At 67.0% G+C, this 45,712-nt stretch carries 41 protein-coding genes (1 of these 41 running past the window's edge); 26 read left to right on the top strand and 15 right to left on the bottom strand.

All coding sequences use genetic code 11. From position 1 onward, the window contains the following. Positions 1–145 precede the first annotated feature (145 nt). Positions 146–1,003 carry a nitrilase-related carbon-nitrogen hydrolase gene (locus tag AC1DIP_RS19585; RefSeq protein ID WP_476209919.1) on the bottom strand — a complete coding sequence of 286 codons (858 nt, stop codon included), beginning with the start codon at positions 1,001–1,003 and terminating at the stop codon, positions 146–148. A 224-nt stretch (positions 1,004–1,227) separates the two neighbouring features. Between AC1DIP_RS19585 and AC1DIP_RS19580 the strand changes: the two genes are divergently transcribed. The 11 genes from AC1DIP_RS19580 (at position 1,228) to AC1DIP_RS19530 (ending at position 14,628) form a co-directional block, all read left to right on the top strand. Continuing rightward, the gene (locus AC1DIP_RS19580) at positions 1,228–2,418 is read left to right on the top strand and encodes an ROK family protein (protein ID WP_476209917.1); all 1,191 of its coding nucleotides are present in this window, start codon (positions 1,228–1,230) and stop codon (positions 2,416–2,418) included. A 131-nt stretch (positions 2,419–2,549) separates the two neighbouring features. After that, positions 2,550–4,109, top strand: a complete 1,560-nt coding sequence (gene mmsA / locus AC1DIP_RS19575) for a multiple monosaccharide ABC transporter ATP-binding protein (RefSeq protein ID WP_476209916.1) — start codon at positions 2,550–2,552, stop codon at positions 4,107–4,109. Between the two features lie 44 nt (positions 4,110–4,153). Next, positions 4,154–5,437 carry a multiple monosaccharide ABC transporter permease gene (mmsB, locus tag AC1DIP_RS19570; RefSeq protein ID WP_476209914.1) on the top strand — a complete coding sequence of 428 codons (1,284 nt, stop codon included), beginning with the start codon at positions 4,154–4,156 and terminating at the stop codon, positions 5,435–5,437. Between the two features lie 48 nt (positions 5,438–5,485). After that, complete coding sequence (locus AC1DIP_RS19565) at positions 5,486–6,580, top strand: substrate-binding domain-containing protein (protein WP_476209913.1); 1,095 nt, start codon at positions 5,486–5,488, stop codon at positions 6,578–6,580. Between the two features lie 199 nt (positions 6,581–6,779). Beyond that, complete coding sequence (locus AC1DIP_RS19560) at positions 6,780–8,222, top strand: FtsX-like permease family protein (RefSeq protein ID WP_476209911.1); 1,443 nt, start codon at positions 6,780–6,782, stop codon at positions 8,220–8,222. 2 nt (positions 8,223–8,224) lie between these two features. Then, positions 8,225–8,932 carry an ATP-binding cassette domain-containing protein gene (locus AC1DIP_RS19555; RefSeq protein WP_476209909.1) on the top strand — a complete coding sequence of 236 codons (708 nt, stop codon included), beginning with the start codon at positions 8,225–8,227 and terminating at the stop codon, positions 8,930–8,932. A 121-nt stretch (positions 8,933–9,053) separates the two neighbouring features. Then, the gene (locus AC1DIP_RS19550) at positions 9,054–10,124 is read left to right on the top strand and encodes a Gfo/Idh/MocA family protein (protein ID WP_477734774.1); all 1,071 of its coding nucleotides are present in this window, start codon (positions 9,054–9,056) and stop codon (positions 10,122–10,124) included. A 206-nt stretch (positions 10,125–10,330) separates the two neighbouring features. Next, positions 10,331–11,293, top strand: coding sequence for a hypothetical protein (locus tag AC1DIP_RS19545; protein WP_477734773.1), 963 nt, complete (start codon positions 10,331–10,333; stop codon positions 11,291–11,293). 90 nt (positions 11,294–11,383) lie between these two features. Further along, a complete protein-coding gene (locus tag AC1DIP_RS19540) occupies positions 11,384–12,562 on the top strand; it encodes a hypothetical protein (RefSeq protein WP_477734772.1) in 1,179 nt (392 codons plus the stop codon). A 285-nt stretch (positions 12,563–12,847) separates the two neighbouring features. Then, positions 12,848–14,056: a serine/threonine-protein kinase gene (locus tag AC1DIP_RS19535; RefSeq protein WP_477734771.1), complete on the top strand. Its 1,209-nt coding sequence runs from the start codon at positions 12,848–12,850 to the stop codon at positions 14,054–14,056. Beyond that, complete coding sequence (locus tag AC1DIP_RS19530; RefSeq protein WP_477734770.1) at positions 14,053–14,628, top strand: hypothetical protein; 576 nt, start codon at positions 14,053–14,055, stop codon at positions 14,626–14,628. Before AC1DIP_RS19535 ends, AC1DIP_RS19530 begins: the two co-directional genes overlap by 4 nt. Here the strand turns inward: AC1DIP_RS19530 and AC1DIP_RS19525 are convergent. Beyond that, entirely contained in the window at positions 14,524–16,743 is a 2,220-nt protein-coding gene (locus tag AC1DIP_RS19525) for an NADP-dependent isocitrate dehydrogenase (protein ID WP_477734769.1), read from the bottom strand. The genes AC1DIP_RS19530 and AC1DIP_RS19525 overlap by 105 nt on opposite strands. Positions 16,744–17,071: 328 nt before the next feature. On the opposite strand from AC1DIP_RS19525, the gene AC1DIP_RS19520 reads away from it, so the two are divergent. Together AC1DIP_RS19520 and AC1DIP_RS19515 are read left to right on the top strand one after the other, a co-directional pair. Continuing rightward, the gene (locus tag AC1DIP_RS19520) at positions 17,072–18,040 is read left to right on the top strand and encodes a trypsin-like serine peptidase (RefSeq protein ID WP_477734768.1); all 969 of its coding nucleotides are present in this window, start codon (positions 17,072–17,074) and stop codon (positions 18,038–18,040) included. After that, complete coding sequence (locus AC1DIP_RS19515; RefSeq protein WP_477734767.1) at positions 18,024–18,197, top strand: hypothetical protein; 174 nt, start codon at positions 18,024–18,026, stop codon at positions 18,195–18,197. The genes AC1DIP_RS19520 and AC1DIP_RS19515 overlap by 17 nt, the downstream gene beginning before the upstream one ends. Positions 18,198–18,317: 120 nt before the next feature. Here the strand turns inward: AC1DIP_RS19515 and purH are convergent, their stop codons facing one another. Then, positions 18,318–20,003 carry a bifunctional phosphoribosylaminoimidazolecarboxamide formyltransferase/IMP cyclohydrolase gene (gene purH / locus AC1DIP_RS19510; RefSeq protein ID WP_477734766.1) on the bottom strand — a complete coding sequence of 562 codons (1,686 nt, stop codon included), beginning with the start codon at positions 20,001–20,003 and terminating at the stop codon, positions 18,318–18,320. A 140-nt stretch (positions 20,004–20,143) separates the two neighbouring features. On the opposite strand from purH, the gene AC1DIP_RS19505 reads away from it, so the two are divergent. Further along, entirely contained in the window at positions 20,144–21,496 is a 1,353-nt protein-coding gene (locus tag AC1DIP_RS19505; RefSeq protein ID WP_476209891.1) for an MFS transporter, read from the top strand. 6 nt (positions 21,497–21,502) lie between these two features. Here the strand turns inward: AC1DIP_RS19505 and purN are convergent, their stop codons facing one another. Continuing rightward, on the bottom strand, positions 21,503–22,084 hold the full coding sequence (purN, locus tag AC1DIP_RS19500; protein ID WP_477734765.1) for a phosphoribosylglycinamide formyltransferase: 582 nt from the start codon (positions 22,082–22,084) through the stop codon (positions 21,503–21,505). A gap of 39 nt (positions 22,085–22,123) precedes the next feature. Between purN and AC1DIP_RS19495 the strand changes: the two genes are divergently transcribed. Continuing rightward, the gene (locus AC1DIP_RS19495) at positions 22,124–22,555 is read left to right on the top strand and encodes a hypothetical protein (protein ID WP_477734764.1); all 432 of its coding nucleotides are present in this window, start codon (positions 22,124–22,126) and stop codon (positions 22,553–22,555) included. 13 nt (positions 22,556–22,568) lie between these two features. On the opposite strand, the gene AC1DIP_RS19490 is transcribed toward AC1DIP_RS19495, so the two are convergent. Then, the gene (locus AC1DIP_RS19490; RefSeq protein WP_477734763.1) at positions 22,569–23,885 is read right to left on the bottom strand and encodes a cell division protein PerM; all 1,317 of its coding nucleotides are present in this window, start codon (positions 23,883–23,885) and stop codon (positions 22,569–22,571) included. A gap of 441 nt (positions 23,886–24,326) precedes the next feature. Then, entirely contained in the window at positions 24,327–25,169 is an 843-nt protein-coding gene (locus AC1DIP_RS19485; RefSeq protein ID WP_477734762.1) for a PRC and DUF2382 domain-containing protein, read from the bottom strand. A 260-nt stretch (positions 25,170–25,429) separates the two neighbouring features. Between AC1DIP_RS19485 and AC1DIP_RS19480 the strand changes: the two genes are divergently transcribed. Both AC1DIP_RS19480 and AC1DIP_RS19475 read left to right on the top strand, forming a co-directional pair. Then, positions 25,430–26,587 carry a glycosyltransferase family 4 protein gene (locus AC1DIP_RS19480; protein ID WP_477734761.1) on the top strand — a complete coding sequence of 386 codons (1,158 nt, stop codon included), beginning with the start codon at positions 25,430–25,432 and terminating at the stop codon, positions 26,585–26,587. Then, on the top strand, positions 26,584–27,951 hold the full coding sequence (locus AC1DIP_RS19475; protein ID WP_477734760.1) for a UDP-glucose dehydrogenase family protein: 1,368 nt from the start codon (positions 26,584–26,586) through the stop codon (positions 27,949–27,951). Before AC1DIP_RS19480 ends, AC1DIP_RS19475 begins: the two co-directional genes overlap by 4 nt. Positions 27,952–27,970: 19 nt before the next feature. Here AC1DIP_RS19475 and AC1DIP_RS19470 read toward each other — a convergent pair whose 3' ends face one another. Beyond that, a complete protein-coding gene (locus AC1DIP_RS19470; protein WP_477734759.1) occupies positions 27,971–28,834 on the bottom strand; it encodes an HAD hydrolase family protein in 864 nt (287 codons plus the stop codon). 200 nt (positions 28,835–29,034) lie between these two features. Between AC1DIP_RS19470 and AC1DIP_RS19465 the strand changes: the two genes are divergently transcribed. Together AC1DIP_RS19465 and AC1DIP_RS19460 are read left to right on the top strand one after the other, a co-directional pair. After that, positions 29,035–29,304, top strand: coding sequence for a GlsB/YeaQ/YmgE family stress response membrane protein (locus AC1DIP_RS19465; RefSeq protein ID WP_477734758.1), 270 nt, complete (start codon positions 29,035–29,037; stop codon positions 29,302–29,304). 156 nt (positions 29,305–29,460) lie between these two features. Continuing rightward, complete coding sequence (locus AC1DIP_RS19460) at positions 29,461–31,629, top strand: putative bifunctional diguanylate cyclase/phosphodiesterase (RefSeq protein WP_477734757.1); 2,169 nt, start codon at positions 29,461–29,463, stop codon at positions 31,627–31,629. 18 nt (positions 31,630–31,647) lie between these two features. Here the strand turns inward: AC1DIP_RS19460 and AC1DIP_RS19455 are convergent, their stop codons facing one another. Then, positions 31,648–32,022 carry a hypothetical protein gene (locus AC1DIP_RS19455; protein ID WP_477734756.1) on the bottom strand — a complete coding sequence of 125 codons (375 nt, stop codon included), beginning with the start codon at positions 32,020–32,022 and terminating at the stop codon, positions 31,648–31,650. A 221-nt stretch (positions 32,023–32,243) separates the two neighbouring features. On the opposite strand from AC1DIP_RS19455, the gene AC1DIP_RS19450 reads away from it, so the two are divergent. Beyond that, positions 32,244–32,798 carry a dihydrofolate reductase family protein gene (locus tag AC1DIP_RS19450; RefSeq protein ID WP_477734755.1) on the top strand — a complete coding sequence of 185 codons (555 nt, stop codon included), beginning with the start codon at positions 32,244–32,246 and terminating at the stop codon, positions 32,796–32,798. Here AC1DIP_RS19450 and AC1DIP_RS19445 read toward each other — a convergent pair. Together AC1DIP_RS19445 and mmuM are read right to left on the bottom strand one after the other, a co-directional pair. Further along, positions 32,795–33,145: a DUF3846 domain-containing protein gene (locus tag AC1DIP_RS19445; protein WP_476209871.1), complete on the bottom strand. Its 351-nt coding sequence runs from the start codon at positions 33,143–33,145 to the stop codon at positions 32,795–32,797. The genes AC1DIP_RS19450 and AC1DIP_RS19445 overlap by 4 nt on opposite strands. A 56-nt stretch (positions 33,146–33,201) precedes the next feature. After that, entirely contained in the window at positions 33,202–34,158 is a 957-nt protein-coding gene (gene mmuM, locus AC1DIP_RS19440; RefSeq protein ID WP_477734754.1) for a homocysteine S-methyltransferase, read from the bottom strand. 99 nt (positions 34,159–34,257) lie between these two features. On the opposite strand from mmuM, the gene AC1DIP_RS19435 reads away from it, so the two are divergent. Next, the gene (locus AC1DIP_RS19435) at positions 34,258–35,019 is read left to right on the top strand and encodes an IclR family transcriptional regulator (protein ID WP_477734753.1); all 762 of its coding nucleotides are present in this window, start codon (positions 34,258–34,260) and stop codon (positions 35,017–35,019) included. Between the two features lie 3 nt (positions 35,020–35,022). Here the strand turns inward: AC1DIP_RS19435 and AC1DIP_RS19430 are convergent, their stop codons facing one another. Together AC1DIP_RS19430 and AC1DIP_RS19425 are read right to left on the bottom strand one after the other, a co-directional pair. Continuing rightward, positions 35,023–35,784, bottom strand: a complete 762-nt coding sequence (locus AC1DIP_RS19430) for an IclR family transcriptional regulator (RefSeq protein ID WP_477734752.1) — start codon at positions 35,782–35,784, stop codon at positions 35,023–35,025. 95 nt (positions 35,785–35,879) lie between these two features. Next, positions 35,880–37,316: an amino acid permease gene (locus tag AC1DIP_RS19425; protein WP_477734751.1), complete on the bottom strand. Its 1,437-nt coding sequence runs from the start codon at positions 37,314–37,316 to the stop codon at positions 35,880–35,882. A gap of 209 nt (positions 37,317–37,525) precedes the next feature. Between AC1DIP_RS19425 and rlmC the strand changes: the two genes are divergently transcribed. Beyond that, complete coding sequence (gene rlmC, locus AC1DIP_RS19420; RefSeq protein ID WP_476209863.1) at positions 37,526–38,653, top strand: 23S rRNA (uracil(747)-C(5))-methyltransferase RlmC; 1,128 nt, start codon at positions 37,526–37,528, stop codon at positions 38,651–38,653. A gap of 19 nt (positions 38,654–38,672) precedes the next feature. Here rlmC and AC1DIP_RS19415 read toward each other — a convergent pair whose 3' ends face one another. Next, positions 38,673–39,293: an FMN-binding negative transcriptional regulator gene (locus AC1DIP_RS19415; protein ID WP_477734750.1), complete on the bottom strand. Its 621-nt coding sequence runs from the start codon at positions 39,291–39,293 to the stop codon at positions 38,673–38,675. Positions 39,294–39,310: 17 nt separating this feature from the next. Continuing rightward, a complete protein-coding gene (locus AC1DIP_RS19410; RefSeq protein WP_477734749.1) occupies positions 39,311–40,234 on the bottom strand; it encodes a DMT family transporter in 924 nt (307 codons plus the stop codon). Between AC1DIP_RS19410 and AC1DIP_RS19405 the strand changes: the two genes are divergently transcribed. From AC1DIP_RS19405 to AC1DIP_RS19390, 4 genes are all read left to right on the top strand, one after another. Then, positions 40,233–41,645, top strand: coding sequence for an aminotransferase-like domain-containing protein (locus tag AC1DIP_RS19405; RefSeq protein WP_477734748.1), 1,413 nt, complete (start codon positions 40,233–40,235; stop codon positions 41,643–41,645). The genes AC1DIP_RS19410 and AC1DIP_RS19405 overlap by 2 nt on opposite strands. Before the next feature lie 129 nt (positions 41,646–41,774). Next, positions 41,775–42,794 carry a DUF6454 family protein gene (locus tag AC1DIP_RS19400; RefSeq protein ID WP_477734747.1) on the top strand — a complete coding sequence of 340 codons (1,020 nt, stop codon included), beginning with the start codon at positions 41,775–41,777 and terminating at the stop codon, positions 42,792–42,794. 72 nt (positions 42,795–42,866) lie between these two features. After that, a complete protein-coding gene (locus tag AC1DIP_RS19395; protein WP_477734746.1) occupies positions 42,867–44,567 on the top strand; it encodes a phospholipase C in 1,701 nt (566 codons plus the stop codon). 163 nt (positions 44,568–44,730) lie between these two features. Next, entirely contained in the window at positions 44,731–45,381 is a 651-nt protein-coding gene (locus AC1DIP_RS19390) for a hypothetical protein (RefSeq protein ID WP_477734745.1), read from the top strand. Between the two features lie 12 nt (positions 45,382–45,393). On the opposite strand, the gene AC1DIP_RS19385 is transcribed toward AC1DIP_RS19390, so the two are convergent. Then, a protein-coding gene (locus AC1DIP_RS19385; RefSeq protein WP_477734744.1) for an SDR family NAD(P)-dependent oxidoreductase crosses the window boundary here: on the bottom strand, positions 45,394–45,712 show its 3' end. It continues 509 nt past the right edge of the window; only the last 319 of its 828 coding nucleotides appear in the window; the start codon falls outside the window, past its right edge; it ends in the stop codon at positions 45,394–45,396.

Raw genomic sequence — 45,712 nt, 5'->3', positions numbered from 1 at the left:
CGGAGCCAACAACTCCCCGGCCAATGCCTCCACATCCAAATACCCGCGTTGCGCGTCCTCGCGTCCCTGCATAAGACCAGTCTTAACCACCAGACCCACCAGTCCAGTCGACGCGCCCACATCCGCCGATTAGTTCAGCAGTCTCCTAGGGCCTGCCGTCCCCGGGCAGCCCCCGTTCCTGCGGCAGGTCCGCCTCCCAGGCCCGGTACACCCCGGGGCGGCGTTCCCGCAGGTACGGCACCACTTCCCGCGCGGCGCGGACCGCCTCCGTCCCCACCTCGGCAAACAACAACGCCTGGCCCTCCCCCGCCTCGGCGAGAAGCGCACCGTCAGGTCCCGCCACCACGCTTCCACCGCCGAAGATGTAGGCGTCCTCGCTTCCGCAGTGATTCGCATAGGCCACGTGGAGCTGGCTTTCCAGCGCCCGGGCACGGACGAGCACCTGAGGTACCGCCTCGAAACCCGCGGACAACGCGGTGGGGACCAGGAGCAGCTCGGCGCCCCGGGCAGCAGCCGCCCGCGCGGACTCGGGGAACTCGATGTCATAGCAAATCAGCAGGGAGGTGCGGATGCCATGGAAATCAGCCACGGCCGGAGGTTCCGAGGCCGCGACGAATGCCCTGCGTTCCTCATCGCCGAAAAGGTGCACCTTGGCGTAGGTGAGGATTTCCCTCCCTCCGGCATCCACCAGGGTGGCCGATATGTGCCACCCAGTGCCACCGGCGGACTCCGTTTCCGCCCCTGCCGGGGCCGGCAGGCTGTACACGAGCGCGATCCCGTTGTGGCGGGCGATCCCTGCCAGCCGGTCACGGATCGCCGGAATCGCCGCCGGATCCAGTTCGCCGCGCAGCCGCAACGGAGCGTAGCCCACGGGAAAGAGCTCCGGCGTGAGCAGGAGGTGGGCGCCGGCCTGCGCAGCCTCGCGGGCGGCCTGGTCAACGGTCTGAAGGTTGGCTTCGATGTCCAGGACCACGGCGTTGGCCTGCAGGAGGGACAGCAGCATCGTTACCACCTTCGTTGTGCGTGTCCACGCGGAGGTGGAGAAGCAGGGTTGTTTCCTTCCAGCCTAGCCAGCCGCCGGCGGTGGTTGGCAGGTCGTTTGGACCCGCAGGAGCGGAGGCCGGGACGGAATGCACGAGCCCTTCCCCACTCTCTCCCACCGCTCCTGGGGGCACCCTTGCGTTAACTTCTTGACTACAAGCGGAGCAGTAGGGCAATCTTCTTAGCATGTCCGCAACTACGCGCTCAACGAGGAGCAAACCCAAGAATCCCGGATCGCAGTCTGCCCTGCGACAGCTGAACCAGCAGCGGATTATCGAGACCCTGATGGGCGGCCCGTCCACCCAGGCGGAGCTGGCGCGGCAGACGGGGCTGTCCACCGCGACGGTCTCCAATATCGTCAAAATCATGCTGGATACGGGCCTGGCATCCACCGAGCCGATTACCAGTTCCGGCCGGCGGGCGTTGAACGTGCGGCTGAACAGCAACGGCGCCGTGGCTGTGGGGATCGACTTCGGCCGGCGGCACCTGCGGGTGGTCCTGGCCTCGCTCAGCTACCACGTGATAGCCGAAGAATCGGTCATGCTCCCGCTGGGCCACCAGGCTGATGACGGGATCCAGGCAGCGGTGTCACTGCTGGAGAAACTGCTGCGCGAAAGCGGCGTTGAACGCACTTCCGTGGTGGGGGCCGGCGTCGGCATTCCAGGCCCCATAGACCGCCGGACGGGGACGGTGGCGCAGGGGGCAATCCTCCCGGAATGGGTGGGCATCAACATCCTGCAGCATCTTGAGGAAACCTTGAGAATCCCCGTGTTTGTTGACAATGACGCCAACCTCGGCGCCTGGTCCGAGGTGACCTGGGGGCAGCACTCCGGGGTCAGCAACTTGATGTTCATGAAAATCGGATCGGGCATCGGCGCCGGGCTGATCCTCAACGGCGCCCCCTACTACGGCAACGTGGGAATCACCGGCGAAATAGGCCACGCCACCATCCACGAGCAGGGGCTGGTGTGCCGCTGCGGCAACCGCGGCTGCCTGGAAACCATCGCCTCCACCACCACCATGATCGAGCTCCTCAGCCGCGGTGAGGACCGGCCCATGACACCGGCGGACATTGTCCGCAAGGCACTGAACAGGGACTCGGCAACCCTGCGCGTGGTGGATGATGCCGGGCTTGCAGTGGGACGCGCCCTGGGCAATGTGGCCAACCTGATCAACCCGGAGGTCATCGTGGTGGGTGGCCCGCTGGCCGGGCTGGGAGACATCCTGCTGGACCCCATCCGCCGCGGCCTGATCCGGCATGCGGTGCCGGTCATCGGAGAGACCACCACCCTCACCATGTCCTCGCTCGGCGACCGCGCGGAGGCCCTTGGCGCTGCCGCCCTGGTGTTCCAGCATGCCGGAATACGCAAGCCCTAGACCATTTCGTTATCCAGCATTTGCGTTAAAGACTTGACGACAACAGCTGTGATCCAGTTTACTTTTGGTTCAGACGGCCCTGCGCTTTGCCGGCCGGACAAAGAAGTCATTGCATTGGAGGGTTAGGGCTCATGACGTCCCAGACCACGCAAACGGATCCGATCATCCTCGAGATGCGGTCCATCACCAAAGAATTCCCCGGCGTTAAAGCCTTGTCGAACGTGAGCCTCCGGGTGAAGGCAGGCGAGATCCACGCCATCTGCGGCGAAAACGGGGCCGGCAAGTCCACCCTCATGAAGGTCCTGTCCGGCGTATACCCGTACGGCAGCTACGACGGCGACATCGTCTACCAGGGGCAGGTCCAGCAGTTCCGGGATATCCGGGCCAGCGAGCACGCGGGCATCGTGATCATCCACCAGGAACTGGCGCTGATCCCCGAACTGTCCATCATGGAGAACATCTTCCTGGGCAACGAGCCCACCAAGCGGGGCATCATCGACTGGGCCGAGGCCCGCCTCCGCTCCCTGGACCTCCTGGCCCGCGTCGGCCTGCGCGACGATCCCGACACCCCCATCAAGGAAATCGGCGTCGGCAAACAGCAGCTGGTGGAAATCGCCAAGGCGCTGAACAAGTCCGTGAAGATCCTCATCCTGGACGAGCCCACCGCGGCCCTGAACGAATCGGATTCCCAGCACCTGCTGGACCTGATGCTGGGCCTGAAGGCCAAGGGCATCACGTCGATCATCATCTCCCACAAGCTCAACGAGATTGAGCAGATCGCCGATTCCATCACCATCATCCGCGACGGCAAATCCATCGAGACGCTGGACGTCAAGAAGGACGGCGTGGACGAGGACCGCATCATCAAGGGCATGGTGGGCCGCACCCTCGAGTCCCGGTTCCCCGACCATACCCCCAAGATCGGCGACGTGTTCTTCGAGGTCAAGAACTGGACCGTGGGCCACCCCACCGTGCAGGACCGGCTGATCTGCAAGAACTCCAGCTTCTACGTCCGCCGCGGGGAAATCGTCGGGTTCGCCGGGCTGATGGGCGCCGGCCGCACCGAACTGGCCCGCTCGGTCTTCGGCCGCTCCTACGGCCGCTTCATCGACGGCCACATCTACAAGGACGGCAAGGAGGTGGTCCTCAAGAACGTCCGCCAGGCCATCGACGCCGGGCTTGGCTACGTCACCGAGGACCGGAAGACCCTGGGCCTGAACCTTCTTGACGACATCAAGACCACCACCGTGGCAGCAGCCCTGAAGAAGATCAGCCACAACTCGGTGGTTGACCCCAACCAGGAGTTCACCGTGGCTGAGCAGTACCGCAAGTCACTGCGCACCAAGACGCCGTCCGTGGAGGAAGGCGTGGCCAAGCTGTCCGGCGGCAACCAGCAGAAGGTGGTCCTGGCCAAGTGGATGTTCACCGACCCGGACCTGCTGATCCTGGATGAGCCCACCCGCGGCATCGATGTCGGTGCCAAGTACGAGATCTACGGGATCATCCAGCAGTTGGCGAACCAGGGCAAGGGAGTCATCGTCATTTCCTCCGAACTGCCCGAGCTGCTGGGCCTGTCCGACCGCATCTACACCATCTTCGAAGGCGCCGTCACCGGTGTCCTGAACAAAGACGAGGCCAGCCAGGAAAGCCTGATGAAGCTGATGACCTCCGCCACCCGAAAAGCCGCCTGACCCTCTGGCCCCTCCAGAACCTTCCGGACACAAGGACTGACACCATGAACGCCCTCAAAAAGCTGTTTGGCGGCAACACCCGCCAATTCGGCATGATCTTCGCCCTCGTGGCCCTGATCATCTTCTTCCAGATCGCCACTGAAGGCCGGACGCTGACGCCCGGCAACGTCATCAACCTCTTCAACGGCAACTCCTACATCCTGATCCTGGCCATCGGCATGGTGCTGGTGATCATCGCAGGCCACATCGACCTCTCGGTCGGCTCCGTCGCCGCGTTCGTCGGCGTCACCGTCGCCCTCGCCATCCGCGACTGGGGTATCCCGTGGTGGGCCGGCGTCCTGCTGGGCCTGGTGCTGGGCGCGATCATCGGTGCCTGGCAAGGCTGGTGGACTGCGTATGTGGGCATCCCCGCCTTCATCGTGACCCTGGCCGGCATGCTCCTCTTCCGCGGCTTCAACCAGTTCGTGGGCAAGTCCAACACCATTCCCGTACCCAACGACTTCCAGTACATCGGCTCCGGCTACCTGCCCGAGGTTGGCCCGGACACCGGCTACAACAACCTCACGCTCCTGATGGGTGTCGCCGTCGCGGTCTTCGTTGTGGTGGGCGAACTGCGCTCCCGGGCCCGGGCCAAGGCGCTCGGCGCCGAGGTCCCCGAGATGTGGGTCACCGTGCTGAAGCTGGTGCTCATCTGCGCCGCCATCCTCTACGCCACATACCTCTTCGCCACCGGCCGTCCCGGGACCTCGTTCCCCATCCCCGGCCTGATCCTGGCCGTGCTGGTCCTGATCTACGGCTTCATCTCCTCCCGCACCATCCTGGGCCGCCACGTCTACGCCGTCGGTGGCAACCGGCACGCAGCCGAACTCTCCGGCGTCCAGTCCAAGAAGGTCAACTTCCTGGTCATGATGAACATGTCCATCCTGGCCGGCCTGGCCGGCATGATCTTCGTGGGCCGCTCCACCGCATCAGGACCCTTCGACGGCGTGGGCTGGGAGCTGGATGCCATCGCCGCCGTCTTCATTGGCGGCGCGGCAGTGACCGGCGGTGTGGGTACCGTGGTCGGCTCCATCATTGGTGGCCTGGTCATGGCAGTACTCAACAACGGCCTGCAGCTCCTCGGCGTCGGCGCCGACCTCACCCAGATCATCAAGGGCCTGGTGCTCCTGATCGCCGTCGCCTTCGATGTCTACAACAAGTCCCAGGGCAAACGCTCCATCATCGGCATGCTGACCCGCAACATGAACCGGCCCTCCGGTGGCCCCAGCAGCCCCGTCCAGCCCGACGAAACCACCTCCACCAAGGAAGCGATCGCCAGGGAAGCCTGAGTTTGCAGCCTGAATACCGTTCCATCACACAAAGAAAGAGAACCAACAATGCGAATGTTTGGTAAAGCAGGAAAGGCCGCAGCGGTAGCTGCCATCGCAGCACTGGCGCTGACGGGCTGCGGCCGCTCGGAGCCGTCCGGCGGGTCCAGCAGCGGTGCCGCGGGATTCGACCAGAACTCCTCCATCGGCGTCGCCCTCCCCCAGAAGACCAGTGAAAACTGGGTCCTGGCCGAGAAGCTGTTCAATGACGGCCTCAACGGTGCCGGGTTCAAGGCTGACGTCCAGTTCGCCAACGGCGGCGTGTCGGAGCAGCAGAACCAGATCAGCGCCATGGTCACCAAGGGCGCCAAGGTCATCATCGTGGGCGCCATCGACGGCTCCCAGCTGGGCACCCAGCTCAAGCAGGCCAAGGACGCCGGCGCCACGGTCATCGCCTACGACCGCCTCCTGCTGAACACGGACAACGTGGACTACTACGTGGCCTATGACAACTTCAAGGTCGGCGTGCTCCAGGGCCAGGCCCTGCTGGACGGCATGAAGGCGAAGAAGCCCACGGGTCCGTACAACATCGAACTGTTCGCCGGCTCCCCCGACGACGCCAACGCCAAGGTGTTCTTCAACGGTGCCATGAGCGTCCTGAAGCCCAAGATCGACGACGGCACCCTGAAGGTCGTCTCCGGGCAGAACAGCTTCGAGCAGGCCGTGACCCAGGGCTGGAAGGCTGAAAACGCCCAGCGCCGCATGGACACCCTGCTCAGCGGCAGCTACACCAGCGCCAACGTGGACGGCGTCCTCTCCCCGAACGACACCCTGGCCCGCGCGATCCTGACCTCGGTCAAGGCTGCCGGCAAGCCGATCCCGGTTGTCACCGGCCAGGACTCCGAGGTTGAGTCGGTCAAGTCGATCATTGCAGGCGAGCAGTACTCCACCATCAACAAGGACACCCGCAAGCTGGTTGAGCACGCCATCACCATGGTCAAGGACCTGCAGGCCGGCAAGAAGCCTGAGGTCAACGACGACAAGTCCTACAACAACGGCAACAAAGTGGTTCCCGCCTACCTGCTGGAGCCGGTCATCGTGACCTCCGCCAACGTCAAGACCGCTTACACGGACGATCCCGTACTCGGCCCGATCACCAAGTAATACCGATAGGCAGAGCCGGCTCCCGCCGGCGCGCGGAAAGCCCGGTCCTTTAGAGGACCGGGCTTTCCTGCGTCCTGCCCCAGCAGCAACACCCCTTCACAGGCCAGACACAGGTGTGGCCGGATTCCCGCACAGGATGCCCGGCGAGGGTTGATGCGAAGCCGGCCCCACGCGCCGGCACCTGAGTCATAGGAGTAACGTGAGCGTCCTTGCCCGAAGCGTAGGCAATGCCTTCAGAAACAAGGTCCGCACCGCAGCAGTCGTAGCGGTGCTGGCCGTCGCCATCGGCCTGGCCTTGGCCATGCTGGTGGCGAACCAGGCGGTCGGAGCGAAGGTGCAGGAGCTCAACGCCTCCGTCGGCACCGTCCTGACCGTCAACCCCGCCGGCGGGCAAGGCTTCGAAGGCGGCGGTGAACCCCTCACAGCCGACCAGGCAGCCACCGCCGCCGGCGTGCCCAACGTCAGTGCCGTCGTCGGGACCTCCTCCCTCAGGCTGAGGAACGCTGCCGCAGCTGCGGCACAGGCGGCAGGCGGGACCGGCCAGGCCGGGCCCGGCGGCCAGACCGGACAGGGCGGCCCCGGCGGCCAGGCCGCAGCCACCCTCACCACCAGCCTCACCGCTGCGGTGGATGCCGGTACCCTGGGCAACCGCAACCAGCAGGCCAATGGAACCACCGGGTCCACCGGGACCACCCAGCAGCCGGTCCGCTCGCTGCCGATCACCGCCACGGGCATCGGCGCAGAGGTGGACACCACCGGCAAAGCCCTGAACATTACCCAGGGCACCGGTCTTGGCGACTACTCGGCAGCCTCCACCGGTGCGCTGCTGGGAACCACCCTGGCGGAGAAGAACAGCCTCTCCGTCGGCTCCACCTTCACCATCAATGACCAGGCCTACACGGTGACCGGACTGTTCGACGCCGGAACGGCCTTTGGCAACAACGCTGTTTACGTCACACTGCCCACGGCCCAAACACTCGCCGGGACACCCGGTGAGCTGTCCAGCATGATCGTCACCGTCAATTCCATGGACAACGTCGCCGCCGCCAAGACTGCCTTGCAGGCCGCCCTCGGCACCGACAAGGCGGACGTTACCCAGGGGCAGAACCTGCAGACCGCCGTCAGCTCCCTTGGCAGCGTCAAGAACATCTCCTTCATCGCCTTTGTCGCCGCGCTGGGGACCGCCGGGCTGATCATCCTGCTCATCATGGTGATGCTGGTCCGCGAGCGCCGCCGGGAAATTGGTGTCCTGAAGGCCATCGGCGCACCCAACCGCACCATCGGCCTGCAGTTCGTTCTCGAAGCACTGGTCCTCGCGGCCCTGGGCAGCGCAGTAGGGGCAGCGATCGCATCCTTCGCCAGCGGCGGGATCGCCTCGGCCCTGATCAGCAGCAACACCACCACTGCCACCGCCGGCCGCAACTTCCCGGCCGGCGCCGCGGGTGGAGGAAGCTTCCGCGGCGGGCAGGGCGGACCCTTCGGCGGCGCCTCCCAGCTGCTGAACTCCGTCACCGCAACCGCGTCCCCGGGAGTGATCGCCGGCGGCATCGCTGCCGTGTTCGGCGTGGCCATCATCGGCGCCCTGGTCCCCGCGCTGCTCACCGCGCGCATCCGTCCCATCGAAGTCCTGCGAGGAGAATAGCCATGATTGAAGTCAAGAACCTGGTCCGCACCTTCAACTCCGGTGACCGCACCATCAAGCCGGTCAACGATGTCAGCTTTGTCCTGGAGCAGGGCACCCTCGCCTCGATCGTGGGCAAGAGCGGAAGCGGCAAAAGCACCCTGCTGTCCCTCCTGGGTGCGCTGGACAAGCCCACCAGCGGCGACGTCGTCGTCAACGGCGTCAGCCTGGCCAGCCTGCCGGACAGCAAGCTGACGGAATACCGGCGCCGGGACATCGGCTTCGTGTTCCAGCAGTTCAACCTGATCCCCAACCTGTCCGCCGTGGACAATGTCATGCTGCCCATGGAATTCGCCGGCATGCGGAAGTCCGCCAGGCTGGAGCGGGCCAAGGGATTGCTGGAACAGGTGCAGCTTGATCCGACCAAGCACGACCGGCGGATCAACAGGCTCTCCGGCGGCGAGCAGCAGCGCGTGGCCATTGCCCGCGCCCTGGCCAACGAGCCGAAGCTGATCCTGGCCGACGAGCCCACCGGCAACCTGGATGAGCAGACCGGAGACCACATCATCGAGCTCCTCAGCTCGCTGAGCCGCGACCACAACACGACCATCCTGGTGGTCACCCACGACAGGGTCCTGGCGAACAAGACCGACCGCAGGTTCCGGCTGCAGCAGGGCAAGCTGACGGAAGAACCGGTCCGGGGACGGACTGCCGTCGCCGCCACGGCCTGACCCACGGAAGGGGGCCAAGGGAAGGGGTGTGCGCTCCAGCCCTTGGCCCCTTTTTGTCCATAACCTCCCCCTCGCAACAGGGTCTCCACTCCCGCGGTGCCGCTGTGACAGGATGGCAGCTATGAGCGCTCCCATTGCCCCACCATGGCTGTCCACGCAGCCTGACCAGGATCCCCGGACCGCCACCGGGACTCCCCTGCGCTGGGGAATCATCGCAACGGGCAGCATCGCCCGCGCCGTCTCCCAGGATCTGGCACTGCTTGAAGATGCCGAGCTCTATGCGGTCAGTTCCAGGGCGCAGGACACCGCGGATGCGTTTGCCGTGGCGTATGACTTCGCAAAGGCCTACGGGGACGACGGCGGGGTGCCCGGCTACCAGCGGCTGCTCGCCGATGAGGCGGTGGACGTCGTCTACGTCGCCACCCCGCACGCGCAGCACCACGAGATGGTCCTCGCCGCCCTGAACGCGGGCAAGCACGTGCTGTGCGAAAAGGCTTTCACTATCAACGCCCGGGAGGCGGCGGAGCTCATCGAGGTGGCGCGCAGCCGGAAGCTCTTCCTGATGGAGGCGGTCTGGAGCCGGTTCCTGCCGTCGATGCAGCGCGCTTTCGAGATTGCGGCGTCCGGCGAGCTGGGCGATATCCACTGGGTCACCGCAGACCTCGGATTCCCCGCGCCCTACTCCCCCACGGCCCGGTTGTGGGCCCGGAAGGACGGCGGAGGTGCACTGCTGGATCTGTCCGTCTACCCGCTGCTGTGGGCGCTGGGCACGCTTGGCTTCCCGCAGACCGTCAGCGCCACGGGCTTCGTCAACGACGACGGCGTGGACGCCCAGAACGCCCTGAGCCTTGGCTACGGCCACGCCGCCCAGGTCCAGCTCACTTCTTCCCTGCTGGCCCACGGGCCGCACACCGCCACGGTGGCAGGGAGCCTGGGTTTCCTGCAGAGCGTGGGTTCCATCAACAACCCCCGCGAACTGGTCATCGCCAAGGGGTGGGAGGACCGCCGGACGGAGACCTTCGACGTCGTGGGCAAGGGTTACGCGTACGAACTACGCGAGGTGATGCGGTGTGTCCAGCAGGGGCTGACCGAGAGCCCGGTCATGCCGCTCGAGGACACCCTGAACACGATGCGCCTCTTCGACGGTGTGCGCGCGCAACTCGGGGTGACCTACCCCAACGACAGCCGTTAGCAGGATCAAGAAGGCTGCGTACGACGGCGCCGGGCAGCTTTTGCTCGACGATCCAGTACCGTGACTTCCCGCTTCTTTGCAGTGACAGTTTCTGCGTCCGGTGCCGGCATTTGTAAATTCCCTTGAGTGAATGCTGGACTTCCGGCGATAAGCAGTCTTAGCATTTAGGCAGCATCGATTGCGCCGTTCACTGGGGGGTGGTACGCATGGCTCGTAGTAGTTCGCCATGGGCTGCCCTGCGCCCCGTACTTCTTGCCGGAGCGGCAGCCATTACCTGGCTGGCGCTTTCCTCAACGGCTGCCACCGCCGACACAGGTACTGATTCCTCCTCCCTGACCGGCGGCCTCACGAGTTCGGTGGCCTCCCTGACCCACGATCTTGCCTCAACGGTTTCACCGGTTCCTGCCGGCGCCGCGGGCGGGCCGGCTGCCGCGCCCGGGCTGCTGCAGCCTGTCGTAACGCCGGCTTCCGGCCTGGCCGACAACCTCATTGCCGCGGTTCCCGTGGTGGGCCAGGTGGTTCCAGCCGGAACTGTTTCCGGGGTCTCTGCTCCCCTTGTTGAGGTGGCCGACACCGTGGCTGCCGGTGTAGCCCAGGAACTTGCAGCCCCTGCAGCCGAGGCTCTTCCGGTCCTTGAGCCGGTGCTCGAACCGGTTTCAGATCTTCTGACCGGCGCTGCTCCGTTGCCCGTCCCGCCGTTGGATGACGTGCAGGTGGGCCTTCCCGGCACAGTGGTCCCCGCTCCCGCGCAGGAGCAGCCTGGAGCCGTGGAAGAGGCTCCGGATGCCATAGGCGCGGCCACGGGGTCTGCCCAGGCTGTTGAGGCACCACCTATAGCCTCAGCCACCCCTCGTGGGGCGCCCATGGAACCTTCGGCCGCACGCATCCTGGCCAACACGGCATTCGCGCAGGCCGGGGTGTTCGAGACCCCCGGCTCCGCAGCGGAGCAGCCGCTGGCCGTTGACCCGTTGCCTGTTCCTGCCCAGGCTCCCGCAGCCCCGGCATCCGGCACAGGCAGCGGAGGATCAGCGGGCGGCACGTCAGCTGCCGCCGCGTGGCTCAACCCCATCTACTTCGATTTTGAGGGGGCCGGCGCTGTCCGCGCCGACCGGTCCCCCGGGCACGTTCCCTCGCCGGTGTCATTCGACCCCGGTTCTTCCCCTGACTAGTTGAGGCCCCCTGCCCTCGCACGGGCAGCACGCGGCTTTACGGGCAGCTGTCCAGCGCCCGGACACTCAACTATTCCAGGAGTAAACACCATGAACTGCACACTTCGCAGGGGGCTGCTGAGCGCCCTCTTCGCCGGCGGCCTCCTGGCCTTCGGCTGCGCCACCGCCAACGCGGCGGACACCACCAGCGGGACGGACCTCTCCGCCTCCGCCCTCATCTCGGCGGCGGCACCCGCTGACTCGACGTCGTTGGGCCTGCTGGGTGACCCAACGCCGGCGGGATCAACAGGTGTCGCCGCCGCAGTGGACGCCAACCTCGGGCTTGGCGGCGTTACCAACCCCACCACCGACGGCACGGGAACCACGGCAGACCTCGCCGTCGACGCCAACGTGGACCTCGGGCTTGGCAACGTCACAAGCACCGACCCCGCAACCACCGCCACCACCGACCTGGCAGCCGCAGCGGACGTCAACCTCGGGCTCGGCAACGTCACAACCACCGACCCCGCAACCACCGGCACCACCGACCTGGCAGCCGCAGCGGACGTCAACCTCGGGCTCGGCGACACCACCGACCCCGCTACCGACGGCACGGGAACCACAGCAGACCTCGCCGTGGACGCAGCCGTAGATCTGGGCCTCGGCGGCATCACCAGCGGCGACGCCGCCGGAACCGCCGGCACCGTGGACGCAGCCGTCGACGTTGTTGTTGGCGGCGTCGCTGTCGGCGACATGGCACCCGCGGTCGATGCAGCCGCAGGCGTTGGGGTTGATCTCGGCACCGGAACCGCAGGCAGCGGCGCCGTCGACGCCGTCGCCGATCTGAGCATTGACCTGGGCATCGGGCTCACCGGTGACAACACCACGGGAACTCCGGGGACCTCCGATCCGGGTACCACCGCCCCGGGTGACGGCACCACCGGTGACACCGGAACCCTTGACCCCGGCACGGACAACCCGGGTTCGGACAACGCAGCGGACAATGGCGCCGGCAACGGCACCTCAGGCGATGACTCCACCGGCGGGTCCGGCACCACAGGCGTCGACGGCTTCACGGCAGCACCGGCTGGTTCCAGTGCAGTCAGCGGGGCCATCTCTCCTGTAACGGCGCCACAGGCTGCCACTGCCGGCAGCAAGCAGGCGGCCGGCACCGCTAACGGGGCCCACGCGGCCCTCGCCAACACGGGCTGGGACGGATCGCTGGTACCCCTGGCCCTGCTGCTCCTGGCCGCCGGGATCCTGGTGCTCCGCAGGCGCAAGGTTTCGTAGCGGCCGACGACAGAACGGTACGTGCCCGCACCTGTGCGCCTGAAACGGCAGCACGCCGCGGGCTGGCGGAAGGAGGTCAGCAGCCCCGAAACGCATTACCTGCATGAAACATGTCATCAGCACACATGTCCTTGTAGCCGGTGGTCCGGCGGTAAAGGTGTTTGGAAATCGCCGCCGGGCCGTCGGCGTGCCCGAAGGCGAAAGCCTAGGTCAATCGCCGGTTCTGCCCCACCGCCCGTATAATTTGAGGTACGACAGTGCCGCGGCGCACCGGGAGGAACGGTCATGGTGGCGGAATCGCCTAGCTCCATCAAGAATGAAGTTGTCGGCGGTCGCTACCGTTTGGGTGAGGTCGTAGGCCGTGGCGGAATGTCGTCGGTGTACTGCGCGCGGGACGAAAACCTGGGCCGCGATGTGGCTTTGAAGCTCTTCGCCCCGCAGGCACCGGACGCGGACGAGCTCAAGCGGCAGGAAGCCGAGATCCAGCTCCTGGCAACGCTCAATCACCCCGGCCTGGTGACACTTTTCGATGCAGGCATCGATGACCGCATACCGGATGAGCCCCGGCCGTTCCTGACCATGGAACTGGTGGAGGGCCAGGACCTGCGCGGCCGAATCCGCCACAGCACGGTTCCGTTGGAGGAGCTGTCCGTCATCGGCGCCGGCATCGCCGATGCCCTGGCCTACGTGCACGGCCTGGGCATCATCCACCGCGACATCAAACCGGGCAACATCCTCCTGGTCCAGATCCGGCCGGGTGAGCCGCTGCGGCCCAAGCTCACGGATTTCGGCATCGCGAGGATTGTGGATTCCACCCGGCTTACCGCCACGGGCACCATGGTGGGTACCGCCGCCTACCTCAGCCCGGAGCAGGCCCTGGGGAAACCCCTGTCGTCGGCCACGGACATCTATTCTTTGGGACTGGTGCTGCTCGAATGCATCAAAGGCGCCGTGGAATACCCCGGCAGTGCCGTGGAGTCGGCGGTTGCCCGGCTCCACCGGGCCCCGGAAATTCCCGACGACGTCCCCACCGAGTGGGCCGACCTGATCCGTTCCATGACCGCCATCGAGCCGCTGGAACGGCCAGCGGCCGCTGACATTGAAACGGCGCTGCGCCAGGCGCTGGTCTCCCCCGCGTCGACGCCGGGAGAGCTGACACCGGAAACGACCCGCGTACTGCCGGCCATGCCCTTCCACCCTCCCTCCATCACCGCGGAGGAATCGGTGGATGACGTGCGGGAAGCCGCGGCGGCATCCACGACTACTGATCCTGCCCCTGAAACAGAGGGCGGCAAGTCCGCTGCGAAGCCGCGCCTCACCCGGAGCCGGCGCATCTGGCTGGCCGTGGTGGTGGGTGTCCTGGTGGTCGCCGCAGCCGCCGCTGCGGTGCTGATGAGCATCTCCGCCCGCCCGGCCGACGTCGTCCCTTATCCGACCGTGACCGGCGTCCTGGGTGACCATCTGCAGGAACTCCAAAAGAGCGTGGCGCCGTGATCCTGAGGCAGGCCTCGCCAGGCCCGCTGCTGCTGGCCTGCGCCGCCGCTGCGCTGGCGGCGGCCCTGCTCAGTGCCTGCGCCGCTCCAGGGACCGGGCTCCAGCGCGAAGCTGCAACCCAGCTCCAGGCACGGGTACTTGAAGTAACGCAAGCTTCGTCCCAAAATGATCCCGCAGCCGCGCTGAAAGCGCTCGAGGGCCTGGAAGCGGACCTTTCGGCTGCGCAGGCCAAGGGCCAGGTCTCCGAGGAGAGGCGCCGCAGCATCACCACCGTGGCCAGTGCCGTCCGGGCAGACCTCAACGAAGCGATCAGCGCGCAGGCAGCGGCCGCGAAGGCTGCCGAAGACGCCCGGATCGCCGCCAGCCAGGCAGCACAGGCTCCTTCACCCGCTCCTGGCCCCGCATCGCAGCCAGCTCCCGCGCCGGCGCCGGCGCCGCACCGCTTCTTTGTGCCGGAGCGGCGGGTACTAGGCCAGGCTGGCGATGACCTTGTTCAGCGTGGTGGAGGGACGCATGACGGCGGACGCCTTGGCATCCTCCGGGCGGTAGTAGCCTCCGATGTCCACCGGTGAGCCCTGGACCCCGGCCAGCTCGCCCACGATCGTTTCCTCCTGGGTGGACAGCTCGTTGGCGACCGGGCTGAACGCGGCGGCCAGCTCGGCGTCGTCCGTCTGCTTGGCCAGTTCCTCTGCCCAGTAACGGGCCAGGAAGTAGTGGCTGCCACGGTTGTCCAGCTCGCCGGCGCGGCGGCTCGGGGACTTGTTCTCCAGCAGGAACGTGCCGGTGGCGCGGTCCAGCGTGTCGGCCAGGACCTGGGCCCGGGCGTTGCCGGTGGTGGTTGCCAGGTGCTCGAAGCTCACGGCCAGGGCCAGGAACTCACCCAGGCTGTCCCAGCGGAGGTGGTTTTCCTTCAGCAGCTGCTGGACGTGCTTGGGGGCGGATCCGCCGGCGCCGGTCTCGAAGAGTCCGCCGCCGTTCATCAGCGGGACAACCGAGAGCATCTTGGCGCTGGTGCCCAGTTCCAGGATGGGGAACAGGTCCGTGAGGTAGTCGCGGAGCACGTTGCCTGTGACGGAGATGGTGTCCTCGCCCTTGCGGATGCGCTCGAGGGTGAAGGCGGTGGCCTTGACCGGCGACATGATCTGCAGGTCCAGGCCCTCGGTGTCGTGGTCCTTCAGGTACTCGTTGACCTTGGTGATGAGGTTGGCGTCATGGGCGCGCTCCTCGTCGAGCCAGAACACGGCCGGGGTCTGGGAGGCGCGGGCACGGGTGACGGCCAGCTTGACCCAGTCGCGGATGGGGGCATCCTTGGTCTGGCAGGCGCGCCAGATGTCACCGACGGAAACCTCGTGCTCCAGCAGGACGTTTCCGGAGCCGTCCACAACCTGGACGGTGCCGGCTTCCTGGATTTCGAACGTCTTGTCGTGGCTGCCGTACTCCTCGGCTGCCTGTGCCATGAGGCCCACATTGGGGACCGTGCCCATGGTGGTGGGGTCGTAGGCGCCGTTGGCGCGGCAGTCGTCGATGACCACCTGGTAGATACCGGCGTAGGAGCTGTCCGGCAGGACTGCCAGGGTGTCGGCTTCCTTGCCGTCCGGGCCCCACATGTGGCCGGAGGTGCGGATCATGGCGGGCATGGAGGCGTCCACGATGATGTCGGAGGGCACGTTCAGGCTGGTGATGCCCTTGTCGGAGTCCACCATTGCCAGTGCAGGGCCGTCTTCCAGGCCCTTCTTGATCAGGTTCTGGACGCCTTCGCGGACATCGGCCGGCAGGTCCTCGAGGCTGCTCAGGATGGCTGCGAGGCCGTTGTTGGGGCTGATGCCGGCGGCGGAAAGCTGCTTGCCGTAGGTTTCGAACAGCTCGGAGAAGTACGCCTTCACCACGTGGCCGAAGATGATGGGGTCCGAGACCTTCATCATGGTGGCCTTCAGGTGTGCGGAGAACAGCACGCCCTCTTCCTTGGCGCGGGCAACCTGGGCCTTGAGGAACTCGTCCAGGGCGGCGGCGCGCATCACGGTTCCGTCGATGACCTCACCGGCCAGGACCGGGAAAGCTTTCTTCAGGACCTTGACCGAGCCGTCTTCACGGACCAGCTGGATGGCGATGGTGCCGTCGTTTTCGATGACGACGGACTTCTCGTTGGAACGGAAGTCGTCCTGGGCCATGGTGGCCACGTTGGTCTTGGACTCCGGGGTCCACGCGCCCATGGAGTGCGGGTTCTGGCGGGCGTAGTTCTTGACGGACAGCGGAGCGCGGCGGTCCGAGTTGCCTTCGCGCAGGACCGGGTTCACGGCGGAGCCCTTGATCTTGTCGTAGCGCGAGCGGATGGCGGTCTCCTCGTCCGAGGACGGGTTGTCCGGGTAGTCCGGCAGCGCGTAGCCCTTGCCCTGCAGCTCTGCAATGGCGGCCTTCAGCTGCGGGATGGAGGCGCTGATGTTGGGCAGCTTGATGATGTTGGCTTCCGGCGTCTTCGCCAGCTCACCGAGTTCAGCAAGGGCGTCACCGATCTGCTGCTCGGGGGTCAGGTAGTCACCGAAGACGGCGATGATGCGGCCGGCGAGCGAAATGTCGCGGGTCTCCACCTCCACACCTGCTGTCGAAGCGAACGCCTCGATGATGGGCAGGAACGAATAGGTAGCCAGCATCGGCGCTTCGTCGGTGTGGGTGTAGATAATCTTGGACATGCGCGGGCGTCTCCCTGTGGGTCGGCTTGGTTGTGAAAAATTCGGTCTATTTCACCATGTACAACTTACCCGAGGACCCGGCTTTGAACCGTACCGGGGGCCCAGCGTTACCCCGGCGGTGAGCAGGATTACAGCGATGGAGAACGGACGACGCCGGCACGCGGCCTGGGTGCCGGTGCCTACGGCCTGCGTACGGTGCGGATGGGGAGGGGAAAGGGTCCGGGACGCTATTTGATATCTCACTACTGTGTACAAACTTGCCGGGTGACGATAAGTTCGCTAAGTCACTCCCGCCCCAGGGCCCACCCCCCTTTCAGACAGGACAACAATGACACGCACCAGGTCTCTGGCTTCCGGCCTCCTGACTCTTTCGGCGGCCGCCGTGCTCGCACTCACTGCTGCCGGTGGCGCCTCCGCCGCGCCGGCTTCGTCGGACGGAAACGAATCTCCGTCGGTGGCCAGCGTCACGCTCGATGCCGGCGCTGCAGCCGATTACTGGACTCCCGAGCGGATGCAGGCAGCCGTTCCTGGTGACACGCTGGCCGGCAAGGCCCTGGAACGCGGAAACCGCTCGAACCCTGCCTTGGTGGAGAAAGGCAAGCCGTCCTCCACCAAGGGCACCAAGGGCAAACCCACGATTGCCAAGAGTGAGAACCCCGTCTCCCACATCGGCAAGGTCTTCTTCACGCTCGGCGGAACGAACTATGTCTGCTCCGGCAACGCCGTCACCTCGACCAACCGCAGCGCTGTGGCAACGGCCGGGCACTGCGTGAACGAGGGCCCGGGCGCGTACGCCACCAACTTCGTCTTCGTCCCCGCCTATGACAACGGGGCGGCCCCCTACGGCAAGTGGACCGCCAAGGCCCTTTATGCCCCCACCCAGTGGGCTTCCACCGGCGACATGACCTATGACACGGGCTTCGCCGTGATGAACCCTGATACCAAGGGGCGGAAGCTGACCGACGTCGTCGGCGGCTCCGGCACTGCCTTCAACCAGGCCCGGGGCCTGACCTACACGTCGTACGGCTACCCGGCAGCGGCGCCCTTCAACGGTGAGACCCTCAAGAGCTGCACCGGGACAGCGTCCAATGATTCCAACAACCCCCAGTTCAACACCCAGGGCATTCCGTGCGACATGACCGGCGGTTCATCCGGCGGTCCGTGGTTCATCGGCAAGGGTTCCGATGGCCTGCAGAACTCCATCAACAGCTACGGCTACAACGGCTCCGCAGTGATGTACGGCCCGTATTGGGGCGACGTCATCAAGGCCACCTACACCAGTGCAGCCAAGTCCTAAGGCATCTGATCCGGACCAGGATCCCGCCGTCAGCCACGCGGACCTGACCCAGTCGCCCGAGGAAATTCTCGAGTACTGGACCGAGGAGCGGATGGCGGCAGCGAAGCCCCGGGAGATTCAGCTTCCGGAGCCCGAACGTCCTACCGACCAGGACTAAGCCGAAACAACAACGACGGCGCCCGCCCCCTATCCAGGGGGCGGGCGCCGTCTCGTTAATCCGGGCCCACGCCGCCCGGTTTCCCTGCCGGGCGCAGCGGGTTCAGGGCGGCGGTGGGGATCAGTGGAAGAAGTGGCGGGCTCCCGTGAAGTACATCGTGATGCCGGCAGCGTTCGCTGCGGCAATGACTTCCTCATCCCGGACAGAACCGCCCGGCTGCACCACGGCGCGGACACCGGCGTCGATCAGGATCTGGAGGCCGTCGGCGAACGGGAAGAACGCGTCCGAAGCAGCAACGGCACCGCGGGCACGCTCAGGTGCGCCGCTCGCGTCCGCGTTGGAGGCACCGCCGGCACCGTCGACGTCGGACTCCACCGAGACGCCCAGCGTGTTGGCCCGCTCCACGGCGAGGCGGCAGGAATCAAGCCGGTTGACCTGGCCCATGCCGATGCCCACAGCGGCGCCGTTCTCTGCGAGGAGGATGGCATTGGACTTCGCGGCCCGGCATGCGGTCCAGGCGAAGGCAAGGTCCGCGAGGGTCTTTTCGTCCGCGGCTTCACCGGCGGCGAGGGTCCAGTTGGCGGGGTTGTCGCCGTCGGCGTCCACCTTGTCGCTGACCTGCACCAGCATGCCGCCCGAGACCTGGCGGAACTCCGTGGGGTAGCGGCCGTAGCCCTCGGGCAGGGCCAGCAGGCGGATGTTCTTCTTCTTGGAAAGGATCTCCACCGCCTCCGGCTCGAAGCCCGGAGCGATGACCACCTCGGTGAAGATGTCCTTGACGGTGTTGGCCATGCCGGCGGTCACCGTGCGGTTCGCGGCGATCACGCCACCGAACGCGGAGACCGGATCGCAGGCGTGGGCCTTGGCGTGGGCATCGGCGATGGGGTCCGCGGCACCGGCGGATCCCACGGCCACGCCGCACGGGTTGGCGTGCTTGATGACGGCGACGGCGGGCTCGGCGAAGTCGTACGCGGCGCGCAGGGCGGCGTCGGCGTCAACGAAGTTGTTGTAGCTCATGGCCTTGCCGTGCAGCTGGTCCGACTGGGCGATGCCGACCGGCGCAGCCTTGTCCACGTACAGGGCAGCCTGCTGGTGCGGGTTCTCCCCGTAGCGGAGGACCTCGGAGCGTTCCAGGGACAGGCCGGCGTAGGCGGGCCAGTCGATGACGCCGTCACCGTCCTCGTCAAGGAACTGGCTTGCGGTCCAGGTGGCCACCGCATTGTCGTAGGCGGCGGTGTGGGCGAAGGCCTTCGCGGCGAGGCGGCGGCGGGTTTTCAGGTCGAAGCCGCCTTCCGCGGCGGCCTCCACCACCTGCCCGTAGAAGGACGGGTCCACCACGATGGCGACGGCGGCGTGGTTCTTTGCGGCCGACCGCACCATGGCGGGGCCTCCGATGTCGATCTGCTCCACGACGTCGTCCTGCGCGGCACCGGACTTGACCGTTTCCACGAACGGGTAGAGGTTCACCACCACCAGGTCGAAGGCTTCGATGTCCATGCTGGCGAGGGTTTCCATGTGGGCCGGGACGCGGCGGTCCGCCAGGATGCCGCCGTGGACGCGCGGGTGCAGCGTCTTGACGCGGCCGTCCAGCATCTCGGGCGAACCGGTGACCTCCTCGACCTCCTGCACGGGAATGCCCGCGGCGGCGATCTTCTTGGCCGTGGAGCCGGTGGAGACGAGCTTCACGCCCGCTGCGTGAAGGCCGGAGGCGAGCTCCTCCAGACCGGTTTTGTCGTAAACCGAGATCAGGGCCCGGCGGATGGGTACACGGTCAATGGATACGCGCTCATGCTGCGTGAAGCTCACAAATGTCTCCGTCTTATCTCGCGGAACAAGCCGCGGTTGGTGGGGATAGGGCCAGTTTATCGCGAAGGGCGCGGTTGGCCGGTGTCGGCCGGAGTGTGAACACCGTGGGCGCGGGCTAGAGTTTTGACCAGGAGGCGGCGATGAACACTTACACCACTGTGCCCAGCGGCGAACAGGTGGTCCAGGAACTGCCCTGGCGATGGAAAGTCCAGGGCAGGATCTTCCTGATCGGGGGTCTCGGCTTCATGTTCGACGCCTGGGACGTGACCCTGAACGGCATCCTGATCCCGCTGCTGTCCAAGCACTGGTCGCTGTCCGCCGGGGAGGCGGCCTGGGTAGGAACTGCGAACCTGATCGGCATGGCGCTGGGCGCGTTCATCTGGGGCACCATCGCGGACACCGTGGGGCGGAAGAAGGCGTTCACCGCCACGCTGCTCCTGTTTTCCATCTTCACCGTGCTGGGCGCCTTCTCCCCCGACTTCATCTGGTTCTGCATCTTCCGGTTCATGGCCGGGTTCGGCCTGGGCGGCTGCATCCCGGTGGATTACGCACTGGTGGGCGAGTTCACCCCGCGGAAGCAGCGCGGCAAGGTGCTCACCGCCATGGACGGCTGGTGGCCGGTGGGCGCAGCCCTGGCCGGGTTCGTCTCGGCCGGCCTGGTGGCCCTATACGGCGACTGGCGACTGACCATGCTGGTCATGGTGCTGCCCGCCCTGCTGGTCTTCTGGATCCGGCGGAGCGTGCCGGAGTCCCCGCTGTTCCTGATCCGGAAGGGCCGAAGGGAAGAAGCGGCCAAGATCATTGACGGCCTGGTGGAAGCCACCGGCGCGGAACCGCGGGCATACAGCCTTCCCGATGCCCGGGACGTCCCGCGGCTTTCCGCCGGCAGCGCCTGGACCCAGCTGCGTTCGGTATGGCAGTTCAACTGGAAGATCACAGCCGCCGCCTGGTCCCTGTTCTTCAGCATCCTGCTGGTGTACTACCTGTCCCTGACGTGGATGCCCCGGATCCTCATCGGTGCCGGCTTCGCCGAATACAAGGCGTTCCTCACCACGGCGTCCATGGCCGCCGTCGGCTTCCTGGGCGTGGTGGTGGCCGCCCTCCTGGTGGAGCGGGTGGGGCGCAAATGGATCCTCGCCATCACCGGTCCGCTGTCCGCGCTGACGTTGGTGATCGTGGCATTCGTGGTGGACATTCCCACGGCCGCGGTGTTCTGGCTGCTGGTGTTCGGGTTCGTGGTGCAGGTAGCCATTCCGGTGCTCTACGCCTACGTGTCAGAGCTCTACCCCACCGAGTTGCGGGGCACCGGGTTCGGTTGGGCATCCACATTTTCCCGGCTGGGTGCGGGGTTTGGCCCGCTGGTCTTCGCCAACTACTTCTGGCCGGAACTTGGGCTGGCCACTTCCTTCGCCCTGGCCGGCGCCCTGGTGCTGGCCTCCGTGCTGTGGATGGCGTTCTTCTCCCCCGAAACACGCCAGGCCCGCCTGCAGTAACCCGCGCTAGGCGGCGGAATAATCCGGGTCCGCGGCGAGGGCGGCCAGGGTGGAAACCAGGAGCCGCCGTTCCACCACCTTGATGCGTTCGTGCAGGGTTTCCTCGGTGTCCGAGTCCTCGATAGCCACGGCTTCCTGGGCAATGATGGGGCCGGTGTCCACGCCGGCGTCTGCCCAGTGCACGGTGCAACCGGTGACCTTGACGCCGTAGGCCATGGCGTCGCGCACGCCGTGGGCGCCCGGAAAAGCGGGGAGCAGCGCCGGGTGTGTGTTGAGGTACCTGCCATTGAATGTGTCGATGAAATCCGGGCTGACAATCCGCATGAACCCGGAGGACACCACGACGTCCGGCGCGTAGGCGGCGACGGCCCTGGCCAGCGCGGCGTTCCAGTCGGCACGGTCCGGGTAGGCCTTGAAGTCCACCACAAAGGTGGGGATGCCGGCGGCAGCGGAGCGTTCGACGCCGTGGGTTCCTTCGCGGTCGGCGCCCACCGCCGCGATTTCCACGTCGAGCTCCCCCGCCTTGACGGCGTCGATAACTGCCTGGAGGTTGGAACCGGTGCCGGAAACGAGGACGACGATACGCATTGGTCCAGCTTAGGTGCAGGCTCGCGTACGCTGGAAAACATGAACAGCGAACCGGGCCGGAGCGGGCGGCAGCAGGCCAGGCGCCCGCTCAGCGAGGCCGCGAAAGCCTCGCTCGCCAAGACCCACACCCTGTTCAGGACGTTCGTGGTCACGGTCCTCGGCGCGTTCTTCGTGTACCAGCTGGACGTGGGCTACCTGTGGCTGACCATCCTGCTCACCGCCGCGAGCTTGGTCCTGGGCATAGTCCTGCTGGTCCGGTCCATCCGGTTGAAGGAATCCAAGCTGGTCCTCCTGGGCACCATTTCCGGGCTGGTGGTGGCAGCCGTGATGGTGCTGCTGATCGTCACCACATTGGTCCTGTTTGACCAGGTGCGCGAGTACCAGGCCTGCCTGGGCCGGGCGCTCACGGACCGGGCCACCCAGGCGTGCATGGTGCAGTTCCAGGACGTCCTGCCCGCCAGGGTTCCCTAGCCCCGGAGTGGTCCTATTGGACCAGTTCCCCTTCGCGGTCGGCCGCGCCGGTTTTCTCCCGTTCCAGCCAGGGTCCTGCCGCGTAGCCAATGACGACGCCGGCGCCCACCTCCGCAGCCACCGACAGGGCCGTCCACAGCGGGTCAGGACCAATCGCGGTCAGGCGTCCCAGTCCTGCTGACCCCCGCGCAATCCAGGCCAGGCCCATAACCAGGAGGCCGGCTGCCAGCCCCGCGAGCACACCGAGGACCAGGGTGGAGACGGTGGCGGTGAACCAGCGGGCGTGGACCTTGATGGCGAGCCACTCGTCAAAGTGGTTTTCCCCCTCCCGTAGGAACCACCATCCCGCCATGACTCCCGCCAGCACGGGGACGATCAGGGCGACGGCGGCGTAGTCCAGGGATCCTGACGGGATGGCGGCCAGGACAGGTATTGATGGCAGCGGCCCCATGGCCGTGCCCAGCGCCCCTGCCTGGGATCCGGCGCCGAGGGCAAAACCGGCTCCTGACGTCCATGCGAGCGCGAAGACCACAAGGTTGGGCAGGAAGCCCAGCTGCGCGATGGTGAGGGCGGCACCTCCCACCGGGCCGGCGTCGAGCGCTTCATACACGGACACCACGAGGTTCCAGTGGATGAACAGGTCGACTGCCAGCAGCGCAGCGGCCAGGGTGAGGGCGGCTGCGACGGCGACAAAGCCTGCCTTCGCCGCGGAGGCGAAGTAGGAGCCGGCCCAGCGGGAATGCTGGCTGGTGCGGGAGATCCAGTCCACCGCGTCGACGCCGATAAGCCGGCTCCAGGAGCCCGCTTCCCTTCGCGCCCCGACCACCATGCCGAGGCCGAAAGGGACCAGGGGAACCAGCATGGCGTACCAAAGATTGATGACGACGTCGCTGCTGCGGCAGACGAACCCGGTGGCTGCGCCGAACGCTGCATAGACTGCCCACGAGCCCAGCAGGGCCTGCCACAACTGGTCCGTATAGGAGGCCCGCGCGAGCCTTCGGCCGGCCCGCCACGCCAGGAGGAATGGGATCAGGGTCAGGCCCAAGGGAATCAGGCTCAGCGTGCCGGACCCGCCGTGGGTGGCGGTCCCCGGTCCGGCGCCGGCAAGCTCCAGCGGCACCCCGTGGACCAGGAGCCAGGACTGCCCTGCCAGGCGTGCGAGGACTTCGAACTGCCCGTTCTGGAACCCTGCGGTGGCCCAGACTGCCACGATGGGCGCCACGACCACCAGCGCTGAGATGATGGCCGCCTGCGCCGCTTCGAGGGCACCCTGCAGCCACAACGGCATGGGAAGGCCACGGTCTCCGGTCTGATCAGCGCGCAGTTTCATCGTGTTCCATGGTGTCACGCCGGGTGTGCCGTGTCCGCGAACGACAGGCTCGCCGGCGGCACTGATCAAGATCCACATGCCCGGCGGTCCGGCGCTTTTTGCCCTGCCCCGCCGTAAAATTGGTAGAAACCAACACCTGCGCCCCCGCCGGGGCATCCTGCGTTTTCTGCTGGCCGTGGGCGTGAACCGGACCAGCCTCCCACCCGGATACCGTCAACCGGGAAAACAGGAGCCGCGAATGAGAGATGAACCGTAAGTTCTGAAGATATTCGTCCTACTGGCTGGTGCAGCTTCCGCCTTCAGCGCGGCTGCACCAGCGTTTTTAAACTGTGCGGCGCCGGGAGCCTCCAACCAGGCTCCCGGCGCCGTTCACCGTGTCGGGCCCGCTGCTCCAGCCAGCCGGCCCTGCGGACTTAGCGGGAACAGAGTTCCCCGGTCCGGTCAGCGACGCGTGTCGCCGTCCGTTTCGATGTTTTCCTTGCGGACTTCCTCGTTGACGGTGACGTCGTCGCGGACTGTCACTTTGTCCAGCCGGACCCGCTCGACGGGAACGGTCTCCTTCTCCACCACGGGGCGTTCCTCATGCAGGACCACCTCGTGCTCTTCCTCGCTGATACCCGGACCGTCCATGGCGGAGCCGCGGTTGGCGTCCGTGATGGGCTCGCGCTCTACGCGGACCTCTTCGCGTTCCACCGGGATCGTCTTGGTGACATTCTCGGTGGTGACGTACTTGCGCAGGCGGGCCCGGCCCGCGGTCTCGCGCTCCTTGCCCACGTGCAACTGTTCTTCGGACCGGGTCATGGCGTCGTCCGTGGTGGGGCCGGACGTATCGTGGCCCACGGTCCCGTGCGTGTGGGTGTCCCGGTCGGGAGTAATTCCGGCGGTTGGGGTGCCGGCGTTCAGGTCCGCATCGCCCTGAAGGTCGACGTCGCCGGAGGTGTCACTGGTGGCCTCGGTGTAGGTCCGTGCGCCGCGGTCGTAGTACGTGTACAGCCGGTCCTCTTCCTCGGGGGTGAGGTGGCCGTCGGCATCCACGCGGGGGGCGTCCTTGACGTGCTCCTTGGTGAAGGGCACCACCAGGTCCTCGCCCTGGTTGTGGGCACCCTCAACCGGCACGAAGGATTCAGACGTGCCGAAGAGGCCGGTCTTTACGGTGACCCAGGTGGGTTCACCCGTATCGTCGTCTGCGTACAGCTGTCCGATTGAACCGATCTTCGTGCCGTCGGAACCGACCACGTGGCCGCCCTTGGTGAGCAGGTTTTCAAGGTTTTCCCTGTTGAGCATGACGTCTCCTTGGATGGTCGTTGCACTGGGTCTGCCAGCAGTGGATGTTCCGGACCGGGGCTTTCTCCCGTCATCCGGCTTCCGCCCCGGCTGCTTGAGGCTCTGCGCTGACTGCCCTACTACCGTAAGCATGCTTAGCATCAAATGCCAAGCCTACTTAGTAATTTTCTTGGACGGCCGGGGCAGCTGTTCACCCGGCCTTCTCCTCCGGGTAACGCTTTTTCCCCCGCCATTTCAAGGACGGCGCGCACGGTGAAGGGGTGAGGATCGCAATCGTCGCCGAATCATTCCTGCCGTTGATGAACGGCGTCACCCATTCAATCCTTCGGGTCCTGGACCACCTCCAGGAGCGCGGCGACGACGTCCTGGTCATCGCCCCGTCAGCGCAGGAGGGAGCCGAGCCGGGCCAGGTCAAGGGAGCGAAGGTCCAACGGCTCCCGGCAGTTCCGCTGGCCGGCTACACGAATGTACGGGTGGCACTGGGAGGTGTGTACCGGGTCAAGCGAATCCTTGCCGAGTACGCGCCGGACGTGGTGCATCTCGCCTCGCCGTTCGTCCTTGGCTGGCGCGCAGCGCAGGCGGCGCACCAGCTCGGCATCCCCACGGTGGCGATCTACCAGACCGAAGTTCCCAGCTACGCCGCCCGGTACGGCGTTCCCTTCCTGGAGAACTGGGCCTGGAACAGGGTGGAGAATATCCACCTGCTGGCCTCACGCACCCTGGTGCCCTCCACGTTCGCGCTGAACCAGTTGCGCGGCCGGGGCATCCCGCGGGTGCGGATGTGGCGCCGCGGCGTGGACACCGCCCGGTTTTCGCCGGAAAAGCGCGACGACGGGTGGCGGGCTTCGGTTGCCCCGGACGGGGAACGCATCATCGGCTACGTGGGCAGGCTGGCCGTCGAAAAGCAGGTGGAAGACCTTGCGGCCCTCGCCGGCATTCCCAACACCAAGCTGGTGGTGGTGGGCGACGGCCCGCAACGGGCAGCCCTGGAGGCGGCCCTCCCCCAGGCGGTATTCACCGGTTTCCTGGGCGGTGAAGACCTGGCGCGGACGGTGGCATCCTTCGACTTGTTCGTCCATCCCGGCGAGTTCGAAACCTTCTGCCAGACCATCCAGGAGGCCATGGCGTCGGGTGTACCGGTGGTGGCGACGGGCCGGGGCGGCCCCTTGGACCTGGTGGAGAATTCACGCACCGGCTGGCTCTACGAACCGGGTGACCTGTCCGCCATGCGCGCCCGGGTGCAGGACCTGATGGGCGACGACGCCAAACGCCGCGCCTTCGCGGCCGCGGCCCACGCCTCGGTCCAGGACAGGACATGGCCGGCGCTTTGCACGGAACTGGTACGGCACTATTCGGACGTCATCGCGGCAGTCCCCGCACCCCCGCGGAAGGCCTCAAAGGCAGGAGCAACATCATGAAAATATCCGTGATCGGCTGCGGGTACCTCGGCGCCGTCCACGCGGCAACCCTCGCGTCCATGGGCCACAGCGTTGTGGGCATCGACGTGGATCCCGGCAAGGCGGCCCAGCTGGCGCAGGGAGCCGCACCGTTCCACGAACCGGGGCTTGACGAACTCCTGGCGCACGGCCGCGCGACCGGACGGCTGCGCTTCTCCACGGATCCGGCCGAGGCGCGCACTGCCCAGGTGCACTTCCTGTGCGTGGGGACGCCCCAGGACAAGAAGTCCGACGCCGCCGACCTGACCTTCCTGGTCTCCGCCGTGGAAGGGCTGCTGCCGCACCTGGCCGCAGGCGCCGTCGTCGTCGGTAAATCCACGGTGCCCGTCGGCACTGTGGACATGCTCCGGGAGATCCTCGCACAGCGGCCGGACGTGCTGCTCGGCTGGAACCCCGAATTCCTGCGGCAGGGCACTGCCGTCAAAGACTCACTGGTCCCGGACCGGCTGGTCTACGGCGTTGACGGCGGCCGCCCCGCCGCTTTCGACCCCTGCACCGGGGCACCGACAGGAGTGACTGCGGCCCTGGACGCCGTGTACGAACCACTCCTTGCTGCCGGCATTCCCCGGCTGGTCTGCAACTTCGCCACGGCTGAACTCATCAAGTCCGCCGCGAACGCGTACCTGGCCACGAAGGTGAGCTTCATTAACGCCGTGGCCGAACTGTGCGATGCCGCGGGCGCCGACGTTACGGAGCTCAGCGAGGCAATGGGGCTGGACCCGCGGATCGGCGGCCGGTACCTGCACGCCGGGCTCGGTTTCGGCGGCGGCTGCCTGCCGAAGGACATCCGCAGCTTCCGCACCCAGGCCGCAACCCTGGGCGTCCCTGCGGTGGAGGACTGGATGCGGCTGGTGGATACGGTGAACCTCGGCCAGCGGGAGCGCACGGTGGGACTTGCTGCAGAGTTGTGCGGCGGAACCCTCGCCGGGCGTTCCATCACCGTGCTGGGCGCATCCTTCAAGCCCGACACCGACGATATCCGCGACTCCCCCGCCCTGGATGTTGCGGACCGGCTGGCCGCTGCCGGGGCCCACGTCACCGTCACGGATCCCAAAGCAGTGAACCTTGCCTGGCGCCGCTATCCGCGGCTTCGGTTCGAGGCGTCCGCTGCGCGGGCGCTCCAGGATGCCGAGCTGGTGCTGCTCCTCACCGAGTGGGATGAGTACCGGCAGCTGTGTCCCGCTGCGGCCGGGCAGCAGGTACGACGCCGGGTGGTCCTGGACGCACGCAACGTGCTGGATGCGGCGGCCTGGCAGGAACAGGGCTGGGTGGTCCGCGGGCTCGGAACATCCGCCAGCGCCTTGGCGGCGGCCGCAGTGCGTTGAGGGCCGGCTCCGCGGAGGGCTAACCCAGCAGCCCGAGCTCCGCGAATGCCAGCGCCACGCCGTTGCCCGCCGGCGGGGCGGTGATCCGGTCCGCCACGGCAAGCACTGCGGGATGGCCACCTTCCACCCCGATGCCCACGGCCGCGTACTCAAGCATTTCGATGTCGTTGGCGCTGTCGCCGATGGCCACGATGTCCGCCCGGTCCAGGCCGAGCCGGGCCTCCACTACCTGGATGCCCACCGCTTTGTGGGTGCCGGCCATGAAGATCTCCCCGGCACGGTCCCCCAACGCCGACAGTGAACTGGGGATCAACCCCACCCCTGGCCCGAAGTCCGCCATCAGGCGGGTCAGCGGCACCGGTGAGTCAAAGCAGGAGATTTTGGCGTAGGAGGTGGCGCGGAGATCGTCGGAGTACTGCATCGGTCCCAGGATGTCCTCCAGCGGATCGACATCCGTACTGAGGATGCCGTCATGCTGGGGACGGCCGGCAAAGATAGGCCCCAGGACCTCCCGGAGCCGGCGGCCCACGCCTGTACGGCCGTGCAGCGCCTCCGGCGCTTCCAGGATGTAGGCGGCACCGTGGGCGTCGAGCGTTTCAACGAGGCGCGCTGCGAGCCCAGGTTCAAAACGCGCGTCCCGAAGGACTTCACCACCCACCTCTACCCGGGCACCCGCCCCGGTAATGGTGCCGTCGAAGCCCGCGTCCAGGATGTGCCCGGGGACCATGGAGAGGGGACGCCCGGTGCAGACGAACACCCGGTGGCCCAGCTTGCGGGCGGTCCGGACGGCGTCGACATGCGCCTCGGGAGCCAGCCCATGGTCGGCGTAGGTGCCGTCGATGTCAAGGAATATGGCCCGCGGCCGCTGGGTCTGGCTGGACATGCGAGCTCCTTCAACAAAAAGCAGGGACACCCAGATCCTATCGGCAGCGGTTTCTCGACGGCACGGGGTTCTCCCACGTCAGGGGCCAAACTGATAGTCATCCTGTGATATTGGAGGTCTTGCAGATTAGTAAGCCTGCTGATTGAATGAGGGAACCGGAAATGGGGGCCCGGCACAACTGACTGACAAGGAGTGGCAACATGGGCATTATCGGATTTCTCATTTTGGGCCTGATTGCTGGAGCCATTGCAAAGGCCATCCTGCCGGGCCGCCAGGGCGGGGGCTGGGTGGTCACCATGGTCCTCGGCGTTGTCGGAGCCATCCTGGGCGGCTGGATCGGATCGTTGATCTTCGGCGGCGGCCTGGCGGAGTTCTTCGACCTCAGGACCTGGCTGCTGGCTATCCTCGGCTCGATCGTCGTGCTGCTGATCTACGGCGCCGTCACCAACCGCAGCGGCCGCCGGGCGTAGCCGCTTCCACATAAACCATCAGTAAGAGGCGCCGGACTCCGCAAGGAGGACGGCGCCTTTTACGTCCCGCCACACGCTGGTGCGGACTCAATATGAACCCGCCGGCACCCACCCATTTCCCCCCTCCTGCCTTTATGATGGCGAAGGGGTGGTGTGATGACCGGTTTTCTTGGCCGTGACAACAATGTGGCATTACAAACTTTTGGTGCGGTCATGGATGCAAGTCCGGACGCACTTCTGGCCCTTGCTGCGGACGGTGCCGTACTGGCGGCCAACGCCGCGGCCGCCAGGATGTTCGGACTGCAGCAGGAAGCCTTCTCCGGCCTGCACTACCGGATGCTTATCGGACAGGGCTTCCACGACGAAGTGGCCCTTCTGCTGCACCGGCTGCTGACCCTGCCGGACGAGCTTCCGCCACCGCAGGAAATCACTGCGCTGGGACGGGACGGGACCGAGATCCCCGTTGAACTTGCCGCCGCGCCCCTCCCCCACCCGGAACCGCACGGTCCCGGCGCCAACCCGGGCGGGAGCGTGCCGCCGATGGCCCGGCTGCTGCTCTCCATCCGCGGGACGGCACACCGCAAGGCAGCCGATGCCAACCTCCGCGAGGCGATGTCGCTGCTGACGGCCACCCTTGAATCAACGGCGGACGGCATCCTGGTGATTGGGACCGACGGCAGCGTGGCCGGGTTCAACGACCAGTTCCTCACAATGTGGGGCATCCCTGCCGAGATGATGGAGGCCGACAGCGAGGAGCCCGCGCTTCGGCTGGTCATGGCACAGATTGCGGATCCCGTGCCCTTTGCCGCGCGGCTGGGCCAAGTCCAGGAGGACCCGTCAGCCGAAAGCCATGACGTTGTGGAACTGCGCGACGGCCGGACCTTCGAGCGGTACTCGCGCCCGCAACGGGTCGGCGAGAAAATCGTGGGCCGGGTGTGGAGCTTCCGCGATGTGACGCCGCGGCGGAAGGCACAGGAGCAGGCCCACCGGGCCATGATGGACCTCGCGGTCCAGGCGGAGAAGCTCCGTGCCATGGCCTTCCAGGACCCGCTGACCGGGCTCGCGAACCGTGCGGTGTTCAACGATGCCTTGGCCGAATCACTGCAGGAACCCCGGCTGAAGACGGTGGATGTCCTGCTCCTGGACCTGGACGACTTCAAGGAAGTCAACGACATCCTCGGCCACCAGGCGGGTGACGACATGCTCGTCGAGGTTGCGCGCCGGCTCCGTGGCTGCGTCCCGACGGCCGACGTCGTGGCCCGGCTGGGCGGGGACGAGTTCGTGGTGCTCCTGACGGCCTGCCCCGACGCTGACGCCATCGCGGCGTGCATTGTGCGCTGCCTGCATGTCCCGGTGACCATCAGCGGCACCGTCCTCCGTCCCAGCCTGAGCCTGGGGGTGGCCTCCCTGGGCCAGGACAGCATGGGACCTTCCGAGCTCCTGCGGCACGCCGACATTGCGATGTATGCGGCCAAGGCGGCCGGAAAGAACCGGTTCCTGCGGTTCCACCCGGACATGATGCAGGCGCTGGTCCAGCGGACGCACATGGAAAGCGGCCTGCAGCTGGCCGTCCCGCGCGGCGAGATTACCGTCGACTTCCAGCCGATCGTCTCCCACCGCATGGGTCAGGTGGTCCAGCTGGAGGCGCTGGCCAGGTGGGACCGGGGCGGCGAGCGGGTACCGCCGTCGATCTTCATCCCGCTCGCCGAGCGCACCGGGCTGATTGGTGAGATCGGGGCCGAAGTGATGGCCACCGGCATGGTGCAGCTGGCACGCTGGCTCAGCGAGGATCCGTCACGGTCCCTGGCCGTGAATGTCTCCGGCGTGCAGCTGCAGGAACCGGACTTTGCCGAGGGCGTCCTGAAGCTGGCCGAAGCCAGCGGCGTTGCACCCTACCAACTGGTGGTGGAAGTTACCGAAAGCGTGTTTTTCGACGCCGACTGCAGCCTGATCCAACAGCTCGGCGCGCTGCGGGACGCCGGTGCCCGGGTGGCGCTGGACGATTTCGGCACCGGCTATTCGTCGCTGGGCCGGCTGCAGGACCTGCCCGTGGACACCGTCAAGATCGACAAGACCTTCGTATCCATGGTGCGGACCGGGAACGAGCGGCTGCCGATCCTCAGTTCCATGATCAACATGGCGCACAGCCTGGGCCTTACAGTTACGGCGGAAGGAATCGAGACGGCCGCGCAAGCGGATTACCTGACGGCGCTGGAGTGCGATTCGCTGCAGGGGTATCTGTTCTCGCTGCCGGAGCCCGGTGAGCGGCTGGGCCAGGCGTTGAACCACGCAGAAGAGGCCCTCCATGCCCTGAAGGGCAGGTAGCCGGGGCTGCCCGTCGTCCTAGGCTGCTTCCTGGCGGCCGGAGCGCTGCGGCTTTGCGGGCGCGGCATGGGAGTCCTGGGGCTGGGCGGAGTGCGGTGCCTCGCCGGAAGCGGCGGACGCGACGGCCGGCCCGGCGGTGGCGGCTGACGCGGCAGCACGGTTGCGGCGCCAGCGGCGCACCAGGTCGACGGCGGCGAGCAGCCCGGCGAGCGGGGTCAGCACGGCTGCGGCGTAGACGAACAGCACCCACGTCAGCGTGGTCAGCGGCGGCTGGTTGTTGTTCAGCAGCGACAGCCCGCCCAGCATGCCAACCACCCAGAACAGCAGGACGGCCGTCAGCACGGCGCCGGCAGGGAAATACTGGTTGGTCACGATTTTTTTCAGGGTTTCCATGCACTTCCTCCTGCCTGGCCGGGGGACGGCAAAAGCCGTTCAATGACCAGTATGGGCCCCGGCAGGCAGGAAACTGCGCAAGACGACACGGCGAGTGATGAAGCTAACGCGGCCGCCCGCCGTCGTACGATTTGCGGGGCCGGAAGGGTGGTCCTTCCCCTTCCCGGAACGCGTCAGGCCGAATACCGTAATGCCTGTCCGCTCATTATTTGGAGGCTCCCATGCGCAAAGTCACCGCCGGCTTGTTCCACTCCGTGGACGGTGTGGTGTCCGAACCGTTCAAGTTCCAGTTCGACAGCTTCGACGCGGAGCTCGGCGAGGGCCTGGCCAGGATGATCAACGCCGTGGACACAGTGGTCCTGGGCCGGGTCAGCTACCAGGAGTGGGCCGGGTACTGGCCTACCGCCCCGCAGGACCAGGACTTCGCGGCGTTCATCAACCCCGTGGAAAAGTTCGTCGCATCGCGCACGCTGGCGGGGCCCTTGGAATGGGAAAACTCGCTTTTGATGGATGCACCGCTTGAGGATTTCGTGGCGGGCTTGAAGGAGCGTGACGGCGGCGAAATCGCCGTGTGCGGGAGCATCTCGGTGGTGCGGCAGCTGCTGTTCGCCGGACTGCTGGACTCGCTGCAGCTGATGACCCACCCGGTGGTTGCCGGCAGCGGGCGGCGGCTGTTCGAGGACGGCGACCCCCTGACCCGCCTGGTGCTGCAGGACCAGTCCACGACGAGCAAGGGCAACGTGCTGAGCACCTATGGGGTGCGAGCCGGCGATTAAGCGGCCAGCGGCGCGCCGAACAACTCCTCCGCGAGCCGGGCCAGATGGTCAGGGATGTCCGCCTCGGACGCGTGTTCGCCGCGGCCCAGGAAGACTGCGGTGCCACGGATCCCGTCAAGGTCCAGGCCGCATTCGTGCATCAGCTGCCCGGCGCGGAAGTTTGCCGGGAGGACCATGGTGCCGCTTTCAGCATTGAGGTAGACGTGCCAGTCACCGCGGATCACCGATTCCAGCGGGCCGCCCACCAGGGATTCAAGGGCCTTCAGGTCCGGGCCCACCTTCTCCAGGCGCATCGGCTCGGCATTGCCGGCCGGTACGACGAGTGCTGTGTAAGTTCTGGTGTCCATCGTTCGTGTCTCCACTGGGTTTAACACCTGTGGAGCTGGCGGTGTTCCCGGAGAAGCTACGCCCGCGCGGCCAATTCGGTGATGTCCCGGGGCGTGGTCCGGCAGCAGCCGCCCAGGATTCGTGCGCCTGCCTGCTGCCATTCACCGGCGCGGGCCGCAAGGCTTCCGGAGGCCCCTCCCCCGGCCGCACCGCCCCGGCCTTCGCTTGCCTGGCCCCAGGTCTTGGTTGCGGCATCGTAGGTCTCTCCCGAATTCGGGTAGACCACCAGGGGCTTGTCCGTATGCCGGCCCAGGGCGGTGAGTGCCGGGCCAACCAGGTCAAGCGGCACGCAGTTCACTCCTACCGCGGCAACGTGCGGCTGCCCGTCCACAAGCTGTGCCACAGCGGCCAGGGGCGTGCCGTCGCTGATGTGGCCGCCGTCGCGCAGGGAAAAGGAGAACCAGGTGTCGACGCCGTGTTCCCGGCTGAGTGCCAGCAAGGCCTCCGCCTCGGCGAAGGAAGGCAGCGTCTCGAATGCGAGGAAGTCCACGCCGGCCTTGACCAGTGCCGCTACCCGGGGCGCATGGAACTCCTCGAACTCCCCCGGAGTGAGGTTGTAGTCCCCCCGGTATTCCGAGCCGTCCGCGAGATAGGCGCCGTAGGGGCCCACAGAGCCCCCCACCAGCAGCGGCCCGGCGCCCGGATGCTCCATCAGGTGCTCCCGCCGGGCTTCATCCGCCAGCCCGACAGAAAGTTCCACCAGTTCAAGAGCTTCCTCCTCAGCCATTCCACGCGCCGCAAACCCCCGGGGCGTTGCCTGGTAGCTGGCGGTGGTGGCGATGTTCGCACCGGCCTCGAAGTAGTCGCGGTGCACGTCCCGGATGAGTGCCGGCTGCTCCAGCAGGACCTTGGCCGACCACAGGGGGTCATCCAGATTGCAGCCGCGCGCTTCCAGTTCGGTGGCGAGCGCACCGTCGGCAATCAAAGTACGACCGGACTCCAATGCGGCGGAAAGGGAAAAAGTGGGAGGCATGAGCTCACTATAGGCATGAACTCATGCTTTTACTGAGTGTTACCGCCGCCAGCAACTGCCCGCATCTGAGGGCCCGTTCGGATCGCTAGACTCACTTTTATGTCGAAGACCTCCAGCATGGGCCGTGGAGTGCAGGCCCTGCTAGCTGTTGGGGAACGCCATGCACGGGGGTTTCCCGGGGGCACGGCCGCCGAGGTCGCCGCCGATCTGGACCGGGACCGGAGCCAGGTATCCCGCAGCCTGCGGACCGGCGGGAAGGAAGGCTTCCTGGCCCGCACTGCGGCCCGCACCTACGTCCTGGACTGGTCGGTCTTCACCGACGCGCAGCTGCTGACCGAACGCCGGCTCCAGGCCGACGGCGCCACCGCCCTGGACGCCCTGGCCGCCGGAACCAACGAGGCGTGCTTCCTGGGTGTGCTGCGCGGTGACAGCACGGTGACCATCGGCGAGAGTGTCCCGGCCGGCAGCAACCTGGTGGGTTCATGGCTTGGCCGCCCTTATCCCGCCTACTGCAGTGACGCCGGCCAGGCGGTCCTGTGGGAGGCGCCGGAAGAGGAGGTCCGGAGCGTGTTTTCACAGGTCGTTTTCACGCGCCACGGGCCCAACACGCCTGCAAACGTGGATGAGTTCCTGGCGCGGCGGGAGGCCGCGCGCGTCCGCGGCTACTCGATCGTGGATGAAGAGGCAGAACCCGGGCTTTACTCCCTGGCCGTGCCGGTCCGCGACTTCAAGGGTGACGTGGTGGCGGCCCTGCAGATCGTCGGCATCAAGGACCGGCTGGAGCCGCGGCGGGAACCGTGCGCAGCCGCCCTGGTGGCCCAGGGATCCTGGCTCGAAGCTAGGCTCGGCTACCGGAGCTGAGCATCAGGTTCCGGGTGCACCGAGGCGCGTCGCGGAGGACGAAAGGACGGCTGCCGCCGCACCCAGATCCGCCCCGAACTCTCCCCGGCTGCCCAGCACGCTGAGCGCCCCCAGGATGGAACCGCCGGCATCCCGCACGGGCACGGCAAGCTCCACCACCCCGTGCTCAAACTCCTCATCGGCTGCGATGAACCCGGCAGCGCGGTCCCGCTCCATGAGATCCCAGATACCGTCGGTGGTGTGGGCAGCGCCGGGTCCGCCGATGCCGATGTAATTCACGTCCGCGAGCAGTTCCGCCAGGGCGGACCGGTCAAAGTCCCACAGCAGGGCCCTCCCGGCGCCGGTGCACCAGACGGGCGTGACCATGCCGGGCACCACGAAACTGCCGGGCACGGCTTCATTGCTCGAGGCGCGAAGCAGGATGACCCGGTAGCCGTCGCGGACCGAAAGCCGTGCTCGCACTCCCAGCCCGGCGACCAGCTCCTCAAGCAGCGGCTTCGCCTCCCGGACCCAGCCCGTATTCAGGGCGGCGGCCAGGCTGAAGAAGCGGGGGCCTGTCCGGAACGGCCCGCGGTCAAAGCGCTCCAGCAGGTCCAGGCCGCACAGCTCCTGGGCCAGGCGGGACACCCGGCTTTGCTCCATGCCAAGCTCCGCGGCGAGCTGCGAAACGCCCAGCGGCGCCTGCCCCCGCTTTTCCCGCTCCACCACGTGCCGCAGGATCCGCAGTCCCTGCGCCATCGAGGATGCCTCGGCGGTTGATTCCACGCTTTCCTGCCCTCCCGGCTGCCGACAACGGCCCCATTGTTCCACGGGCGCTGCTTGTTCCACCCAGGGCGCTGCCGTCGTCGTCCGTGCCCCGCTTACCGGACTGCCCGCGCTGCGCTGCGTCCGTGCCGGAAGTGGAAGTAGGCGTAGCAGGCCGCGACGAAGGGAATGCCGAAGTAGAGCGCCGCCGCCTGGGCCGGGTCGAGCGCAATGCCGACCAGGGAGATCACGCAAAGGGAGAACGCGAGGATGGGGACCAGCGGGAACAAGGGCGCCCGGTAGGCAAGGGTGGAGACGTCGCCGCCGTCGCGAATGAAGGCGCGGCGGTGGAAGTAGTGCGACGCGGCGATGGACATCCAGACACCCACCACGGCGAAGCCTGCCACCGAGACGAGGACCAGGTAGACGGTTTCAGGGGCCACCACGCTGCTGAGCAGGGAAGCGAGGCCGCCCACCATGCTCACGTAGAGGGCCACCATGGGAATGCCGCGGCGGTTCAGCTTCTTCAGGGCGCGTGGTGCCTGCCCTTCGTCCGCGAGTGAATACAGCATCCGGGCGCAGGAGTAGAGGCCGCTGTTTCCGGCGCACAGCAGGGCCGTGATGATGACGAAGTTCATGATGTCCGCAGCGAACGGCACGCCGATGGCGGAGAAGACAGTAACGAACGGGCTCTCGTCCAGCCCCACCTCCATGTAGGGGATGGTGGCGGCGATAACGGTAATAGCGCCCACGAAGAAGATCAGCAGCCGGATCACGGTGGTGCGCATGGCCTTGGGAATGGCGGTTGCAGGGTCCTTGGTTTCCCCGGCGGCGACGCCGATCAGTTCCGACCCGGAGAAGGCATAGAAGACGGCCAGGACCGTGACCAAAATGCCGGTGAATCCGTTGGGGAAGAGGCCCGATTCCGTGGCGAAGTTCTGGAGCAGGAATGGGTGGTTTCCGCCGCTGCTGAGCGGGTGGAAGCCGAACAGCGCCGCCCCGCCCAGGACGATCAGCCCGATGATGGCCGCCACCTTCACGATGGCGAACCAGAACTCGGCCTCGCCGAAGAACCGGGAGGAGACGGCGTTGAAACCAAAGAGGATGGCGGCAAAGACCAGGCACCAGACCCACACCTCAACGTCCGGGAACCAGCGCTGCATGAGGAGCCCGGACGCGGTGAACTCGGAGCCGATGGCCACGGCCCAGCACAGCCAGTACAGCCAGGCGGTGGCGAACCCCGTAGCCGGCCCGATGGAGCGGGCTGCATAGATGTGGAAGGCGCCGGACACGGGATAGGCGATGGCCAGTTCGCCCAGGCATGCCATCACCAGGTACACCACGAAGGCACCCACCAGGTACGCGATGACGGCACCAAGCGGCCCTGCCTGGGAGATGGTGTACCCCGAGCTGACGAAGAGGCCGGAGCCGATCACCCCGCCCATGGCGATCATGACCAGATGGCGCGGGCCCATGGAACGCCGCAGGGACGACTCCACGGGCTGCGGCGCTGCGGGCCGGGGATCGAGGGCAAGCGGGGGTGTGGGTTCCACGGGTCTCCAAACGAAGAAAAGCACGGTGTCAGTGCCGAAAGTAGCACGGCCGCCGAATTTAGCAGCATCAAAAGCATGGAAGCATGTTCATATTGCACGGCATTACGGCTGCGTCGGGGATCGAAGGTACGACGGCGGCACTTGGCCGGGCGACGTCGCGGTGCCTTCCCGTCGTGGCCGGGAAGGCGACCGGGTAAACTTGACCAGTCATGCGCTGTTCCTACTTTGATGCCGGCACCTGCCGCTCCTGCACCCAAATGGGCAGGCCGTACGGCGAACAGCTGGCCGGCAAGCACCTGCACTGCCAGACCCTCCTTGCCGGACACACGGACCTGGAGTGGCTGGAGCCCGTGGCCAGCCAGGAGTCCGGCTTCCGCAACAAGGCCAAGATGGTGATCGGCGGGACGGCACAGAACCCCACCATCGGCATCCTCGACGCCGACGGCCACGGCGTGGACCTGCGCAAATGCGGTGTCTGCTCCCCGGGCCTGCGCGCCGTCTTCCCGGTGTTGGCCACCTACATCCGCCGCCTCCGCCTGACGCCGTACAACGTCCCGAAACGGACCGGGGAACTCAAGCACGTCATCATCACCGAATCCCCGGCAGGTGAGATCATGCTCCGCCTGGTCCTCCGCTCCGAGCAGACCCTGCCGCGCATCCGGAAGCACCTCCCCGATCTCCTGGCCGACCTGCCGCAGGTCAAGGTGGTCTCCGTCAACCTGCTTCCGGAGCACAAGGCGGTGCTCGAAGGCGACCGCGAGATCCTGCTGACGGAGCAGTCCACCCTGGAGATGCGGGTCAATGACATCAACCTGCACCTCCGCCCGCAGAGCTTCTTCCAGACCAACACCGCCATGGCCGCGGCCCTGTACCGGCAGGGGCGGGAGTGGGTCAACGAACTGGCGCCGGCCTCGGTGTGGGACCTGTACTGCGGTGTGGGCGGCTTCGCCCTCCACAGCGCCGACCCGTCCCGCACGGTCACCGGCATTGAAGCCAGCAGCGAGGCCATCGTCTCGGCGCGGCTCAGCAGTGACGAGGCCGGCCTCGCGGGCATGGACTTCCAGGCCGGGGACGCCACCGCGTTCGCCCTCGCGGCGGAGCAGTCGCCGGAGCTGGTGATCGTGAACCCGCCCCGGCGCGGCATCGGCAAGGAGCTGTGCGGCTGGCTGGAAACCTCTGACGTGCAGCACGTGGTGTACTCCAGCTGCAACGCCCAGTCGCTGGCCCGCGACCTGGCCGCGCTCCCGTCCTTTACTGCCCGGCGGGCCCGGGTGCTGGACATGTTCCCGCAGACCACGCACTACGAAGTGATGGTGCTGCTGGAACGGACGGCCTAGCGCCGCCGGTTCCCGGGGTTCAAGTGCGGACGCGTTCGACGGCGGCCGCGCCGGCTTCCCGCCCGATCGACCGGAGGCCGGCCGCCACCCCCGCGGCGTCGGCGGCGGAGCGGTTCTGGCTCAGTTTCTCCTTCGCCTCGATCCGGGTGATCACCAGTTCCACACCCACAATCGCGCGCAGCTGCCCGGCGATGAACTTTTCCGGGGCGTCGTCCACGGCCCACGGATCCGCCCGGCCACCCTCATGCAGGCCGGTCAGGTGCCGGACATGCCGGGCCAGCCAGCCGGCGTCGTCATGGACCACCAGTTCGCCGTAAACATGTGCCGTGCTGTAGTTCCAAGTGGGGACCACCCGGCCGTGTTCGGCTTTTGAGGCGTACCACGACGGTGAGACGTAGTTATCGGGGCCCTGGATAATGGCCAGCGCTTCACCGGCTGGCGTGGTGGACCACTGCGGGTTGTTCCGGGCCATGTGCGCCTGGAGGGCGCCGTGCTCCCCCACGCCCGGATTGAAGGCGACGGGCAGCAGCGTTGCCAGCAGGCCGGCGTCGGTCATGGTCACCAGGTTGGCGGCGCCGGGATGGGCCAGGAGATTCCGGACGGCGTCGGGTTCGGCGGCGAAATGGGCGGGAATGTACACGGGAGTCCTTTCGGGGGTCAGGGGGTCTTGATCCGGGAGCGGACCGCAGCGCCGGCGCAGAGGATGACGGCAAGGGCGCCGATGGCGGTGGTCCACGTCAGTGCCTCGCCGAGCAGGAGTGCGGCCCAGCAGATACTCAGGACGGGCTGGAGCAGCTGGACCTGGCTCACCTGTGCCATGGGGCCGATGGCCAGCCCCCGGTACCAGGCGAAGAAGCCAAGGAACATGCTCACCACGGCAAGGTAGCCGAACGCCGCCCACTGGACTGGAGTGGCCGACGGCGGCTGGTCCTGGACGGATGCCGCGGCCAGGACCAGCATGGCCGGCGCGGCAAGGACCAGTGCCCAGGCAATGGTCTGCCACGAGCCGAGTTCCCTGGCCAGCAGGCCTCCCTCCGCATATCCGACGGCGGCGCACGCCACGGCGCCGAGCAGCAGGAGGTCCGCCCAGTGAAGGTGGCCGATACCGCCCGACTGCAGGAAGGCGAAGGAGATGGCCGCCAGGGAGCCAAGCACCGTGACGGCCCAGAAGGGCGCCGGTGGCCGCTCCCCCGTCCTGAGGACCGCGGCGGTGGCCGTGGCGGCGGGCAGGAGGGCAATCACCACGGCGCTGTGCCCGGCGGGCATGGCGGTAAGTGCATAGGACGTGAGCAGCGGAAAGCCCGCGACGACGCCGCCGGCCACGAGGGCAAGGCGCAGCCAGGCGCGTGGGCGCGGCAGCCGCTGCCGGGTGATCACGAGTGCTGCGGCGGCAAGGACGGCGGCCACCACTGCACGGCCGGAACCGATGAACAACGGCGGCAGGCCGGCGACGGCCACCTTGGTGAAGGGAACGGTGAAGGAGAAGGCCGCGACACCCACCAGGCCCCACCAGATCCCGGAGGACCGCCGGGGCAGTATCACTCGGCCCACCAGCACAGTAGCGCTACTATGTTCTTTCATGAACAACGATAGCAGTTCGCGGATCGTGGCGGCACTCCGGCAGTGGGTTGCGGGAGCGGCGCCGGGAGCCAGGCTGCCCTCCACCCGCTCGCTGGTGGCCGAGTACCAGGCCAGCCCGGTGACAGTCCAGAAAGCCCTCCAGGCGCTGGCCTCGCAGGGACTGATCGAAAGCCGCCCCGGCGTCGGGACGTTTGTCCGTGCCGTCCGCACCGCCCGCCCGTCGGACTACGGCTGGCAGACCGCGGCCCTGCGGTCCCCCTCATCTCCGCTGCCGCCGTCGTCGAACACCATGCGGAACGTCCCCGCCGACGCCATCTGGTTCCACTCCGGCTACCCGGACCGGGAGCTGTTGCCGGAGCGGCTGGTCCGGTCCGCGCTGGCCCGGGCCGCCCGCGGCGACGCGGCCCTGTCCCGGCCACCTGCCGCCGGCATGCCGGAACTGCAGCAGTGGTTCGCCCAGGAGCTCGGCTCCGCAACCCCGGTGGGGACCACGCCCCCGACGCCCAGTGAGGTGATCGTGCTGCCGGGCAGCCAGAGCGGACTCAGTTCCATCTTCCGGGCCCTGGTGGGCGCCGGGCAGCCGCTGCTCATCGAATCGCCGTCGTACTGGGGTGCCATCCTCGCCGCCGCCCAGACCGGGGTGCGGCTGGTCCCTGTGCCCACGGGGCGGGACGGCCCGGACCCTGCCGACGTTGACCGCGCCTTCACGGAGACCGGAGCGCGGGCGTTCTACGTACAGCCCAACTATTCCAACCCCACCGGCGCGCAGTGGGCGGCGGGCCGTGGCGACGAGATCCTTGACGTTGCCCGCAGGCACGGGGCGTTCCTGGTGGAGGACGACTGGGCCCACGACTTCGGCATCACGTCAAACCCCCTTCCGCTGGCCACGCGCGATGATTCCGGCCACGTGGTCTACATCCGGTCCTTGACCAAGAGCGTGTCCACGGCCATCCGAATCGCCGCCGTGATCGTGCGCGGGCCCGCGCGCGAACGCATCCTGGGCCACCGCGCCGCCGAGTCCATGTATGTCAGCGGGTTGCTGCAGGCGGCGGCACTGGACGTGGTAACGCAACCAGGGTGGCAGACCCACCTGCGGAGCCTCCGCCAGCAGCTCCAGTCCCGCCGCGACCTGCTGGCCGCCAGCATCCGGGAACACATCCCGCAGGCCCACATCGACAACCTGCCCAAAGGCGGGCTCAACCTGTGGGTGCGCCTCCCGGACACCACCGACCTTCCCCGGCTGGCGCGTGACTGCGAGGACGCCGGTGTGATCATCGCCGCCGGCACCGAGTGGTTTCCGGCCGAGCCCGCCGGAGCGTTCATCCGCCTCAACTACTCCGGCCCGAATCCGGGCGCCTATCCCGAAGGCGCCCGGATCATCGGCGAGGCCCTGGCCCGGAACAGCGGCTAGGGACCGGCCCCCTGCGCCAACCGGTCAGCGGGGCGCCGGCAGTCGTTCACCGGGCCGCCATTCCCGGTTCACTACCCATTAGTAACTTGAGAGCTCCTGTTGAGACCCCAACCTTAAGAGGCCCCCTCCATGAGCTCCACACCAAACCGGCGCGCCCTGACCCTGGCTGCGTCGTTGATAGTTGCCGCCTGCGCGGCCGCCGGCACTGCCGCAGCGCAGGCCAATGTCCCGGAGCAGGGCAGCAGCCCCGCCGACGGAATCCACCATGAAACCACCACGGAACTGGCCAACGCGTTCGACGCCGTCAGCCGCAACACCGCCTGGCAGCAGACGTCCAAGCTGAAACTGAACTTCCCGACGTACCACACCGAGGGAATCGCCTACAGCCAGGACCACATCTTCCTCTCGGCCGTGCAGATCCTCGAACCCACCGCCAAGTACCCCACTCCGCAGGGCGGGTACGACCGCACGCCCGGCAAGGGCATCGGCCACCTGTTCGTCATGGACAAGGCCGGCAACCTGCAAAAAGACATCACCTTGGGTGAGGGCGACATGTACCACCCCGGTGGCATCGACTTCGACGGGACCAACGTCTGGGTTCCCGTGGCCCAGTACCGGCCGGACAGCAGCGCCATCATCTACAAGGTTGATGCACAGACCCTGGACGTGCACAAGCAGTTCGAGGTCAAGGACCACTTCGGCGGCATTGCCTTGGACAAGCAGACCGGACACCTGGTGGGCAACACCTGGGGTTCCCGGCGGTTTGCCGAGTGGGACCTCCAGGGCAAGGAACTCGCCACCTGGGAGAACCCGAACTATTTCATTGACTACCAGGACTGCCAGTACGTGCCCAATGCGAAGATGCTCTGCGGCGGAGTGACCAACCTCCCCCAGACTCCCTCCGCCGGCGGCACGGCAGCCACCTATGAACTGGGCGGCATGGCAATGATCGACCTCAAGTCCCACGCCGTGACCCGCGAAGTCCCCTTCCAGCAGTGGTCCACCGCAGGGCACGCAGCCACCCGCAACCCGTTCAAAATGACCGCCGACGGCAACCACGTCAGCATGACGGTGGCCCCGGACAACGGCGATGAAGGCAACGGCACCGAGATCCTCACCTACGAGGCCGACGTCACCCCGGCCAAGTAGCAGCAGAGCCCTCCCTGCACCTGCCCCGTCCGGCGGCAGGTGCTCCCCTGAGCAGGAACGATTGGATACCCCATGCCTTATACGGCACCAAGATTCACCAGAAAAAGAGTCGCTGCGGCCACCGGCGCGGCCGTGCTGGCTGCTTCGGCAGTGACGGCCGGCCTGGTCGGCGTCAGCGCCGTCCCGGCCACCGCCGCCGGAACGCAGGACGCCACGGCCACTCCGATCAAGCACGTGGTTGTCCTCTTCCAGGAAAACGTGTCGTTCGACCACTACTTCGCTACCTACCCCAAGGCGGCAAACACCCCGGGCGAGACGCTGCAGGGTTCAGGATCCCCCGCCGCCTCCTTCACCGCTTCCGTGGACACTCCCAAGGACATCAATACCCTGGCCGGCGCCGGCCTGCTGGCGCCGAACAACCCCAACTCCGTCCAACCGGCACGGCTCTCCCCGATGCAGGCCGTCACCTGCGACCAGGACCACGGCTACAAGGCCGAGCAGAACGCCTACAACGGCGGCCTGATGGACAAGTTCGTCCAGTTCACCAGCCGCGACGCCTGCGGCACCAACCAGTACGGCCGGCCCGGCCTGACCATGGACTACTACGATGGGAACACGGTCACGGGCATCTGGAACTACGCCCAGAACTACGCCATGAGCGACAACCATTTCAGCACCGTTTTCGGCCCGTCCACCCCCGGCGCGCTGAACCTGATCTCCGGCCAGACCCACGGCGCCAAGGAATTCACTGCCACCGGCCAGCCCGTTGCCACGCCGGCCACGGGAAGCAGCGCGGTCCGCCAGCCCGATGCCAACGGCGTGGGAACGGTCATCAATGACCCGGACCCGGTCTACGATGACTGCTCCAACAACAGCCACGCCAAGGCCAACAACCTTGCGGGCATGACCGAACGGAACATCGGCGACCTGCTCAACGCCCAGGGCACCTCCTGGGGTTGGTTCCAGGGCGGCTTCGCCCCCACTACCGCTGCTGCCGGCAGCACCCCGGCATCATGCCTTGCCAGCCACACCAACGCCGCCGGCGCCTCCGTGGTTGACTACTCCCCGCACCACCAGCCCTTCCAGTACTACGCGTCCACCGCCAACCCGCACCACCTGGCGCCGGCATCGGACGCGGAGATCGGGCACGACGGCCAGGCCAACCACCAGTACGACCTGACCGACTTCAGCAAGGTGGTGGACAGCGACAACATGCCTGCCGTGTCCTTCCTCAAGGCCTCGGAATTCCAGGACGGCCATGCCGCCTACTCGGATCCGGTCGACGAGCAGAACTTCATCGCCAAAACCGTCAACCAGATCCAGCAGTCCAGGAACTGGGACAACACCGCCGTCGTCCTCGCCTATGACGACTCCGACGGCTGGTACGACCACGCCGCCGCGCAGCCCAAGAACGCCTCTGCCGGCACAGACGACGCCGCATGGTGCCAGAACGCCGCAGCGAACGGCGTCCCCGTGGCCGGCGGCTACGCAGACCGTTGCGGACCCGGCCCCCGCCAGCCGCTGGTGGTCATCTCCCCGTTCGCGAAGAAGAACTTCGTGGACCACACCGAAACCGACCAAGCCTCGATCCTGAAGTTCATCGAGGACAACTGGCACACCGGCCAGATCGGCGACTCCTCCGCCGATGCGACCGCCGGGTCAGTGGAAGCAATGTTCAACTTCCACCACGAACGCAACGACAAGGTCCTGCTCAACGAACAGACCGGTGCCGTCGCCTCCATCACCCACAACGGGCACCCCGCAGGGCAATGACATAACCCTCCCACAGCAGTCACGGCGGGAGCGCTGCCCGGCAGGAGCCGGGCAGCGCTTCTTTCTTTAGTGGCTCAAGATTTGCGCTTAATCCGTTCTCCGCCAGCAGGCGAAGCTACGCTGGCCGTGCCATCCGCATCCAGCACACGCCATTGGGGGACGCATGCCTGCCAACCGAGACTTTCCCTTGCCTTCCCGCGCGTACCGCAGGGACGGGACGCCTGCCGCGTCGGGGCCCTGGCAGGCGATATTGCGCGCGGGGGCCGCGGCCGCCGTCGTCCTCCTGCTGACCGGTTGCTCAACCCAGGCGTCACTGTCCATTGCCGCCGCCCCCGCCAGCGAATCAGCAGCGGCGACTCCTGCCGCGAAAGCGGCCGCAGACAAGGCCGCAGCCGACAAGGCCGCAGCCGATCAGGCGGCCGCGGCGAAAGCTGCGGCAGAGAAGGCTGCTGCTGAAAAAGCTGCAGCGGACAAGGATGCAGCGGACAGGGCTGTCGCGGACAAGGCCGCGGCGGAGGCTGCAGCCCGGCAAGCCGCCGAAACGAAGGCGGCGCAGGATGCGGCCGCTGTAAAGGCGGCAGCGGAAGCGGCCGCCAAGGCCGCTGCGCCTCCCGCACCGGCGGCGCAGCCGGTGCCGGGGACGAATCCGGGCTGCGACCCGAACTACTCAGGGTGCGTGCCAATCGCTTCCGATGTGGACTGCGCCGGTGGCAGCGGCAACGGGCCGGCGTACGTGCGCGGCCCCGTCCAGGTCATTGGCCGTGACATCTACGGCCTGGACGCGGACCACGATGGCGTGGGCTGCGAGCGGTAGGACCGCAGCGGCTCAGGCGGAGACTTTGACCAACTCTTCGCTCTTCTCCCACAGGCCCCGCGCCAGTTCGGCGTCGTAGGCCTGGGCGGAGGCCTTGGCCAGGGCGCGCTTGGCGTAGTAGGCGCCGGAGATCCAGTCCGTTCCTGCGGTGCCGTTGATGAGCCAGAGCATGGTGTCGGCACCCTGGTCCGGGCTGAGCATGAAGCGGTTCAGCAAGGTCGTGTAGGCGTGCCGCCACGGGCTCCCGGACTCCGCTGCGAAGTTGGTGCGGACCACGCCCGGGTGGAATGCCGCCGTCGTGATTCCCTGGTCATGGAAACGGCGGTGCAGT

The organism is Pseudarthrobacter sp. 05T312 (genome assembly GCF_056396685.1).
The sequence above is the reverse complement of the archived record's forward strand: the minus strand, read 5'-3'. Positions and strand labels throughout refer to the sequence as shown.

Bases quoted from the DNA above. Each gene is read 5' to 3' on its own strand.
- AC1DIP_RS19395 (WP_477734746.1), top strand. From the start codon at position 42,867: ATGCCTTATACGGCACCAAGATTCACCAGAAAAAGAGTCGCTGCGGCC.
- AC1DIP_RS19435 (WP_477734753.1), top strand. From the start codon at position 34,258: ATGTCGAAGACCTCCAGCATGGGCCGTGGAGTGCAGGCCCTGCTAGCT.
- AC1DIP_RS19455 (WP_477734756.1), bottom strand. From the start codon at position 32,022: ATGGAAACCCTGAAAAAAATCGTGACCAACCAGTATTTCCCTGCCGGC.
- AC1DIP_RS19535 (WP_477734771.1), top strand. From the start codon at position 12,848: ATGGTGGCGGAATCGCCTAGCTCCATCAAGAATGAAGTTGTCGGCGGT.
- AC1DIP_RS19410 (WP_477734749.1), bottom strand. From the start codon at position 40,234: ATGAAAGAACATAGTAGCGCTACTGTGCTGGTGGGCCGAGTGATACTG.
- AC1DIP_RS19475 (WP_477734760.1), top strand. From the start codon at position 26,584: ATGAAAATATCCGTGATCGGCTGCGGGTACCTCGGCGCCGTCCACGCG.
- AC1DIP_RS19390 (WP_477734745.1), top strand. From the start codon at position 44,731: ATGCCTGCCAACCGAGACTTTCCCTTGCCTTCCCGCGCGTACCGCAGG.
- AC1DIP_RS19465 (WP_477734758.1), top strand. From the start codon at position 29,035: ATGGGCATTATCGGATTTCTCATTTTGGGCCTGATTGCTGGAGCCATT.
- AC1DIP_RS19495 (WP_477734764.1), top strand. From the start codon at position 22,124: ATGAACAGCGAACCGGGCCGGAGCGGGCGGCAGCAGGCCAGGCGCCCG.
- AC1DIP_RS19485 (WP_477734762.1), bottom strand. From the start codon at position 25,169: ATGCTCAACAGGGAAAACCTTGAAAACCTGCTCACCAAGGGCGGCCAC.
- AC1DIP_RS19400 (WP_477734747.1), top strand. From the start codon at position 41,775: ATGAGCTCCACACCAAACCGGCGCGCCCTGACCCTGGCTGCGTCGTTG.
- AC1DIP_RS19445 (WP_476209871.1), bottom strand. From the start codon at position 33,145: ATGGACACCAGAACTTACACAGCACTCGTCGTACCGGCCGGCAATGCC.
- AC1DIP_RS19460 (WP_477734757.1), top strand. From the start codon at position 29,461: ATGACCGGTTTTCTTGGCCGTGACAACAATGTGGCATTACAAACTTTT.
- AC1DIP_RS19525 (WP_477734769.1), bottom strand. From the start codon at position 16,743: ATGTCCAAGATTATCTACACCCACACCGACGAAGCGCCGATGCTGGCT.
- AC1DIP_RS19505 (WP_476209891.1), top strand. From the start codon at position 20,144: ATGAACACTTACACCACTGTGCCCAGCGGCGAACAGGTGGTCCAGGAA.
- AC1DIP_RS19550 (WP_477734774.1), top strand. From the start codon at position 9,054: ATGAGCGCTCCCATTGCCCCACCATGGCTGTCCACGCAGCCTGACCAG.
- AC1DIP_RS19520 (WP_477734768.1), top strand. From the start codon at position 17,072: ATGACACGCACCAGGTCTCTGGCTTCCGGCCTCCTGACTCTTTCGGCG.
- AC1DIP_RS19565 (WP_476209913.1), top strand. From the start codon at position 5,486: ATGCGAATGTTTGGTAAAGCAGGAAAGGCCGCAGCGGTAGCTGCCATC.
- purN (WP_477734765.1), bottom strand. From the start codon at position 22,084: ATGCGTATCGTCGTCCTCGTTTCCGGCACCGGTTCCAACCTCCAGGCA.
- rlmC (WP_476209863.1), top strand. From the start codon at position 37,526: ATGCGCTGTTCCTACTTTGATGCCGGCACCTGCCGCTCCTGCACCCAA.
- AC1DIP_RS19555 (WP_476209909.1), top strand. From the start codon at position 8,225: ATGATTGAAGTCAAGAACCTGGTCCGCACCTTCAACTCCGGTGACCGC.
- mmuM (WP_477734754.1), bottom strand. From the start codon at position 34,158: ATGCCTCCCACTTTTTCCCTTTCCGCCGCATTGGAGTCCGGTCGTACT.
- AC1DIP_RS19470 (WP_477734759.1), bottom strand. From the start codon at position 28,834: ATGTCCAGCCAGACCCAGCGGCCGCGGGCCATATTCCTTGACATCGAC.
- mmsA (WP_476209916.1), top strand. From the start codon at position 2,550: ATGACGTCCCAGACCACGCAAACGGATCCGATCATCCTCGAGATGCGG.
- AC1DIP_RS19580 (WP_476209917.1), top strand. From the start codon at position 1,228: ATGTCCGCAACTACGCGCTCAACGAGGAGCAAACCCAAGAATCCCGGA.
- AC1DIP_RS19405 (WP_477734748.1), top strand. From the start codon at position 40,233: ATGAACAACGATAGCAGTTCGCGGATCGTGGCGGCACTCCGGCAGTGG.
- AC1DIP_RS19490 (WP_477734763.1), bottom strand. From the start codon at position 23,885: ATGAAACTGCGCGCTGATCAGACCGGAGACCGTGGCCTTCCCATGCCG.
- AC1DIP_RS19540 (WP_477734772.1), top strand. From the start codon at position 11,384: ATGAACTGCACACTTCGCAGGGGGCTGCTGAGCGCCCTCTTCGCCGGC.
- AC1DIP_RS19450 (WP_477734755.1), top strand. From the start codon at position 32,244: ATGCGCAAAGTCACCGCCGGCTTGTTCCACTCCGTGGACGGTGTGGTG.
- AC1DIP_RS19545 (WP_477734773.1), top strand. From the start codon at position 10,331: ATGGCTCGTAGTAGTTCGCCATGGGCTGCCCTGCGCCCCGTACTTCTT.
- AC1DIP_RS19585 (WP_476209919.1), bottom strand. From the start codon at position 1,003: ATGCTGCTGTCCCTCCTGCAGGCCAACGCCGTGGTCCTGGACATCGAA.
- mmsB (WP_476209914.1), top strand. From the start codon at position 4,154: ATGAACGCCCTCAAAAAGCTGTTTGGCGGCAACACCCGCCAATTCGGC.